55 protein-coding genes and 5 pseudogenes (2 of these 60 only partly in view) are annotated in these 55,946 nt (G+C 65.4%); 36 read left to right on the top strand and 24 right to left on the bottom strand.

Going from position 1 to position 55,946, the window contains the following annotated elements; genetic code table 11:
• A protein-coding gene (locus WC704_RS11685; protein WP_372890088.1) for a ferritin family protein crosses the window boundary here: on the bottom strand, positions 1–8 show its beginning. It extends 469 nt beyond the left edge of the window; 8 of the gene's 477 nt are visible here — the first part of the coding sequence; it begins with the start codon at positions 6–8; the stop codon falls past the left edge of the window.
• Between the two features lie 199 nt (positions 9–207).
• Between WC704_RS11685 and WC704_RS11690 the strand changes: the two genes are divergently transcribed.
• The 11 genes and pseudogenes from WC704_RS11690 to WC704_RS11740 all read left to right on the top strand — a co-directional run.
• Positions 208–489, top strand: a complete 282-nt coding sequence (locus WC704_RS11690; RefSeq protein WP_372890089.1) for a PepSY domain-containing protein — start codon at positions 208–210, stop codon at positions 487–489.
• A 2-nt stretch (positions 490–491) separates the two neighbouring features.
• Complete coding sequence (locus WC704_RS11695; protein WP_372890090.1) at positions 492–1,094, top strand: cytochrome b/b6 domain-containing protein; 603 nt, start codon at positions 492–494, stop codon at positions 1,092–1,094.
• Positions 1,075–1,761, top strand: a complete 687-nt coding sequence (locus WC704_RS11700; protein WP_372890091.1) for a response regulator — start codon at positions 1,075–1,077, stop codon at positions 1,759–1,761. Before WC704_RS11695 ends, WC704_RS11700 begins: the two co-directional genes overlap by 20 nt.
• A complete protein-coding gene (locus WC704_RS11705; protein WP_372890092.1) occupies positions 1,727–3,097 on the top strand; it encodes a sensor histidine kinase in 1,371 nt (456 codons plus the stop codon). Before WC704_RS11700 ends, WC704_RS11705 begins: the two co-directional genes overlap by 35 nt.
• Before the next feature lie 60 nt (positions 3,098–3,157).
• On the top strand, positions 3,158–3,892 hold the full coding sequence (locus WC704_RS11710; protein ID WP_372890093.1) for a cytochrome b/b6 domain-containing protein: 735 nt from the start codon (positions 3,158–3,160) through the stop codon (positions 3,890–3,892).
• Positions 3,885–4,586 carry a VIT family protein gene (locus tag WC704_RS11715; protein ID WP_372890094.1) on the top strand — a complete coding sequence of 234 codons (702 nt, stop codon included), beginning with the start codon at positions 3,885–3,887 and terminating at the stop codon, positions 4,584–4,586. Before WC704_RS11710 ends, WC704_RS11715 begins: the two co-directional genes overlap by 8 nt.
• 37 nt (positions 4,587–4,623) lie before the next feature.
• A complete protein-coding gene (locus tag WC704_RS11720) occupies positions 4,624–5,838 on the top strand; it encodes a 2Fe-2S iron-sulfur cluster-binding protein (protein ID WP_372890095.1) in 1,215 nt (404 codons plus the stop codon).
• Entirely contained in the window at positions 5,835–6,422 is a 588-nt protein-coding gene (locus WC704_RS11725) for a hypothetical protein (RefSeq protein ID WP_372890096.1), read from the top strand. The genes WC704_RS11720 and WC704_RS11725 overlap by 4 nt, the downstream gene beginning before the upstream one ends.
• Positions 6,419–7,153 carry a cytochrome c3 family protein gene (locus tag WC704_RS11730; RefSeq protein WP_372890097.1) on the top strand — a complete coding sequence of 245 codons (735 nt, stop codon included), beginning with the start codon at positions 6,419–6,421 and terminating at the stop codon, positions 7,151–7,153. The genes WC704_RS11725 and WC704_RS11730 overlap by 4 nt, the downstream gene beginning before the upstream one ends.
• Positions 7,146–9,713 carry a cation-translocating P-type ATPase gene (locus WC704_RS11735; RefSeq protein ID WP_372890098.1) on the top strand — a complete coding sequence of 856 codons (2,568 nt, stop codon included), beginning with the start codon at positions 7,146–7,148 and terminating at the stop codon, positions 9,711–9,713. Before WC704_RS11730 ends, WC704_RS11735 begins: the two co-directional genes overlap by 8 nt.
• A pseudogene (locus WC704_RS11740) lies at positions 9,710–10,549 on the top strand (AI-2E family transporter); the annotation flags it as partial. The gene WC704_RS11735 and the pseudogene WC704_RS11740, both read left to right, overlap by 4 nt.
• A gap of 90 nt (positions 10,550–10,639) precedes the next feature.
• On the opposite strand, the gene WC704_RS11745 reads toward WC704_RS11740, so the two are convergent.
• From WC704_RS11745 to WC704_RS11755, 3 genes are read right to left on the bottom strand one after another with little or no spacing between them, the layout of a single operon-like run.
• On the bottom strand, positions 10,640–11,494 hold the full coding sequence (locus tag WC704_RS11745; protein ID WP_372890227.1) for an SMP-30/gluconolactonase/LRE family protein: 855 nt from the start codon (positions 11,492–11,494) through the stop codon (positions 10,640–10,642).
• Between the two features lie 10 nt (positions 11,495–11,504).
• Positions 11,505–13,304: an IlvD/Edd family dehydratase gene (locus WC704_RS11750; protein ID WP_372890099.1), complete on the bottom strand. Its 1,800-nt coding sequence runs from the start codon at positions 13,302–13,304 to the stop codon at positions 11,505–11,507.
• Positions 13,305–13,318: 14 nt separating this feature from the next.
• Positions 13,319–14,464, bottom strand: coding sequence for an aldose epimerase family protein (locus WC704_RS11755; protein ID WP_372890100.1), 1,146 nt, complete (start codon positions 14,462–14,464; stop codon positions 13,319–13,321).
• A 134-nt stretch (positions 14,465–14,598) separates the two neighbouring features.
• On the opposite strand from WC704_RS11755, the gene WC704_RS11760 reads away from it, so the two are divergent.
• Positions 14,599–15,906, top strand: coding sequence for a sugar MFS transporter (locus WC704_RS11760; protein WP_372890101.1), 1,308 nt, complete (start codon positions 14,599–14,601; stop codon positions 15,904–15,906).
• Positions 15,907–15,940: 34 nt separating this feature from the next.
• On the opposite strand, the gene WC704_RS11765 is transcribed toward WC704_RS11760, so the two are convergent.
• Positions 15,941–16,696 (bottom strand): FadR/GntR family transcriptional regulator, encoded by a 756-nt coding sequence (locus WC704_RS11765; protein WP_372890102.1) that lies wholly within the window; start codon positions 16,694–16,696, stop codon positions 15,941–15,943.
• Between the two features lie 100 nt (positions 16,697–16,796).
• On the opposite strand from WC704_RS11765, the gene WC704_RS11770 reads away from it, so the two are divergent.
• The 12 genes and pseudogenes from WC704_RS11770 to WC704_RS11825 all read left to right on the top strand — a co-directional run.
• Positions 16,797–18,302 (top strand): aldehyde dehydrogenase (NADP(+)), encoded by a 1,506-nt coding sequence (locus tag WC704_RS11770; RefSeq protein WP_372890103.1) that lies wholly within the window; start codon positions 16,797–16,799, stop codon positions 18,300–18,302.
• A gap of 56 nt (positions 18,303–18,358) precedes the next feature.
• Positions 18,359–19,351, top strand: a complete 993-nt coding sequence (gene araD1 / locus WC704_RS11775; RefSeq protein ID WP_372890104.1) for an AraD1 family protein — start codon at positions 18,359–18,361, stop codon at positions 19,349–19,351.
• A 1-nt stretch (position 19,352) separates the two neighbouring features.
• Positions 19,353–20,279, top strand: coding sequence for a Gfo/Idh/MocA family protein (locus WC704_RS11780; protein ID WP_372890105.1), 927 nt, complete (start codon positions 19,353–19,355; stop codon positions 20,277–20,279).
• A gap of 16 nt (positions 20,280–20,295) precedes the next feature.
• Entirely contained in the window at positions 20,296–21,840 is a 1,545-nt protein-coding gene (locus WC704_RS11785; RefSeq protein ID WP_372890106.1) for an alpha-N-arabinofuranosidase, read from the top strand.
• Positions 21,837–22,709, top strand: coding sequence for a 2-dehydro-3-deoxygalactonokinase (locus WC704_RS11790; protein WP_372890107.1), 873 nt, complete (start codon positions 21,837–21,839; stop codon positions 22,707–22,709). Before WC704_RS11785 ends, WC704_RS11790 begins: the two co-directional genes overlap by 4 nt.
• Positions 22,706–23,332, top strand: coding sequence for a 2-dehydro-3-deoxy-6-phosphogalactonate aldolase (locus WC704_RS11795; protein ID WP_372890108.1), 627 nt, complete (start codon positions 22,706–22,708; stop codon positions 23,330–23,332). Before WC704_RS11790 ends, WC704_RS11795 begins: the two co-directional genes overlap by 4 nt.
• Positions 23,317–24,312: an arabinan endo-1,5-alpha-L-arabinosidase gene (locus tag WC704_RS11800; RefSeq protein ID WP_372890109.1), complete on the top strand. Its 996-nt coding sequence runs from the start codon at positions 23,317–23,319 to the stop codon at positions 24,310–24,312. The genes WC704_RS11795 and WC704_RS11800 overlap by 16 nt, the downstream gene beginning before the upstream one ends.
• A 4-nt stretch (positions 24,313–24,316) precedes the next feature.
• Positions 24,317–25,348, top strand: a pseudogene (locus WC704_RS11805) (family 43 glycosylhydrolase); the annotation flags it as partial.
• Positions 25,349–25,350: 2 nt separating this feature from the next.
• Positions 25,351–26,694: a glycoside hydrolase family 27 protein gene (locus WC704_RS11810; protein ID WP_372890110.1), complete on the top strand. Its 1,344-nt coding sequence runs from the start codon at positions 25,351–25,353 to the stop codon at positions 26,692–26,694.
• Between the two features lie 190 nt (positions 26,695–26,884).
• Positions 26,885–29,707, top strand: coding sequence for a TonB-dependent receptor (locus tag WC704_RS11815; protein WP_372890111.1), 2,823 nt, complete (start codon positions 26,885–26,887; stop codon positions 29,705–29,707).
• An 82-nt stretch (positions 29,708–29,789) separates the two neighbouring features.
• Positions 29,790–30,302, top strand: a pseudogene (locus tag WC704_RS11820) (glycogen debranching protein); the annotation flags it as partial.
• Positions 30,303–30,387: 85 nt separating this feature from the next.
• Positions 30,388–30,489: pseudogene (locus WC704_RS11825) on the top strand (zincin-like metallopeptidase domain-containing protein); the annotation flags it as partial.
• Between the two features lie 135 nt (positions 30,490–30,624).
• On the opposite strand, the gene WC704_RS11830 reads toward WC704_RS11825, so the two are convergent.
• The 6 genes from WC704_RS11830 to WC704_RS11855 form a co-directional block, all read right to left on the bottom strand.
• Positions 30,625–31,683 carry a nucleotidyl transferase AbiEii/AbiGii toxin family protein gene (locus WC704_RS11830; protein ID WP_372890112.1) on the bottom strand — a complete coding sequence of 353 codons (1,059 nt, stop codon included), beginning with the start codon at positions 31,681–31,683 and terminating at the stop codon, positions 30,625–30,627.
• The gene (locus WC704_RS11835; protein ID WP_372890113.1) at positions 31,683–32,489 is read right to left on the bottom strand and encodes a DUF6088 family protein; all 807 of its coding nucleotides are present in this window, start codon (positions 32,487–32,489) and stop codon (positions 31,683–31,685) included. The genes WC704_RS11830 and WC704_RS11835 overlap by 1 nt, the downstream gene beginning before the upstream one ends.
• Positions 32,490–32,775: 286 nt before the next feature.
• The gene (locus WC704_RS11840) at positions 32,776–34,014 is read right to left on the bottom strand and encodes a tyrosine-type recombinase/integrase (protein WP_372890114.1); all 1,239 of its coding nucleotides are present in this window, start codon (positions 34,012–34,014) and stop codon (positions 32,776–32,778) included.
• A 766-nt stretch (positions 34,015–34,780) separates the two neighbouring features.
• Positions 34,781–35,203: a phytanoyl-CoA dioxygenase family protein gene (locus tag WC704_RS11845; RefSeq protein WP_372890115.1), complete on the bottom strand. Its 423-nt coding sequence runs from the start codon at positions 35,201–35,203 to the stop codon at positions 34,781–34,783.
• Between the two features lie 15 nt (positions 35,204–35,218).
• A complete protein-coding gene (locus WC704_RS11850) occupies positions 35,219–35,833 on the bottom strand; it encodes an acyl-homoserine-lactone synthase (protein ID WP_372890116.1) in 615 nt (204 codons plus the stop codon).
• A gap of 56 nt (positions 35,834–35,889) precedes the next feature.
• Positions 35,890–36,633: a LuxR family transcriptional regulator gene (locus tag WC704_RS11855; protein ID WP_372890117.1), complete on the bottom strand. Its 744-nt coding sequence runs from the start codon at positions 36,631–36,633 to the stop codon at positions 35,890–35,892.
• A gap of 374 nt (positions 36,634–37,007) precedes the next feature.
• On the opposite strand from WC704_RS11855, the pseudogene WC704_RS11860 reads away from it, so the two are divergent.
• Positions 37,008–37,055: pseudogene (locus WC704_RS11860) on the top strand (hypothetical protein); the annotation flags it as partial.
• Positions 37,056–37,086: 31 nt separating this feature from the next.
• Positions 37,087–37,704, top strand: coding sequence for a DNA -binding domain-containing protein (locus WC704_RS11865; RefSeq protein ID WP_372890118.1), 618 nt, complete (start codon positions 37,087–37,089; stop codon positions 37,702–37,704).
• A gap of 166 nt (positions 37,705–37,870) precedes the next feature.
• Here the strand turns inward: WC704_RS11865 and WC704_RS11870 are convergent, their stop codons facing one another.
• Genes WC704_RS11870 through WC704_RS11880 form a run of 3 tightly spaced genes read right to left on the bottom strand, consistent with a single transcriptional unit; the run spans position 37,871 to position 39,844 of the window.
• Positions 37,871–38,269, bottom strand: coding sequence for a nuclear transport factor 2 family protein (locus tag WC704_RS11870; protein ID WP_372890119.1), 399 nt, complete (start codon positions 38,267–38,269; stop codon positions 37,871–37,873).
• Between the two features lies 1 nt (position 38,270).
• Entirely contained in the window at positions 38,271–39,146 is an 876-nt protein-coding gene (locus WC704_RS11875) for a hypothetical protein (RefSeq protein WP_372890120.1), read from the bottom strand.
• A gap of 56 nt (positions 39,147–39,202) precedes the next feature.
• A complete protein-coding gene (locus tag WC704_RS11880) occupies positions 39,203–39,844 on the bottom strand; it encodes a DsbA family protein (protein ID WP_372890121.1) in 642 nt (213 codons plus the stop codon).
• Positions 39,845–39,955: 111 nt separating this feature from the next.
• On the opposite strand from WC704_RS11880, the gene WC704_RS11885 reads away from it, so the two are divergent.
• Complete coding sequence (locus WC704_RS11885) at positions 39,956–40,864, top strand: LysR family transcriptional regulator (protein ID WP_372890122.1); 909 nt, start codon at positions 39,956–39,958, stop codon at positions 40,862–40,864.
• Between the two features lie 54 nt (positions 40,865–40,918).
• Complete coding sequence (locus WC704_RS11890; RefSeq protein ID WP_372890123.1) at positions 40,919–41,854, top strand: LysR family transcriptional regulator; 936 nt, start codon at positions 40,919–40,921, stop codon at positions 41,852–41,854.
• A 7-nt stretch (positions 41,855–41,861) separates the two neighbouring features.
• On the opposite strand, the gene WC704_RS11895 is transcribed toward WC704_RS11890, so the two are convergent.
• From WC704_RS11895 to WC704_RS11905, 3 genes are all read right to left on the bottom strand, one after another.
• Positions 41,862–42,650, bottom strand: coding sequence for a hypothetical protein (locus WC704_RS11895; protein WP_372890124.1), 789 nt, complete (start codon positions 42,648–42,650; stop codon positions 41,862–41,864).
• 212 nt (positions 42,651–42,862) lie between these two features.
• Positions 42,863–43,729 carry a pirin family protein gene (locus WC704_RS11900; protein ID WP_372890125.1) on the bottom strand — a complete coding sequence of 289 codons (867 nt, stop codon included), beginning with the start codon at positions 43,727–43,729 and terminating at the stop codon, positions 42,863–42,865.
• 119 nt (positions 43,730–43,848) lie between these two features.
• Positions 43,849–44,754, bottom strand: coding sequence for a LysR family transcriptional regulator (locus WC704_RS11905; protein WP_372890126.1), 906 nt, complete (start codon positions 44,752–44,754; stop codon positions 43,849–43,851).
• A 199-nt stretch (positions 44,755–44,953) separates the two neighbouring features.
• Here WC704_RS11905 and WC704_RS11910 point away from each other — a divergent pair, with 199 nt between their 5' ends.
• The 7 genes from WC704_RS11910 to WC704_RS11940 all read left to right on the top strand — a co-directional run bounded on the left by WC704_RS11910 (position 44,954) and on the right by WC704_RS11940 (position 50,179).
• Positions 44,954–45,403 (top strand): Rrf2 family transcriptional regulator, encoded by a 450-nt coding sequence (locus tag WC704_RS11910; RefSeq protein WP_372890127.1) that lies wholly within the window; start codon positions 44,954–44,956, stop codon positions 45,401–45,403.
• Positions 45,404–45,512: 109 nt separating this feature from the next.
• Entirely contained in the window at positions 45,513–46,157 is a 645-nt protein-coding gene (locus tag WC704_RS11915; protein ID WP_372890128.1) for an NADPH-dependent F420 reductase, read from the top strand.
• Between the two features lie 207 nt (positions 46,158–46,364).
• Positions 46,365–46,979, top strand: coding sequence for a YceI family protein (locus tag WC704_RS11920; RefSeq protein WP_372890129.1), 615 nt, complete (start codon positions 46,365–46,367; stop codon positions 46,977–46,979).
• Between the two features lie 67 nt (positions 46,980–47,046).
• Positions 47,047–47,631, top strand: a complete 585-nt coding sequence (locus WC704_RS11925; protein WP_372890130.1) for a cytochrome b — start codon at positions 47,047–47,049, stop codon at positions 47,629–47,631.
• 4 nt (positions 47,632–47,635) lie between these two features.
• Entirely contained in the window at positions 47,636–48,196 is a 561-nt protein-coding gene (locus WC704_RS11930) for a YceI family protein (protein WP_372890131.1), read from the top strand.
• Positions 48,197–48,219: 23 nt separating this feature from the next.
• A complete protein-coding gene (locus WC704_RS11935; protein WP_372890132.1) occupies positions 48,220–48,969 on the top strand; it encodes an SDR family oxidoreductase in 750 nt (249 codons plus the stop codon).
• 139 nt (positions 48,970–49,108) lie between these two features.
• Positions 49,109–50,179, top strand: a complete 1,071-nt coding sequence (locus tag WC704_RS11940) for an alpha/beta hydrolase (protein WP_372890133.1) — start codon at positions 49,109–49,111, stop codon at positions 50,177–50,179.
• 190 nt (positions 50,180–50,369) lie between these two features.
• Here the strand turns inward: WC704_RS11940 and WC704_RS11945 are convergent, their stop codons facing one another.
• The 3 genes from WC704_RS11945 to WC704_RS11955 all read right to left on the bottom strand — a co-directional run bounded on the left by WC704_RS11945 (position 50,370) and on the right by WC704_RS11955 (position 53,160).
• Positions 50,370–51,446 (bottom strand): alkene reductase, encoded by a 1,077-nt coding sequence (locus WC704_RS11945; RefSeq protein WP_372890134.1) that lies wholly within the window; start codon positions 51,444–51,446, stop codon positions 50,370–50,372.
• 136 nt (positions 51,447–51,582) lie between these two features.
• Positions 51,583–52,194 (bottom strand): FMN-dependent NADH-azoreductase, encoded by a 612-nt coding sequence (locus tag WC704_RS11950; RefSeq protein WP_372890135.1) that lies wholly within the window; start codon positions 52,192–52,194, stop codon positions 51,583–51,585.
• A gap of 45 nt (positions 52,195–52,239) precedes the next feature.
• Positions 52,240–53,160 (bottom strand): pirin family protein, encoded by a 921-nt coding sequence (locus WC704_RS11955; RefSeq protein WP_372890136.1) that lies wholly within the window; start codon positions 53,158–53,160, stop codon positions 52,240–52,242.
• A gap of 191 nt (positions 53,161–53,351) precedes the next feature.
• On the opposite strand from WC704_RS11955, the gene WC704_RS11960 reads away from it, so the two are divergent.
• Positions 53,352–54,248 carry a LysR family transcriptional regulator gene (locus WC704_RS11960; protein ID WP_372890137.1) on the top strand — a complete coding sequence of 299 codons (897 nt, stop codon included), beginning with the start codon at positions 53,352–53,354 and terminating at the stop codon, positions 54,246–54,248.
• A gap of 13 nt (positions 54,249–54,261) precedes the next feature.
• On the opposite strand, the gene WC704_RS11965 is transcribed toward WC704_RS11960, so the two are convergent.
• From WC704_RS11965 to WC704_RS11980, 4 genes are all read right to left on the bottom strand, one after another.
• Positions 54,262–54,384 carry a hypothetical protein gene (locus tag WC704_RS11965; protein ID WP_372890138.1) on the bottom strand — a complete coding sequence of 41 codons (123 nt, stop codon included), beginning with the start codon at positions 54,382–54,384 and terminating at the stop codon, positions 54,262–54,264.
• A complete protein-coding gene (locus WC704_RS11970; RefSeq protein WP_372890139.1) occupies positions 54,381–54,614 on the bottom strand; it encodes a hypothetical protein in 234 nt (77 codons plus the stop codon). Before WC704_RS11970 ends, WC704_RS11965 begins: the two co-directional genes overlap by 4 nt.
• Before the next feature lie 23 nt (positions 54,615–54,637).
• Complete coding sequence (locus WC704_RS11975; protein ID WP_372890140.1) at positions 54,638–55,018, bottom strand: hypothetical protein; 381 nt, start codon at positions 55,016–55,018, stop codon at positions 54,638–54,640.
• 129 nt (positions 55,019–55,147) lie between these two features.
• Positions 55,148–55,946, bottom strand: the 3' portion of a protein-coding gene (locus WC704_RS11980) for an amidohydrolase family protein (RefSeq protein ID WP_372890141.1). 131 nt of this gene lie beyond the right edge of the window; 799 of the gene's 930 nt are visible here — the last part of the coding sequence; the start codon falls outside the window, past its right edge; the stop codon is at positions 55,148–55,150.

Consider the following 55,946-nt stretch of genomic DNA (forward strand, 5'->3'; position numbering starts at 1 on the left):
CGGTTCATGGTGTATCTCCGATATGCGCCGACAGCGGCGACGACCGGCTTGTGCAACGATGTCCTGACGCATTCCTGACGCAGCGTTCAGAGAGCCCGAAATTTGCGGGCCACGGCTTTTTCGCCTTCCGTCAGCTTTTCGTCAGTAGCCTGGCGCAGTCCGATTTAGCCGGGTCGGCAACACCGCCCGATCACAGAGGATTGTCCCATGAAGCGTTCCAGATTGCTCAAGTTCGCCCTGACCGCCGCCGCCCTGTCGGTTGCATCGATCGCAAGCGCGGCCCCGGTCTGCACCAAGGTGCCGCCAGCCAAATGGCTGACACAGGCGCAGATGAAGGCGAAGATCGCCAAGATGGGCTACCGCGACATCAAGGTCTTCCAGGTTTCGGGCAGCTGCTACGAGATCTATGCCCACACCAAGGACGGCAAGCGCGCCGAAGTCTATTTCAATCCGGTGACCGGCGCGGTCGTCCAGAACAACGTCGACTGATCGTGGCCGCGACCGCCCCCGTCGCCGCTGCGCCCACCCCTGGCCCGGTCCCCCGCCGGGTCAGGGTGTGGGATCCGATCGTCCGTATCTTCCACTGGACCGTCGCGGGCGGTGTCATCGCCAACCTGACGTTTCTGCGACATGCAGAAAGCCAGCACATCTATGTCGGTTATGCCGTCATCGCGGCCCTGATCCTCAGGCTCGGCTGGGGCTTCGTCGGGCGGGGTCATGCCCGCTTCGCCAGCTTCGTGCCTGGCCCGCGTCGGCTGGTCGGCTATTTCACCGCGATGCTGGGCAAGCGCGAGCCGCGCTATGTTGGCCATAATCCGGCGGGCGCGGCGATGATTGTGCTACTCTTGGTTCTGCTCGCGACGGTCGGCACAACCGGCTGGATGATGGGCCTTGATGCGTTCTGGGGCGTCGCGTGGGTCGAGACCCTGCATGAGGTGACGGCCAACATATTGATCGGTGCGGTTGCGCTGCACGTCATCGGCGCGATCGTCGAAAGCATCCGCCACCGCGAGAACCTGCCGCTCGCGATGATTACCGGCTACAAGCGGGCGGCAGAAGGGACGGACATCGACAATGCGCCTGCTGCTGGTTGAAGATAATGCCCGTCTGGCGAGCCTGATCCGCGAGGGTCTCGATCGTCAGGGCTTCGCCGTCGACTGGTGTGAAACGGTCGATGGCGCCGAACACGCGCTGAAGATCAACGATTATGACCTGATGCTGCTCGATCTCGGCCTGCCTGACGGCGAGGGTCTGGATTTGGTTCGCCGGCTGCGGCGGCGTCAGGATACGGTGCCGATCCTTATCCTGACCGCGCGCGGCGGGCTCGATGATCGGGTGCTGGGGCTGGACGCTGGCGCTGACGACTATCTGGTCAAGCCGTTCCAAATTCCGGAGCTCGCCGCACGGTGCCGCGCGCTGCTGCGGCGCCCCGGGGCATCGCTGGGGACCGAACTCACGGTCGGAAACGTCATTCTGCATTCTGCCGAACGCAGCGTCGCGGTGGCTGGCCTTGCGGTGGAAGCAACGCCACGCGAGGTCGACCTGCTCGAATGCCTCTTGCGGCGAGCCGGCCATGTCGTCGCCAAGCCTGCGCTCGAGGGCGCACTCTACTCGTTGGATGCTGAAGTGACGCCGAATGCGCTGGAGGCGTGCATCTCGCGCCTGCGCAAGCGACTGACCACCGCCGGGGCTGACGTCCAGATCCGGACGGTCCACGGCGTCGGCTATGCGCTGTTCGCGCCTGTCACTGTTTATGGATAGAGCGGGAAACAGCAAGAAGGGACCGGTCGGGCCGACGCTGTTCCGGCAGATTGCGACGCGGCTGGCCGCATTCACCCTGTTGTTCGCGTTGCTCGACGTCGGCATCGTCGTCATCACCTACAGCAGACAGCCTGAATCGCTCGCGCAGGAACTGCTGACGCTCGAAGCGAACAAAGCGGAAGGATCGACCACTTTGGCCCCCGACCTGCTTGCCGGGCCGCCTGGGGCGGAACACTGGGCTGCGCGCTATGTTGAATCGAACGCCGATAGGTCGTCCGCGGCGCCATTGCGCGTCAATGCTCCCACCGGCATTTTGATGGACTGGACGCGCCGAGAACGTGTCCCTGGCGGCTATCGGATTTCGGGCGTCCGCTCGGTCGTTCAGGACGGGCAGCAACGCTGGCTGTTCATGCAGTTTGAAGGCGACGGCATTCGCCCCTACGTGCCCGTGATCGTCAACGAGATCGTGCAGCATGTCATTCTGCCGCTGATTCCGCTGTCGCTCCTGCTGCTGCTGTTCAACGTCTTTGCGGTCCGCCGCGTTCTCCAGCCGCTCCGACGCGCGGAGGCCGAGGTCGATGCGCTCGATCCTGACAATGTCCTGCTGCGCCTTTCCGAGGCGCCCGAACCGCGCGAGGTCAATACGCTCGTCCGGGCCGTAAACCGTGCGCTGACCCGGCTCGACGAGACGATGGCCATCCTGCGCGGTTTCACGGCCAATGCGGCGCACGAACTGCGCACCCCGCTATCGATCATGCAGCTGTCGCTCGACAACCTGCCGGCCAGTCCCCTGCGGGATGATCTGCAAGCCGACACACAGCATATGACCCGCCTGGTCGGCCAGATGCTCGATCTGGCCCAGGCTGACGCGCTGGCAGTCGAGCCAGACACGATCGTCGACCTCGCCGATATCGGTCGCGAGATTGTTGCTACGATGGCGCCCAAGGTGTTCGAGGCGCAACGCGACCTGCGGTTTGACGCGGTTGGCGATACGAGAGCGCTGGGCCATGCCGAGGCCATCTATCGCATCTATCGCAATCTGATCGACAACGCGCTCGCCCATGCGCCCGGCGATACACCGATCGAGGTGACTGCCGGACCCGGACCACAGATCAGCGTGCGCGATCACGGTCCCGGCATCACTGACGAAGATTTGCCCCACATTTTCGAGCGTTTCTGGCGCAAGGACCGACGCAAGACAGACGGGGCGGGTCTCGGCCTCGGCATCGTCCAGCGGCTCGCACAGGCACATGGCGGAACCATCGCGGTCGAAAACGCCCCCGGCGGCGGCGCGCTGTTCCGCGTGACCTTCGCCGCGCCCGAGGCGAACGGATAAGCGCCGCCGTCAGGTTTCCGTCAGAAGTCTGGTCGATGGGTTGCCCCATTGGAGGTGACCGTGACCGACTCATTGATTTCACCGGCTTCATTCGCCCCGTCGTCACCCGCGCGCGTTCGCGTGTGGGATTTGCCGGTGCGCCTGTTCCACTGGTTGCTGGTCGCGACCAACTTGATCGCGTTCCTGTCGTCGGAAGAGGGCAGCGCGCTCGCACCTTGGCATGTGCCGGCCGGATGGGTCGCTGCCATCCTCATTGCGTTCCGGCTGGTCTGGGGCGTCATTGGCGGCGAGCACGCACGCTTCACCGATTTCCTGAAGCCCCATCAGATCGCGCATCACATCGGCGGCCTTTTCTCCGGCAAGCCTGAGCGGTCGATCGGCCATAACGCACTTGGCGGCATCGCGATCATCGCCTTGCTCGGGACGGTCGGCGGTATCGTCTATACCGGTGCCACGATGCAGGGCGAAGCCGAAGGTGGGCTGCATGAGACGCTGGCGAATGTCCTGCTTGGCCTCATCGCGCTGCACGTCGCCGCCGTCATCGTGATGTCGCTGCTGACGAAGGACAATCTGATCGGCGCGTTCATCACCGGGACCAAGCGCGCCGATCTGCACCCTGGCGTAGAAGATGCGCGTCCTCCGGCGCCCCTGGCGTTGCCTGCCGCAGCGATCGTGATCGCGGGAACTACGTATGGAGCCACGGTGGTCGACCCCCTAGCATTCACCCCCGGTGCTCATGCCGATGCGGGCGAACGCGGCGGCGGTCCCGAAAAAGGCGAACACGGCGATGACTAGGCTGCGCCTTCACCCTGAACGCCATCTGGTGTCGCGCATCGGCTGGCTCCGTGCTGCTGTGCTGGGGGCCAATGATGGCATCGTCTCGACCGCCAGCTTGATCATTGGCGTGGCGGCAGCCGCCGCAAAGCCGGGCGATATCCTCATAGCGGGCGTCGCGGGACTGGTCGCTGGGGCCATGTCGATGGCGGCCGGCGAATATGTCTCGGTCAGCTCGCAGTCTGACACCGAACAGGCCGATCTTGCGCGCGAGCGCGCCGAACTGTCCAGCGACGTCGCTGCGGAAATCCAGGAACTGGCTGGCATCTACATGAAGCGCGGCGTCGATTCGGCAACCGCCGACATCGTAGCGCGGCAGTTGATGGCCAAGGACGCGCTCGCCGCCCATGCCCATGACGAACTCGGCATCTCCGAGAGGACGACGGCGCGGCCGATCCAGGCTGCGCTCACTTCCGCCGCGACCTTCACCGCCGGTGCCGCGCTGCCATTGGCGATCGTCATCTTTGCGCCAGCGCCCTGGCTGGTCGTCATCGAAGCGTTCGCATCGCTTTTATTCCTCGCGGTGCTGGGTGCTGTTGGAGCGCGGGCGGGTGGCGCGCCGGTCTGGGTCGCGACCATCCGCGTCACCTTCTGGGGGGCGCTGGCAATGGCCCTGACAGCCGGGATCGGCCTGCTGGTGGGAACGGCGGTATGAAACACTGCGCCGCCGATTCACCCAAATGCTGGTGCGGGTGACGGCGCTCGCGCTCCTCGGCTATATTTCCGCCGCGCTGCTGGCCCAGGTCATCGTTGCGATCCTCTTCACAGCGCTTCGCCGCCGACCGTCCTTGGGGGAACCTGTCCAGGGCCGCTCGCTCCCAAACGCGGCCTGGATCGGCTTACGCGCCTTTCGCGTCCGATCGCGCGAGGATGAAGATGACGCGACCAGCCAGACTTCCTTCTACCTGGAGCCCGTCGATCAGCAGCCGCTTGCTCCATATCGCGCCGGCCAGTTCCTGACGTTCCAGTTGGAGCTGCCCGATGGCCAGGGCCAGGTTAGACGGGTCACCCGCTGCTACTCGCTGTCCGACCGGCATGACCCGCAAGCGTTTCGGATCACGGTGAAGCGGGTCCCAGCGCCGCGCGATCGGCCCGATCTGTCGCCTGGGCTCGTTTCGAATCACTTCCACGACAGGGTCGCACCGGGTGCCATCCTTCAGCTACGCGCGCCTGCTGGGGCATTTGTGCTTGAAGACGACCCCAGCATCCCCGCAGTCCTGATCGCGGGCGGCATCGGCATCACGCCGGTATTCGCAATGGCGCGCGCCGCGCTCGCGACGCAGCCTGACCGCGCTCTCCATCTGTTCTACGGTGTCCAAGATCGTCGCGAACTGGTGTTCGAGGCCGACCTTCTAGCGATGGAGCAGCAGCATCCCAATTTCCACGTGACGATCGTCCAAAGTTGCCCGCTTCCGGGAAAGGCCGAAGAGGACAGCTTTCACGCCACAGGCTTTATCGATGTCGCGCTGCTGCGCCGCGCCTTGCCGCACGGTCGGCACAGCTTTTATGTGTGCGGGCCACCACCGATGATGGCGAGCCTCGTTCCCGCTTTGCGCGAATGGGGCATGGCAGGCGACGCTGTCCACTATGAAGCGTTCGGTCCGGCCTCGATCGAGTCCCCCGAACAGGGAATCGCAGCCCTTCTCGAAACGCCGATCGAGATACGGTTCGTGACCTCGGCCCGGACACTCAGTTGGACAGGCGCTGACAAGAACCTGCTCGACTTCGCCGAACGCCACGGCATCGCGGTCGACTCCGGCTGCCGATCGGGAAGCTGTGGCACCTGCGAGACGGCGCTGACGGCGGGTGAAGTCCGCTACCCGCAACCATCGTCCTTCGAGGTCGCCAAGGGCCATTGCCTGCTCTGTGTGGCTGTGCCGACCGGCGATCTGGTGCTCCAGGCATGAGCGGCCTGCGCACCAGCCTGTTGAGCCGCGAGGTCATCCCGTTCTACCTGTCGCTCGCCGCGCTCGGGGGTGCTGCACTGGCACTCGACGCGGCATTGCACCTTGCCAATGCCGTCTGGATCGGTCGCTATCTCGGCATTCCCGGTGTCCTGCTGATCCTTGCGTCGTCAGGCTATTCGATGCGCAAGCGCAAGCTGATCAAGTCGGGCAAGCCGGCCAACCTGCTCCGCTGGCATGAGCGGCTCGCCTGGGCAGGATCGCTGCTGGTCCTCGTCCATGCCGGCATCCACTTCAACGCGATCCTCGCCTGGCTCGCGGTTTGGGCGATGCTCATCAACATCGCCAGCGGCCTGACCGGCAAATATCTGCTGGGACGATCGCGCAAACGACTGGAAGCGACCCGCACGCGGTTGCGCGCGCGGGGGCTGTCGGCTGAAGCGCTTGAAGAGCAGACCTATTGGGACAGCCTCACCTTCGATGTCGTCAAGGCATGGCGCGTCGTCCACCTGCCGATCACGCTGGCGTTCGGCGTGCTGGCGCTGGCGCATATCATCGCGATCTGCCTGTTCTGGGGGTGGAGATGATGCGCCGTTGGGGCCTCTGGCTGATCGTCATCAACCTGTGCGGGCTGATCGCGCTTGTCTTTGCCTTGCCGCACCTGATGGTTGCGCCGGGGCCGTTGATCCCGGCGCACGCGAGCATCACGACAAACTGCTTTGCCTGCCATGCGCCGTTCAAGGGCGCGTCGGCGACGCGCTGCACCGCCTGCCACAAGGTCGCCGACATCGGCATACGGACCACGACCGGCGCGGCGGTCAAAGGGCGTGGCGATGCGGTCGCCTTCCATCAGTCGCTGACGACGCCCGACTGCATGGCCTGCCACACCGACCATAGCGCGCCCCATCTGGTGAAGGCATCGCGGCAGAGCTTCGCCCACGCCTTGCTGCGGCCCGACGTGCGTGGCCAGTGCGCGACCTGCCACCGTGCTCCGCAAACGCCTTTGCATGCGCAGGCCGGCAGCAACTGTGCGGCGTGTCACACCCAGGCCGGGTGGAAGCCAGCGACCTTCGAGCATGCCAAGTACTTCGCGTTGACCGGCCCGCACAATGCGTCCTGCGCGACCTGCCACACCGGTGGCGATGTCAGCCGCTACACTTGTTTCAGCTGCCACCAGCACCAGCCCGACCAGATCCGTGCCAAGCACGCCGAGGAAGGGATCCGGAACATCGAGAACTGTGCGCGCTGCCATCGCAACGGCTCTGGCGAGGGGGGTGGCGAGGGACGCGAAGGTCGTGAGGGCGGAAGCGATGATTGAAAGCCAGAAGCGCGTCGGCCTAACATCGGAGGAAGTCGCCGCGCGGCTTGCCGCAGACGGCCCCAATGAACTTGCCCGCGCGGGACGGCGATCGGTGCTGCGGATCGCGTTCGAAGTCTTGCGCGAGCCGATGCTGGCGCTCCTGCTGGCAGGCGGTGTCGCCTATCTGTTGCTCGGTGATCTGACCGAGGCGTTGATCCTACTCGGCTTTGCGACCTTTTCGGTCGGCGTGACCGTCATCCAGGAAACCCGCACCGAGCATGTGCTGGAGGCATTGCGTGACCTGTCCGCGCCGCGCGCGCTCGTCATCCGCGATGGCGCGCGCGTGCACATCGCCGGGCGCGAGGTGGTGCGCGACGACCTGATCGTACTCGAACAGGGCGACCGAATCGCCGCCGATGCGGTTCTCGTCGAGGCGAGCGACCTCCAGACCGACGAGTCGCTGCTGACCGGCGAGTCCCTTCCGGTCGGGAAAGTGATTGCGGTTGAAGAAGCCGACCGTGAGACCCGCCGGCCAGGTGGCGAAGGCCAACCCTATGTCTATTCCGGCTCGCTCGTGGCCCGCAGAAGCGGTACCGCGCGTGTGCTGGCCACCGGGCCACGCAGCGAGATCGGCCGGATCGGTCAATCGCTCGCGACGCTCGATACCGAAGCGCCGCGCCTGCGCCGCGAGACGACGCGGATCGTGACTTGGTGCGCGATCGGCGGCGGTGCGGTCGCATTGCTGGTGGTGGCGCTCTACGGCCTGCTGCGCGGCGGCTGGATCGAAGCGGTGCTCGCGGGGATCGCGATCGGCATGTCGATGCTGCCCGAGGAGTTTCCGGTCGTCCTTACGGTGTTTCTCGCAATGGGTGCCTGGCGGATCGGCAAGGTCGGGGTGCTAACCCGGCGTGCGGCGGCGATCGAAACCCTTGGGTCGGCGACCGTACTCTGCACCGACAAGACTGGCACATTGACCGAAAACCGCATGTCGCTTGCGGCATTGTGGCTGCCATCCGGCGATACGCTCACGATCGGGCCTGACGTCGTGGTCCCGGATTCATATCACGCCTTGATCGAGAATGCGGCGCTCGCGAGTGCCGCTGAGCCGACCGATCCGATGGATATCGCCCTGCATGGCGCTCGCGCCGCCGTCCCCACGATGCCTTTGCCGACAGGTGCGCCGGTTCATGCTTATGCGCTGCGCTCCGAATTGCTAGCGATGTCGAACGTCTGGGACGATGGCGACACGCTGTCCATCGCGGCCAAGGGTGCCCCGGAAGCGATCGCCGGCCTTTGCCACCTTACCGGGGAAGCGCTCGCAGCCATGACAGCCGCCGTCGAAGCGATGGCGATCCGCGGTATCCGCGTGCTTGCCGTCGCGACCGCCACGCCACCAAATCGTGACTGGGCCGAAACCCAGCGCGACTACGACTATGCGCTGACCGGGCTGGTCGGGCTGGCCGATCCGATCCGTGCGAGCGTCCCCGGCGCGGTCTCGGAATGCCGCAGCGCCGGCATCCGGGTCGTGATGATCACCGGCGACTATGCCGCCACCGCACGATCGATCGCGACCCAGGCGGGAATCGCCGACGGCGACGTACTGACCGGTGCCGATCTCGCATCGCTCGACGACACGCAACTCGCCGAGCGATTGAAGACCGTCACAGTCTTCGCCCGCATCATGCCGGAGCAGAAGCTCCGCATCGTGCAGGCGTTCAAGGCGGACGGGGAAATCGTCGCGATGACCGGGGACGGGGTCAACGACGCGCCTTCGCTCAAGGCCGCGCATATCGGGATCGCCATGGGCAAGCGCGGCACCGACGTCGCGCGCGAAGCCTCCGCCACGGTGCTTCTCGAGGATGACTTCGGATCGATCGTGCAATCGGTCCGGCTCGGGCGGCGGATCTACGACAATATCCGTAAGGCGATGGCGTTCATCTTCGCGGTGCATGTGCCGATCGCGGGGCTGGCATTGCTGCCCTTGTTGTTCGGCCTGCCGATCCTGTTCGGGCCCATCCATATCGCGTTGCTCGAAATGGTCATCGATCCGGTTTGCGCGTTGGTGTTCGAGGCCGAGCGCGACGAGGACGACATCATGCAACGTCGGCCGCGCGATCCGTCCGAAGCGCTGTTTTCGCTGCCGATGATCGTCTGGAGCGTGTTCCAGGGCGCCCTCGCCTTTGCGATGCTGGCGACGGTCTTTCTGGTCGAGAACTGGTCCGGAATGCCGGAGATCGAACTCCGCGCGCTCACGTTCTTCGCGCTGATTGCCGAAATCGTTGCGCTGATCCTGGTCAACCGATCGTTCAACGCGTCGATCGGCGATGCGCTCGTTCGGCACAATGCGGCACTTCGCTATGTCGCGGTTGCCATCGCCGGGGTAACCGCGCTGATCCTGTTTCTCCCACAGGCGCGGCTGTTGCTGAAGTTCGGATCGATTGCCTGGAGCGACATGGCGCTCGCGGTCGGGCTGGGCATCGTCCTTCTGGTACTGCTCGAAGGCTGCAAGCCGCTGGTGCGGCGCCTTACAGCGCGGGTATCGGCAGTCCCCGGCCGCAACCAGATTGTGGCGACATGAGCGAGGGCGTGCTCTCCCCCACGGTGCTCGCGCGTATCACTCTCGTGGCGCTGGTTGCGATTGCCACGCTCGCCTTCGTCTGGCTGATCGCGCCTTTCTCCGGCGCAATTCTCTGGGCCGTTATTGCAGCCGTGCTCTTCGAACCGCTCAATGCGCGCGTGCTTAGCGCGATGCCGCGGCGGCGGGGCAGCGCTGCGTTCGCAACGCTGCTCGTCATCGTCATCGTCATCGTGGTTGTGGTGCCAGCAATGCTGTTGGCGGCAGCCCTCCTGCGCGAGGCGACCGCCTTTTACGCGCGCATCCGCACTGGAGACATCGATCTCGGGCGTCTGTTTGTGGAGACGCAGGGGCATCTTCCCGGTTGGGCCAGAAGCTGGCTCGCCGATATCGGTCTCGGCGACATGGGCGGGCTGCGCACCAAACTCGGCCAGGGCTTCGCCAGCAGCTTCCAGAGTGTGGCCGGACAGGTTCTCAATATCGGCCAAGGGACATTCGCCGTCTTCCTTGCGCTCGGCGTGATGCTGTACCTCACCTTCTTCCTGCTGCGCGACGGGCACGAGCTGGCGGCGCGGATTGAGCGCGCCATTCCGCTGACCCCCGACCAGCGTGCGGTCCTCATCGCGAAGTTCGTCGCGGTGATCCGCGCGACCATCAAGGGCAGCGTGATTGTCGCGATCCTTCAGGGGGCGACCGGCGGCCTCGTGTTCTGGGCGATGGGTATCCCCGGCGCTTTGCTGTGGGGCGTGGCGATGGGCGTATTCTCGCTATTTCCTGCCATCGGCACCGGGCTGATCTGGGTTCCAGTAACGTTCTACCTGCTGGCCACCGGCGTGCTTGGTCGTGGCGTTCCCGTAACGTACCTGTCCCATGCGGCTTCCTTCCATTCCACCGAAAGGATCACACCATCAAACAGTGGGATCAAACACCTAGCCGCGATACAGGCCGGGCTGCACGCCCGTAGCATCGACGGCTATTTCGAACAGCGCACCGTCCTCGGCGCGCGCGTCGAGGCCGACCAACGCGGATGTTGCGAACAGCCGGTCGAGGTTCTTGCCGCAGAATGCGACGTTCGTGATCTGGCGGGCCGGCAGTGGCACCACAAGGTCGAGTTTGCCGTCGGGATCGAAGCGACTGACGCGGCTCCCGCCCCAATGCGCGATCCACAGATGGCCTTCGCTGTCGATCGTCATGCCGTCGGGATAGCCCTCAGCCTCCTTGAAGCGGATGAAGGGCTTTCGCTCGCCGAGCCCGTCGGCGTCGCGCGCGAAGCGGTAGACCGTCCGCTGCGCGGTATCCGAGTGATAGAGCCAGGCCCCGTTGGGCGAGAACGCGGGCCCGTTCGGTACGCGGTATCCCGTATCCATCCGTTCCCAGACGAAGCCGGGGCGGAGCCGGTACAGCGCACCGCAATCGGCCTCCTCCGCCATGTCCATCGTGCCGCACCAGATATGGCCGGACGCATCCGCCTTGCCGTCGTTCATGCGGCTACCAGGCAGGTGCGGCTCCGGATCGGCGATGAGGTGGATCGCGAACGGATCGAGCGTCAGTTCGGCAAAGCCGCTCTGTAACCCGCAGATGAAGCCGCCCTCCGCGCGCTCGACCAGCCAGCCGATCGGCTCGGGCATGTTCCAGCGGTCGATCCTGCCATCGGCGAGCGACAGACGATTGACGGCAGGCGCGAGGATATCGACCCAGAACAAAGCGTTCTCACGCGCGGACCAGAGCGTTCCCTCGCCGAGGATATCGCGTCTGTCCCGCTCGACTATGCGCCAGTCGTTCATGTCGCTGCCTTTAGTGGTTGTCGCGCGGCAGGCCGGCGGTCTGGGCGATGCGCTGGTACTTCTCCGCGCCCTCCAGGATCGCGCCGGTTTCCATCTGCCCGACCACCGAACGCTGGATCTCCTGCCACGGCGTCTGCGACTTGGGATAGGGATAGCCACCCGCCTCGGTCAGTGACGCGCGGCGTTCCGCCAGTTCGCTTTCGGGCAGGAGCGCATCGACCGTCCCTTTGCGGAGATCGATCCGCACACGGTCGCCGGTCTTGAGCAAAGCGAGGCCGCCCATCGCCGCCGCCTCGGGACTGGCGTTAAGGATTGACGGTGAACCCGACGTGCCTGATTGCCGCCCATCGCCGACACAAGGGAGTGCGTGCACACCCTCGCGGATTAGATAGGCGGGCGGCCGCATGTTCACGACCTCCGCCGCGCCGGGATAGCCGATCGGCCCGGCGCCGCGCATGAACAGCAAGGTCTCGGGCGTGATGCCGAGTGCGGGATCGTCGATGCGGTGATGATAATCCTCCGGCCCGTCGAACACCACCGCCGGCCCCTCGAACGCCTCGGGATCCTGCGGGTTGGAAAGGTAGCGGTCGCGGAATTCGGGCGAGATGACGCTGGTCTTCATAATAGCCGAATCGAACAGATTGCCGCGCAGCACGATGAAGCCGGCGTCCTGCTTCAACGGATCGGCGAACGGGCGGATGACCTTGTCGTCCTCGATGGTCGCGTCGCGGCAATTGTCGCCGATGCTCTTGCCGTTGGCGGTGATCGCGTCCTCGCGGATCAGGCCCTGCTTCATCAGCTCGGCGACGACGGCGGGCACGCCGCCCGCGCGGTAATAGTCCTCGCCCAGATACTCGCCGGCCGGCTGCAGGTTCACCATCAGCGGCACCTTGTGGCCATAGTCCTGCCAGTCGTCGAGCTTCAGGTCCGCGCCGATATGGCGGGCGATAGCGGCGAGGTGGATCGGCGCGTTGGTCGATCCGCCGATCGCGGAATTGACGACGATCGCGTTGAGGAAGGCGTCGCGCGTCAGGATGTCGGAGGGCTTCAGATCCTCATGCACCATTTCGACGATGCGGCGGCCGGTCCAATAAGCCGATTCCTGCCGGTCGCGGTACGGCGCCGGGATTGCGGCATTGCCGGGCAGCGACATGCCGAGCGCCTCGGCCAGCGAGTTCATCGTCGTCGCCGTGCCCATCGTGTTGCAATAGCCGGTGGACGGTGCAGAGCTCGACACCAGCTTGATAAAGCCGACATCGTCGATTTCGCCCGCCGCCAGCATCTCGCGCGCTTTCCACACGATCGTGCCGGAGCCAGTCCGCTCGCCCTTGTGCCAGCCGTTGAGCATTGGCCCCACCGACAGCGCGATCGCCGGGATGTTCACCGTGGCGGCCGCCATCAGGCAGGCAGGCGTCGTCTTGTCGCAGCCAATCGTCAGCACAACGCCATCGAGCGGATAGCCGTAGAGCACCTCGACCAGGGCCATGTACGACAGGTTGCGGTCGAGCCCCGCGGTCGGTCGTTTTCCCGTTTCCTGGATCGGGTGGACCGGGAATTCGAGCGGAATGCCACCCATCTCGCGGATGCCGTCACGCACCCGCTCCGCCAGCACGAGGTGATGGCGGTTGCAGGGCGAGAGGTCGCTGCCCGTCTGCGCGATGCCGATGATCGGCCGGCCCGAGCGCAATTCCTCCAGGCTGATGCCGAAGTTCAGATACCGCTCCAGATAGAGCGCGGTCATGTCGATATTGGCGGGATTGTCGAACCAGGCGCGCGAACGCAGCTTGGGAGTCGGCGAGGTCGTGGTCATCGAGAGTCCTTGGCTCAGCCAGTCGTCGACAGGCGGAAGATCATGCGGTGATGATAGGGATGCGCCGGGTCGACCCGTGCGGAGCCGAACGCCGGCTGGTTGGGCGTATCTGGAAACGTCTGCGGCTCCAGCGCGATGCCGTCGCCCATGCGGTACAGGTGCCCGCCCTTGCCGATCAGCGTGCCGTCGAGGAAGTTGCCGGTATAGACCTGCACGCCGGGCTGGTCGCTCCACACCTCCAGCACGCGGCCCGATGCCGGATCTTCCAGCCGCGCGGCCAGCTTGGGCTGCTTGGTCGCCCCGGCGTCGAGCGCGAAATTGTGATCGAAGCCGCGGCCCGCGACGATCTGCGGATCGCGGCCGTCGCGCAGGCCCTGCTCGATGATCTTGCCTTTGGTGAAGTCGAACACCGTGCCCGCGACGGGCTTCAGCTCTCCGGTCGGGATCAGCGCGGCGTTGACCGGGGTGTAGCGGGCGGCGGGGATCGTCAGCTTGTGCGTATTGATGCCGCCCGCAGCGCCTTCGCCCGCCAGGTTGAAGATCGCGTGGTTGGTGAGGTTGACGACGGTCGGCGCATCGCTAGTCGCGTCGTAATCCATCGTCAGATCGCCGGCGTCGTTCAGCGTATAGGTCGCCGTCACCTTGAGCGTGCCGGGATAGCCCTGGTCGCCCGCCGCGCTGGTCAGCGCGAGCGTGACGCTCGCCTGCGCGCCCGACTTCACCGAGACGATGCGCCAATTGCGTTTATCGAAGCCCTTTGCGCCGCCGTGCAGCGAATTGGCCTTGTCGTTCTGCGAGATCTGATAGGCCTTGCCGTCGAGCGTGAATTTGCCGCCAGCGATGCGGTTCGCATAACGGCCGACGCTTGCCCCCCAGTAATTGGGGTGATCGGCGTAAGACTGGATATCGTCATAGCCGAGCTCGATATCGGCCCTCTTGCCGGCGCGGTCGGGCACGATCAGAGTCTGCAAGGTGGCACCGAACGTGATGATCCGCGCCGAAATACCCTTCGCATTCGACAGGGTGACGGCCTCGATCACGGTTCCGTCCTTGAGCGTTCCCGCAGCGTCGCGCTTGGCGTCGGCCGCTTGTGCCGAACCCGCCAGCGTCGCCGCCGCTATCACTGCCAGTGCAGCGCCCCGGCGCATCGCTCCCCGCATCTTCTCTATCCTTGCACATATGCACGCCCGTTGACGCGTGCTTGTTGGTTATATAGTCCGACAAATGAAAGCAGAGCAAGCCATGTATGTGCGGGCGGAAAATCTGCCATGACGGGTAGCGACAGGAGAATGGGATGGCCGGGCCGATACACACAGCGACGGCGGTGGCCGCGGAGCCCCATGCGGGGGGGACCAATTACCGCCCTGCGCTGACGTTGCTCGCCAGCCTGTTCTTCATGTGGGGGTTCATCACCGTCATCAACAACACATTGCTGCCGCACCTGCGCAGCGTGTTCGACCTGAACTATACGCAGACGACGTTCATCGAGTCGGTGTGGTTCATCGCCTATTTCGTTGCGGCCATCCCCGCCGCATTCCTGATCCGGAGGATTGGCTACCAGAAGTCGCTCGTCGTCGGGCTGCTGACAATGGCGGCGGGCGCGCTCGGCATGACGGTCGCGGCGAGCATCCCCTCTTACGGCGTCACGCTGACGATGCTGTTCGTGATCGCCAGCGGCATCACGCTGCTACAGGTCGCAGCCAACCCCTATGTCGCGGTGGTCGGCAGCCCCGAGACGGCATCGGCGCGCCTCAACCTCGTCCAGGCGCTCAATTCGGCGGGGACGATGCTCGCGCCCGGGTTCGGCGCGTATCTGATCCTTGGCCGGTCAAAGAGTGGCACCGCGCTCGCGGGCACGGTGCTGACGCCGGCCGAGCGGCTGGCCGACGCACAGTCGGTGATCCTGCCCTATGTGCTGGTCGCGGCCGTGCTGGTCGTGCTGGCGGTGGTCATCGCGCGCTTCCCGCTACCGGCGATGGGCGCGGCCGCCGACCGCGCGACGGCGGCCGACCGCAAGAATTATTCGCTGCTGCGCCACCGCAACCTCGTGTTCGGCGTGCCCGCGATCTTCATCTATCTGATCGCCGAGATCGGCGTCGCGAACCTGTTCGTGAACTTCGTCAGCCAGCCCGATATCGCCAACCTGACGCATGAGCAGGCCGGGCGCTACCTCACCTTCCTCTGGGGCGGCATGATGGTCGGCCGCTTCGTCGGCGCGTTCGTGATGCAGCGCGTCGAGGCGGAAAAGGTGCTGGCCTTCGCGGCAGTGGGCGCGTTCGCGGTGATGACGATCACCACCTTCGCGCACGGCGAAGTCGCGATGTGGGCGCTGATCTCGGTCGGGCTGTTCCACTCGATCATGTTTCCGACGATCTTCACGCTCGGCGTGCGCGGCCTCGGCCCGCTGACGGAAGCGGGATCGGGCCTGCTCATCATGGCGATCGCGGGCGGCGCTCTGGTGATCGTGCAGGGCTGGCTGGCCGATGCGTTCGGCCTCCAGATGTCGTTCCTGCTGACGGCGGCGTGCGAACTGTACGTGTTGTTTTACGCGCTGTGGGGATCGAAGCCGACGGGTGAGTTGCCCGCGCCCGAGGTGGTATGATTTTCACCCCTCCCTTGAAGGGGAGGGGCTTTATTTACTCCGGCATCGCGAAGCGGGTGTCTTCGAAGGCGAGGTCGACAAGTACGCGCATCGCCGCGTCGGCGGCGTCGCCGTCGCCCGCTGCGATCGCGTCATAGACCTTGGCGTGATCGGGGATCGGGTTGCGCGGCAGCGCCCGCGCACGCTGCTTATACTGCGTCGTCCAGTTGACCGCCGCGCCGATGCTCGCGCTCAGCACGATCATCGCCTCGTTGCGGGTCGCGCGCAGGATGGCATCGTGAAAATCGCGGTCGGCGGCACGCCCCGCCTCGGTTCCGAGCGAGTGACGGCGCATCGCGGCGAGCGAATCCTTCATCACGCGTAATTCCTCACGGTCGCGGCGTTCGGCGGCAAAGCGCGCCGCCGCCGGTTCCACCACGGCGCGCAGCTCGAACAGGTTGCGCACGAAACCCTTGTCGGGCTCGCCCGCGAAGGCCCAGGCGAGCACATCGGGATCGAGCAGATTCCAGCGCAGCCGCGGCAATACGCGCGTACCGGCCTTCGGACGACTTTCAACCAGCCCCTTGGCGGCGAGTACCTGGATCGCTTCGCGATATGCGCCGCGCGAAACGTCGAGCGCCTCGGAGAAAACGACTTCGCTGGAAAGGATGTCACCCGGCGCATATTCGCCCGAGACGATCGCCGTGCCGAGCTTGTGCGCGATCGCGCCGTGCAAACGCCGCCCGGTGCCGCGCGGTGTACGCGGCACAGCCTCCGCCTTGGCGTCCGCATCTGTCTCTTCGTCAGCCATCACATCTCCCATGCCGTCCTAACCCCCGTCGCACAATGGTGGAACGAAAGATTGCCTTTCCTGCCTGTGCACATTAAGTCGGAGTAATAAGGAGAAGGCAATGACCGTCGACAGTATCATCGCACCCGAACTGGAAACCGCCGGCGATGCTGCCCCGTTCTCGGTCGAGGATGCCTGTGCGGCCGCCGAGGCCGCTTTCGAACCCTATCGCAACACCAGCCGAGAAGACCGCGCCGCTTTCCTCGAGCGAATCGGCGCGGAGATTGTCGCGATCGGTGAGCCGCTGATCGCAGCGGCGATGCGCGAATCGGGCCTGCCGCGCGCACGGCTGGAGGGCGAGCGCGGCCGCACCGTCGGCCAGCTGCAGATGTTCGCCGATGTCGTGCGGCGCGGCGAATGGCTCGGCCTGCGCCACGATCCCGCGCTGCCGGACCGCGCACCGCTGCCGCGCCCTGATCTCCGCCTGCGCATGATCCCGCTCGGCCCGGTCGCGGTGTTCGGCGCGTCCAATTTCCCGCTCGCCTTCTCGACGGCGGGTGGCGACACGGCGTCCGCGCTCGCCGCCGGTTGCCCGGTGGTGGTGAAGGGCCATCCCGCGCATCCCGATATCGGCGCGCTCGTCGCCGGTGCGATCGCCCGCGCGGTCGCGGCGTCGGGTCTGCCCGACGGCGTGTTCCAGCATGTCACCGGCGCGGGCAACGAAATCGGCGCGGCGCTGGTGCGGGATCCGCGCATCACCGCAGTCGGCTTCACCGGCTCGCGCGGCGGCGGGCTCGCGCTACTCAAGCTCGCGCAGAACCGGCCGGTGCCGATCCCGGTCTATGCCGAGATGTCGAGCATCAACCCGGTCGTGCTGCTGCCCGCCGCGCTGGCGTCGCGCGGGGCCGCGCTCGGCATCGCCTTCGTCGGATCGCTGACGCTCGGCGCGGGGCAGTTCTGCACCAACCCCGGCCTGCTGCTGGCGATCGAGGGCGACGATCTCGACGCCTTCGTCGCCGCCGCCGGTGAGGCGTTGTCGGCGAGCGCCGCTGCGCCGATGCTGACGGACGGCATCCACGCCGCCTACGAACAGGGCGTCGCGACGCTGGCGCAGCAGGGTGAGGTCGCGCTGATCGCGCGCGGCGTCGCGGGCGGCACCGCCTGCGGGCAGGCGGCTTTCTTCGAGACGAGCGCCGCAGCTTTCCTCGCCAACGAAAAGCTCGCGCACGAGGTATTCGGCGCCGCCGCCATCCTCGTGCGCTGCCGCGACGAGGCCGAGCTCGCGACCGTCCTCAAGGCCGCCGAGGGCCAGCTCACCGCGACGCTGCACATGGATGCCGGGGACGAACCGATGGCCGCGCGCCTGCTGCCGATCCTCGAGCGCAAGGCCGGGCGCATCCTCGCCAACGGCTGGCCGACCGGCGTCGAAGTGACGCATGCGATGGTTCACGGCGGCCCCTATCCCGCCACCTCGGACGGGCGCACGACCTCGGTCGGCAGCCTCGCGATCGATCGCTTCCTGCGGCCGGTCTCGTACCAGAATATCGAGCAAGACCTGCTGCCCGCCGACCTGCGCGACGCGGCCCTTGCTGGCATGCCGCACCTGGTCGACGGCAAGCGCGCCTGACATCAATGGAACTGCGCGCGGCCGTAACAGCGGCGCGCTTGAAGGGAGTGAACTGAATGGCTTTGCGCCTGCTGCAGCATCGTGACACCGTCGGCGGGCGCGCCGTGATCGCCGCCTTCGACGGCTCCGCCGCGTTCGTGAACGGCGTCACCTCCGTGCGCGAACTGGCGATGCGTGCGATCGAAAGCGGCACCGATCTCGCCACAGCCGTCGCCACCTGCGGCACCGGCGACAGTGTGTTCCTCGCGGCGGAATATGAGGCCGGGCACATCATCGCGCCGATCGACCATGACGATCCCGCGCACCTCATCCTCGCGGGCACCGGCCTCACCCATCTCGGATCGGCCGAGGGGCGTGACAAGATGCACCGCGCCGCGACCGAGGCGACCGCGCAGACGGACTCGATGCGCATGTTCCTGGAGGGCGTCGCAGGCGGCAAGCCCGCCGAGGGTGAGACCGGGCAGCAGCCGGAATGGTTCTACAAGGGCGACGGGTCCGCGCTGGTCGCGCCCGGCGCGGCGCTCGCCATGCCGAGCTTCGCCGAGGATGGCGGCGAAGAGCCCGAACTGGCCGGCATCTATCTGATCGGGCCGGACGGCACGCCGTTCCGGCTCGGCATCTGCCTCGCCAACGAATTCAGCGATCACGTGACCGAGCGGCACAATTACCTCTGGCTCGCGCATTCTAAGCTTCGGCAGGCGGCGCTCGGCCCCGAATTGCTGACCGGCGCGCTGCCCGATCATGTCGAGGGCACGAGCCGCATCCGGCGCGGCAACGAGACGGTGTGGGAAAAGCCCTTCCTGTCCGGCGAGGCGAACATGTCGCACAGCTTCGCCAATTTGGAAGCGCATCACTTCAAATACGACCTATTCCGCCGGCCCGGCGACGTGCACGTGCATTTCTTTGGCACCGCGACCCTGTCGTTCGCCGACGGCATCCGCACGCAAGAGGGCGACGTGTTCGAGATCGAGGCCTCGCCCTTCACGCTGCCGCTGCGCAATCCGCTCGCGCGCGACGCCGCGAAACCCGTCACCGTGAAGGCGCTGTAGGTTGGACCCGATCCGCATCGCCGTGGTCGGCATGGGCAAGATCGCCCGTGACCAGCATCTGCCTGCCATCGCTGGCGACACCGCCTTCAGCCTTGCGGCCACCGTCAGCCCACACGATCAGGGCGTGCCGGGCGTACCGCACCTCGGAAGCCTCGACGAGCTGTTGAGCAAGGGCCCGGCGGTCGATGCGGTCGCGCTCTGCACGCCGCCGCAGGTACGCTACGATCTCGCCAAAATGGCGTTGACGCGCGGCGTTCACGTCTTCCTCGAAAAGCCGCCCGGCGCGACCTTGTCCGAGGTCGATGCGCTGACCGAGCGCGCGCGGCGTGCGGGCGCGTCGTTGTTCGCAGCGTGGCATTCGCGCTTCGCGGCCGGCGTTGCCCCCGCACGGGCGTGGCTCGCCGACCGGCACGTCACCAGCGTGGAGATCGTGTGGCGCGAGGACGTGCGCGTCTGGCATCCCGGACAGGCGTGGATCTGGGAGCCGGGCGGGCTGGGCGTGTTTGATCCCGGCATCAACGCGCTGTCGATCGCGACGCACATCCTGCCGCGCCCCTTCTTCCTGCGGCGCGGCGTGCTGCAGCGCCCCGAGAACCGCTCCGCGCCGATCGCCGCCGATCTGGTGTTCTGCGACACGGCGGGCACCAAGATCACGATGGACCTCGACTGGCGCCAGACCGGCCCGCAGAGCTGGGACATCACGGTCGAGACCGACGCGGGCACGCTCAAGCTCTCGCGCGGCGGATCGGTACTGACGCTACCGAGCGGGACCGAACATAGCGAGGACCGCGAATATGCCGGCCTCTACGCGCGCTTCGCCACGCTGATCCGCACGGGGCGCAGCGATGTCGATACCAGCCCGCTGAAGCTGGTCGCCGACGCTTTCCTGCGCGCCAAGCGGGAAATCGTCGAGCCGTTCAACGAATAACAAAGGACGAACCAGGATGAGGAAGACACTGGCGACGATCGCCGCCCTGATGCTGTCCGGCACGGCGGTGGCGCAGACCGCCCCCACCGAAGGCGCCGCGACCGCGACGCTGCACGCCGACACGCCCGGCCCAACGTACGACCGGCGCATCTTCACGCAGTTCGCCGAGCATCTCGGCAACGGCATCTATGGCGGGCTGTGGGTCGGCAAGGGATCGAAGATTCCCAACACGCGCGGCTTCCGCAACGACGTGGTCGGCGCGCTGAAGGAATTGGGCGTGCCAGTGGTGCGCTGGCCCGGCGGCTGCTTCGCCGACGAATATCACTGGCGCGAGGGGATCGGCGCGAACCGCCCGGTCAAGATCAACACCCACTGGGGCGGCGTGACCGAGCCCAACGCCGTCGGCACGCACGAGTTCATGGACCTGATGGATCAGCTCGGCAGCGAGGCGTACATCGCCGGCAACGTCGGCAACGGCACCCCGCGCGAGATGGCGGAGTGGGTCGAATATATGACCTCGCCCGCCGGCAGCCTTGCCGACGAGCGTGCGAAGAACGGCCACAAGGCGCCTTGGTCCGTCCCCTATTTCGGCGTCGGTAATGAGCTGTGGGGCTGCGGCGGCAACATGCGCCCCGAATTCGCGGCGGACGAGACGCGCCGCTACGCCACCTTCATCAAGGCGCCGAGGGACACCAAGATCCTCAAGATCGCGTCGGGCGCGAACGTCGACGACTATAAGTGGACCGAGACGATGATCCGCGAGGCGGCGGATCAGGTCGACGGCCTGTCGCTGCATTATTATACGATCCCCGGTAGCTGGCCGCCGCGCGCCTCCGCCACCCAGTTCGACGAAAGCGGCTGGGCGGAGACCTTGTCCGAAGCGAACCGCATGGACGCGCTGATCACCAAGCACAGCGCGATCATGGACAAATATGATCCCAAGAAGCGCATCTTCCTGGCGGTCGACGAATGGGGCACTTGGTATGCCGGCGATCCCGGCACCAACCCCGGCTTCCTGCGCCAGCAGAACACGCTGCGCGATGCTCTGGTCGCGGCGATCCACCTCAACATCTTCGCGAAGCACGCCGACCGTGTGAAAATGTCGGCGATCGCCCAGATGGTGAACGTGCTGCAGGCGATGATCCTGACCGACGGCGCGAAGATGGTGAAGACGCCGACCTATTGGGTGTTCGACCTCTACAAGCCGTGGATGGATGCGACCGTGCTGCCGATCGACGTGCAGTCGCCCGGCTATGGCGCGGGCAAATGGTCGATGCCGGCGGTCAGCGCATCGGCGGTGCGCGACAAGGCGGGTGTGGCGCACGTCGCGCTCGCCAATCTCGATCCGAACCGGGGCAACACGGTGCGCATCAAGCTCGACGGCATCGCGGCGACATCCGTGTCGGGCAAGGTGCTGACGGCGGGCACGATGAACGCGCTCAACGATTTCGGCGCGCCCGATGCGGTGAAGCCCGCCGCGTTCGACGGCGCTCGGATCGACGGCGGTGCGCTGGTCGTCACGCTGCCCGCCAAGTCGGTCGTGATGCTCGATCTCAAGTGACCGACGCCTATGTCCTCGGCGATTGGGGCTCGACGCGGCTCCGGCTGTTTCGTCTCGTCGGCGAGAACGTGACCGACCGCGTCGAGGGGCCGGGGATTATCGCGACCGGTATCGTCCCGGCGCGTGCGCTTGCCGGGCGGCTGGCGGCATGGCCGAATATCGCCGACGTAACCTTGTGCGGCATGGCCGGCGCGCGCGGGGGGCTGATCGAGGCCGCGTATGTGGCCTGCCCCACCACCGCCGCCGACTGGCACGGCCAGCGCGTGACTACCGAGGTGCAGGGCATACCGGTCGCGGTGTTGGCGGGCCTCAGCGACCGTTCGGATACCGGCGTGCCGGACGTGATGCGCGGCGAGGAAACGCAGATCTTCGGGGCGTTGGCGCTCGATCCCGCGCTGTTGGCCGGGGAGCATGTCTTCGTGCTGCCCGGTACGCACAGCAAATGGGTGCAGGTCGGCGACGGCGCGGTGCGGAAGTTCCGCACCTGCCCGACCGGTGAGCTGTTCGCGCTGCTTAGCGGTGCCTCGTCGCTCGTTGGGGACGACCGGGCCGGCAGCGGCGATTTCGACGAGGGTTTCGCGCGCGGGGTGGAGCGCGCCGGTGAAGCGATGATCGCAGCGCTGTTCGAGGCGCGGGCGGCGCGGCTGCTCGACGGGCGCGGGCGGGACTGGTCGCGGGGTTATCTCTCCGGCCTATTGATCGGCGGCGAGGTCGCGGCGCAGGCGACGGGCGGCGTCGTGTTGATCGGCGATCCGGCGCTGTGCGGGTTTTATGCACGCGCGCTCGACGCCTTCGGCCATCCGCACCGCCGCATCGACGGCGACGCCGCATCGTTGGCGGGGCTCACACTGGCGCGAGGAAAAGCATGACGATCGACGAAGCCCTCGAAGCCGGTGCGCCACCGATCATGGCGATCCTGCGTGGCGTGCGACCGGACGAAGCGGTCGGCATCGGCCGTGCGCTGGTCGCGACGGGCGTCCGCCTGATCGAGGTGCCGTTCAACTCGCCCGAACCCGCCGCGAGCATCGCCGCGCTGGCCGACGCGATCGGCGACGAAGCCGCGATCGGCGGCGGCACGATCCTGACTCCGGCGATGGTCGATCAGCTCGCGGATGCGGGCGGGCGCTTCATGGTCTCGCCCAATACCGACCCGGCGGTGATCGCCCTTGCCGCCGTGCGCGGGCTCGAGCCGCTGCCGGGTTTCCTGACACCGACCGAGGCGTTCGCCGCGATCGGTGCTGGCGCGCGACAGTTGAAGGTGTTCCCCGGATCGGTGCTTGGTTCGGCATATCTGTCAAGCCTGCGCGACGTCCTGCCGCGCGAGGTGCGCTTGTGGGTGGTCGGCGGCGTCGGTGTCGCCAATCTCGCCGAGTTCCGTGCGCGTGGCGCGGACGGCATCGGCGTCGGCGGATCGCTCTACAAGCCGGGCGACGCCGCCGCGACGGTCGGGAAGAAGGCGGCGGCGCTGGTATCGGCATGGCAGTCCGCGTGAAGGCGCTGCTCGCCTTTGCCGCGCTCGCGCTGGTCGGGGCCGCACCAGCGGAGACGCTCAACGACCGGCTGACCGGCGACCTCGCGCCGGTCCACGACCCCGTCATCGCGCGCGAAGGCGACACCTATTACGTCTTCACCACAGGCGGCGACGTGCGGACTTCGCCCGACCTGATCCACTGGAGCGCCGCGCCGAAGCTGATCGCGGCGATGCCCACCTGGACGGCGCGGGTCGTGCCCGGCAGCAAGGACTATTGGGCGCCCGACATATCCTACGTGAACGGCCGCTGGCGGCTGTATTACGCCGTATCGACCTTCGGATCGAACCGCTCGGCAATCGGCCTGCTGACCAGCCCGACGCTTGACCCCAAGGCACCGGGATACGGCTGGCGCGACGACGGCCTTGTGTTGATGTCGACCCGGGACAGCGATTTCAACGCCATAGACCCCAATCTCGTCATCGATCGCGACGGCGGGCAATGGCTGTCGCTCGGCAGCTTCTGGAGCGGCCTCAAGCTGTTCCGGCTCGACCCAGCGACCGGCAAGCCCGCCAACCCCAAGGCCGCGCCTATCGCTATCGCGCGTCGCCCCGCCCCAGCCGGCGCGCCCGCCCCGGTCGAGGCACCGTTCATCGTCGATCACGGCGGCTATTACTGGCTGATCGCCTCCTACGACTATTGCTGCAAGGGCGCGCAGAGCACCTATTACACCGTCATCGGCCGGTCGAAGGCGATCACCGGGCCGTATCTCGGCAAGGACGGCAGTTCGATGATGCAGGGCGGCGGCACCGTCCTGCTGCGCGCCGACCTGCCCGAGCAGGATCGCTTTCGCGGGCCCGGCCACGCCGGTTTCCTGCACGACCGCGATGGCACGGATTACGTCGTCTACCACGCCTACGACAAAGCGAACAAAGGCGTCCCCACCTTGCGGATCGCACCGATCCGCTGGGACGCGGACGGCTGGCCGCAAGTGGAGTATTGAACCCATGACCGACTTTACACGCCGCGCTTTCGTCGCGGGCGCAACCGCCCTCGCGGCCACCCCGGCGCTTGCGAAAAAGGCCCCGACCACCCCCGCCATCGTCAACCCGGTGGTACGCCAGCGCGCCGATGCGCAGGTTTTCCGCCACACCGACGGCTGGTATTACATGACCGGATCGGTGCCCGAATACGACCGGCTCGTGCTGCGCCGCGCGAAGACGCTCGAAGGCCTGTCGACCGCCGCCGAGCGTGTGTTGTGGCGGCACGAGAAGAGCGGGCCGATGTCGGGCTTCCTGTGGGCGCCCGAATTGCACCTGATCGACGGGCGCTGGATCATGTATTTCGCGGCGGGCCCGAGCGGCGGCGGCGAGGACGTGTTCCGCATCCGCACCTATGCTATCGCCTGCGACGGCAAGGATCCGATGACGGGCGGATGGTCGGTACTCGGCCAGTTGCAGACCGCGTGGGACAGTTTCACGCTCGATTCGACCAGCTTCATCCACAAGGGCACGCGCTACCTCGCCTGGGCGCAGCGCGAGCCGGGGATCGAGACCAATTCCAACCTCTATCTCGCCCCGCTCGCGACACCGCTGACGCTGGCGGCGAAGCAGGTGCGGCTCACCGTGCCGACGCTCGATTGGGAAGTGCGCGGCTTCAAGGTCGCAGAGGCGCCCGCCGTGCTGGAGCGCAACGGGCGGCTGTTCATGACCTATTCGGCGAGCGCGACCGACGATCGCTATTGCCTGGGGATGCTGAGCGCGCCTGCCGACAGCGACATCATGGATCCGGCGAACTGGACGAAATCGCCGGTGCCGGTGTTCCAGTCGTCGCCCGCGCACAAGGTGTTCGGGCCCGGTCACAACAGCTTCACCACCGATGAGCGCGGTCGCGACGTGCTCGTCTATCACGCGCGCGACTATGCCAAGATTGAGGGCGACCCGCTGTTCGATCCCAACCGCCACACGCGCATGCAGCGCTTCCGCTACACGCCCGACGGCACGCCCGATTTCGGGGCACCTGTCGCCAACGGGCGGCTCGCGTGAACGGCGTCGGTCGCCGCGAACTGCTCGCGGGCGGCGTCGCGGCGATCGCGCTACCCGGCCTCGGCCGCGCGCGTGGCAAGGCGCCGCGCGCGCCGCTGCTCGCGCCGACGCCGCCGATGGGGTGGAACAGCTGGAACAGTTTCGCGGTGACGATCACCGAGGCGCAGGCGATCGAGACAGCGCGGATCATGGCGGAGAAACTGCTGCCGGCAGGCTATTCGATCTTCACGGTCGATCACCAATGGTATGATCCGCGCGCCAAGGGCTATGATTATAACACCGATATCGTGCCGGTCATGGACGGGTTCGGCCGGTTCCAGCCCGATCCGGTGCGTTTCCCGTCGAGCACGGGCGGCAAGGGTTTCGCGCCGCTCGCCGCTCAAGTGCATGCGCTCGGGCTGAAGTTCGGCATCCACCGGATGCGGGGCATCCCGCGCGCGGCGGTCGCCGCCAATCTGCCGGTCGCGGGCACGTCCTACCGCGCGCGTGACATCGCCGACCCCGACAGCATCTGCTCATGGAACGTCGACGTGTACGGCGTCGACATGCGCAAATCCGGCGCGCAAGCCTATTATGACGGCGTGTTCGCCGAATATGCGCGCTGGGGAGTCGATTTCGTCAAGGTCGACGACATGAACCGTCCCTATGACGCGCATGCGCCGGAGATCGAGGCGATCGCGCGCGCGATCCGCCGGTCGGGTCGGCCGATGATCCTCAGCCTCTCGCCTGGCGAGACGCCGGTGGCGCGCGCCGATCACGTCCGTCGCCATGCCGAGATGTGGCGCATCTCCGACGATTTCTGGGACGAATGGCGCATGCTGGAGGCGCAATTCACCCGGCTGGAGAATTGGAGCCCGCATAGCGGCGACGGGCGCTGGCCCGATGCCGACATGCTGCCGCTCGGCCGCATCGCGATGGGCGCGCGCGACACGCGCTTTACGCCCGACGAGCAGCGCACGTTGATGACGTTATGGGCGATCGCGCGTTCGCCGCTCATCATGGTCGGCGATCTGCGCCATCTCGACGCCGCGACGCTGGTGCTGCTGACCAATCGCGCGGTGATCGCGGTCAATCAGGCGAGTAGCGGCAACCGGCCGCATTTCGTGGAGGACGGCACGCGCGTCTGGTCGGCGCGGGCGGAGGGCGCGAACCGCTACGTCGCGCTGTTCAACACATCCGAGAAGACCCGGCGCGTGGCGCTGCCCCTGCACGAGATCGGGATGGCCGGAACCGTGACGGAGCACGATCTGTGGACCGGTGCACGCACCGTCGCGTCGGACGGGCATGTCGCGCACGATGTGCCCGCGCACGGCGCGGCGCTGTTGCGCATCGCGTCATAGCGCGCATTTTAACTCTTACTTGTTTTAACGCGATATGTGCCAAAATCGCATCAGCAGGCCCAAAAGCGCACCGATCTCTCCGTAAATGTCCCCATACCCGCTTGACGCCCTCCGGACTCGGTGCCAAAGCGACATCTAATTTGTAGGACTAATAGCCGCCAAAGAACGGCTTATCTTGGGGATGTTTCACATGGCAATGAAGCCCGTTATCCTGTGCTCGGTCTCGCTGCTGTCGCTGCTCGCGGCAACACCCGCGATGGCGCAAGCTGCCTCTGCCCCACAAACCGAGGGCGCGACCGGCACCACCGATGACACCCCACCCGCCGACGCGCAGGACATCGTCGTCCACGGCGTCCGCGCCTCGATCGTCGGCGCATTGAACGTGCGCAAGGACTCGACGCAGATCGTCGATTCGATCGTCGCGGAAGACGTCGGCAAGCTGCCCGACAACAACGTCATCGAGGCGCTCCAGCGCGTCACCGGCATCCAGGTGACGAACCGCAGCGGTGGCGAGGCAGCGGGCATCTCGATCCGCGGCCTGCCCGACGCGCTGACCACGCTCAACGGCCGCAACATCTTCACGGCGGCGGGCCAGTCCTTCTCGCTGCAGGATATCTCCGCCAACCTCATCAAGCAGGTCGACGTCTACAAGACGCGTTCGGCCGACCAGATCGAGACCGGCCTCGCCGGGCAGGTCGACGTCAAGACGCGCCGCCCGTTCGATTTCAAGGGCTTCGCCATCTCTGGCCTCGCGCGCGGAATCTACAACCAGCAGGCCGACACCTTCAATCCCAACGCCGCACTGCTCATCAGCGATCGCTGGGAAACGGGCATTGGCGATATCGGTATCCTGGCGAACGGCAGCTACAGCAAGACCAATTACCGCGACATGACGACGACGGCGGGGGCGTTGGTGCCCTTCGCGACGCTCAACCCGCCGGCCGGTTCGGGCCTCGCCCCGTTCGAGCGAATCTTCCCCGACGGCAAGACCCCGCCCAACTGGCAGGTCGGCCTCGATCGCGGCCTGCCGACCGCAGCGGGCTCGACGCTGATCAACAACGGCGTCGCCACGCCCTATTACCTCTCGCGCGACGCCGTGTTCAGCTCCGATCTGTACGGCAAGCGCGAGCGCCCCTCGTTCAACGTCGCCCTGCAATGGGCGCCCAACAGCAGTTCGGTCTATACCGCCGAAGTGTTCTATTCGGGCTTCCGCGGCAACACCTTCAACAGCCTGCAGTTCAGCTTCGTCGATTTTTGGGCGAACGCGCAGCAGCCAACGCTGTATGACGGCACCAACATCGTGAAGTCGCGCGTCGCCAACAGCGTCTATGGCTTCAACAGCGGCGATTATACGCAGAACAAGACCGACAGCTTCGTCTATGCCCTGAACGGCAAGTGGGATGTCGGGTCGCACGGCAAGATCGTCGCCGACCTTGCCTATCAGACCAGCACCTACGAGACCTCGTTCGTCGCGCTGCGCACGGACCGCGTGGCGGACACGATCAACGTCGATTTCAACGCTGGCGGCGGCATCCCGTCCTATCACTTCGGCAACGACGCGCTGCTGGCGGACCCGAGTGTTTGGAACGTCGCGCAATTCTACGACAATGCGCAGCGCGACAAGGGCAGCGCGATCACCGGCACGATCGACGGCGAATATACCTGGGACGACGGCTTCCTGCGCCGCATTAAGGGCGGTTTCCGCTTCGATGACCGCAAGGCCTCCACGGCGGTGCGCTCGCAGGATGCGGGCAACCTCGGCGTCAGTCTGGCGTCGCTGGGGGCGGATGCCGCCTTCACCAACAAGGGCTTCTTCGACGGCCGCGCCGACATCCCCTCCACATGGGTGCTGGCCAATGGTTATTGGGTGTACGCAAATGCCGACAAGGTGCGCGGCCTCTACGGCCTGAAAACCTCGGATCAATTGTCGCTCGGCACGGTGTTCGACATCGACGAGATCACGCTCTCGGCTTATGTTCAAGCCGATGCCGAAATCTCGATCTTCGGCCGCCCGCTGAAGCTGGAAGGCGGCGTGCGCTTCGTGACGGTCGACACCAATTCGAAGTTCTTCGACCGCTACAACAACTTCACCGAAACCGACGCTTCGAACGGGACTGAGAAGTTCCTGCCGAGCTTCACGGCCCGCTACGCCATCACCGACAAGCTGCGCCTGCGCTTCAACTACGGCGAGACGCTACGCCGCCCGAACTTCACCGACGTCAACCCGAACTACACGCTGACGGGTGATCTCACCAACGTCGGCTATGGCAGCGGCAGCGCGGGCACGGGCGACCTGAAGCCGACGACGTCGCGCAACTTCGATATCGCCGCCGAATGGTATTTCGGCCGCGACAGCGCGATCACCGTGACGGGCTTCCGCCGCGAGATCAACGGCCTGGTCGTGCCGGTCACGCGGCTTGAGAACATCCCGAACAACGGCATCGTCGCGGGCGCCACCAACACCTTCGCGATCACCCGGCCGCTCAACGCCTCCAACGGCGTGCTGAAGGGTATCGAGGTCGGCGTCACCTACTTCCCGCATTACCTGCCGCCCTTGCTCGACGGCCTGGGCTTCGTCGGCAGCGTAACGGTCCTCGATTCGAGTCAGAACATCCCGCAGTTCGACTCCGCCGGCAATCTGACCGGGCAGTTCAACTCGGCGTTCTTCGGGGTGTCGAACTTCTCGTACAACGCTACGCTCGCCTACGATAAGGGCCCGATCGGCGCGCGCGTCTCCTACGTCTGGCGCAAGGAGTTCCTCGCCAACAACGAGGCGCGGTTGTTCGCCAACCCGATCGGCGTGTGGCGTGCGCCGGAAAGCAGCCTCGACCTGCAGTTGACCTTCAACGTCAACGACCGTCTCGGCATCACCTTCGATGCGGTCAATCTGCTCCAGTCGACGCAGCAGACCTATTACAAGTTCGACGACGTCGGCGGGCCGGAGCGGTTCAACCTCGGCACCACCCTGCTCGCGCGGACTTTCGCGATCGGCGTGCGCTACGGCTTCCGCTGATGCTGTTTCCTCGTCCGGTCTCGCTCCTCCTCCCCTTGTGAGCGCTACCGGGCACCTTTTGCGGGCGCTGCGCACTCTCCTGATGTGCGCGGCGCCCGTTCTTTTGACGGCGGCAGCGTCCCCGCCGCGCCTCGACGCGCCGAAGATCCTCGCCGAACGCTATGGGGGCGACGCCGGCTGGTATGCCGACCGCATCCCGCTGTTCGAAAGCTCGGACCCGCTGCTCGACCGCGTCTATTACTACCGCTGGCAGGTGTACCGCGCGCACCAGCGCGATCTCGGCGCGAAGGGCTATATCACCACCGAATTCCTCGACGATGTCGGCTGGCAGCGCGAACCCTATGCCAGCCTCAACGACGCGACCGGCTTCCATCTCTACGAAGGCCGCTGGCTGCGCGACCGGCGCTTCGCCGACGATTACATCAATTTCCTCTATGACGAGGGCGGCAACGATCGCCATTTCAGCGAGGCGATCGCCGACGCCGTCTGGGCGCGCTATCTGATCGACCACGACCGCGACGCGGTGCTGCGGCACCTCGGCGCGATGCGGCACGTCTATGGCCTGTGGGACGATCATTTCGATTTCGCAAAGGGGCTCTACTGGATCGAACCGCTGCTCGACGCGACCGAATATACCGTCTCCTCGATCGACGCCTCGGGCGGCAAGGACGGCTTTCGCGGCGGCGATGGGCAGCGCGTTCCTGTGTGCCGCGCTCGGCATCCAGCCGACCGTGGGCCATGCCGATTATATCGGATCATGGCTTGAGGTTTTGCGCGAGGACACCCTCGGGTCTCAAACCCGTTAAAGCGATGATGGACGGGAAGAGGCTGAAGAGCAACCCGCATCAGTTCCGGTCCTCGCCATAGCAACAGGCAGGCAAAATACGAAAAGCGCACGGGCTCTGTTTCGTGCTGCTTCAGGTATCGTCGTTGAGACGATCCTGCAGGCGGCTCACGGTTTCCATGATATCGTCGAACGCTGGGATCTCGCCAAAAATCATGCCCGCCATTGCATCATAATCGCGGCGAAGATCGACGATCATTGCGTTGCTGGGGACCAGCGCAAAATTTCCCGGTTCCGCATGCGCCAGATCCAGATCAGGACTGTTGAAGAACAACCGCGCATGAGCAACGCAGTCGCGACCAAGCGCCGGATTGGCCAAGGCTGCATCGCCGGTGCCGGCTGCCATCAGCATATGAACATCATAATAGTGTCGTGAGACGCGCTGCCCACCCGCGCGCAGCAGGTTTCGCTTATCAAACCAGCGACGCAGACCGTGCAGAATGACGACCTTGTCCCAGAAAGTGCGCTCGGCATCTACGATCGTGACATTGTCGATCTCCAGCGCGAAGGCGGGAAGATCGTCGTTTACGTAAGGAGCGACGCGCCCCCGTTGGTGCGGGTCGAGCGCGGATTTGGCCCCTGATTCGATCTTTACCGCTTTCCGGATGTAGCCGTCCGAAGCCGTGGTCACGGTCGGATACCAAAACAGCAGGCTTTGCCGACTGACATCGTCGTCATCGATCTCGATCCGTGCGCCATCCGCGGCCATGCCAGTCTCGGCGATCATCGTCGTCAGGATGTTCTGCAACTGCGCCCGGAGTGGACCGCCGATAAATGCCTGGCAGGCGACCTTGATGGCGTCGAGTTTCGCCTCTCGCTTCTTGCGTGACAGCCCTTCCAGTTCCTCGACGCTCGCTCCTTCGTTAAGGTCCTCCCGAAATACGGTGATGTCGATATCTTCGGAGAAACGTGCGATCAGGCCGAAGCCCTTCGACAGGGACGTGCCGCCCTTGAACAGCAAACGAGGCCGCTCCGAGGCCGGGCCATTGAACAAGGCATCAAGCGTCCAGCAGACCCAGAAGTCCTTCTCGACGTTTTGAGGTGCCGTGCCGAGCCGCTGGCTGGTCGCTGTGAAAAGATCGCGACGGTCGTCGGCTGGGGCGGTGAGCAGGCGGGCATAGTCCGGGTTCATCATTTTCTCCGCGTTGGGGGAGGCTCGGCCAGATCAATCTTTGAAAGCAGATCGCGCAGGATCACCTGCATCCAGGCGGGCAATGCGAGAAGATCGCGTTGCAGGTCATTCACGATCAAAGCGCCATGATGTGGATCGGCGAAGATCGTCAGCAATCGCCTCTCGACCTCTGGACCCTGGTCAGCCGCGATATCATGCAGCCAGTGAAGCGCCTGCACCACACGCATGGCGGGGCGCCCTGCCCAATAGAGCTTGCTGGGAGCGGTCGTCTTGAACTCGATCTGTAGCTTACCAAGCGCGATCGGCTTGAGCCGCGCATCAGTATGCACGACGATCCGTGCGGGCACGGCGTCGGAGAGACCCAAATCATTGGCGGCCGTCATGCCATCGACGATGATGCGCGCCTGATCCCGACGCGCAAGGGCATCGACCACCGCGCGCGGATCGGGGTGAGTTGGCTGGCCGGTCAGGCTGTTCGCTCGTGGCTTGTCGTACAGCCCGCGCGCGATCCGACGGATGTCACCGCCATGGTTCAGGCGATGCAGTGCTTGATCGACGGCCTCTCTTGATCCCAGGTCCAGGAAATCACGCGGCGTCCACACGCCGAAAGGCGCTTTCTGAGTCATCCGACCCAGAATGGCGGTTTTCAGATCTAGCCCCGGCCCACGCATCACTTCTCCTTTGTCAGAAGTTTGTATGCACATTTCTGACAAAATGGGAAGGCCGATTGTCAGATTAACGTAGCATATTTCTGACAAAAGGGCGCGCCAAAGCGATCTAGATGCCACGATTGCGACAGGCGACATGGCACCCTCTCCAATGCGTATCGTACGGGGCGGCATCGAAGACGCATCCCTCGGCTTTGTCCGAGCAGCCATCTGAACTGGCTGCACTGGGTCAGTTCCGCCGTCGCTACCGTTACAAATCCTTGCGCCACCTGCCCGCCGACCATCGCAGGTTGATCAGGCCATGGAACCCCATCGACATCGGTGCGGCGTTGGCCGTGGCCAGACGCCGTCAGGCTGCGGCTTCGATCGGCGGTTGAGCGTCTTCCACCGCCTTCGCCGGCATCTGACTGTCATGGCCCAACAGCTAACATTCCCAGTCGCGCATAAGGACTCGCCGCTTGAGAAACGCATCGCCGCGACGATAGGCGCGTACCGTTTCATCGCCAACCTGATGCGCTAGCGCCTGCTCGACGATCGTTTCGGGGTGCCCGGTCATGTCCCCCATATAGTCACGGAAGCTGCTGCGCATGCCGTGGACCGTATGTTGGCCCATGTTCATGCGCCGCAGCACCATGAGCATCGCCATGCCCGACAGCGGTGTTCCGGGCTTCTGGCCGGCAAAGACATAGCCGTCAGGACGTCGGTTCGACGTGCGCGCCTGCTCCTGCAATATTTGGAGCGCGAGCGGAGACAACGGAACGCGGTGCTCGATTCCCATCTTCATGCGTACGCCAGGGATCGTCCAGACTCCCGCATCAAAATCCACTTCCGACCATGTCATCCGCAATGTTTCGTTGGTGCGGGTGGCGCAAAGGATTGTCAGTGCAAGCGCGCGTCCCGCAGGGGCAGCGCGCCTCCGCAAACTGGCAAAGAAATCCGGCATCTGCTCGTAGGGGATCGCGGTATGATGCTTGACCTGCGCTTTCCTGCGTTGCCGCGGGAGCATGTGAACGAGATTCCCTTTCCAGCGCGCCGGGCTTTCCCATGGGCTGGCGATGTGCTTCGACGCCTTCGCGGCATCGAGGATGATTTCGATGCGTCCGCGAACGCGGCCTGCCGTTTCCGGAATCTTCCGCCATATCGGGCGCAGCACGGAAGCAACGTCTTCGGCGGTGATGGTATCGACCGGCATCTCAAGCAATGCGGCTGCATGCGTCCAGATCGTTGCGCGCCATTGCTTATGGTGTTTGGAGCTCTTCCAGCCATCGGCGTGTGTGTCGATATACTTGTCGGCGAATACGCCGAAGTGGGGCGATGCTTGTTCGCCAGACTGTTTCGACTCTCCACCGCCCGTGGGCGTATCCGCGCTGCGGGACGCCCGCTCGGCCTCTTCGGCGGCACGCCGCTCCTCAATCGGATCCAGCCCATCGGCAAGCTGCGCGCGAACGATGGCGGCACGCTCTCGCGCCATCGCGAGCGAGACATTGGCGAAGGCACCAAGGCCCATCTCCCGTCGCCGCTTGTCGCGTTCCCACGCGAAGGTCCAGCGCTTTGATCCGTCCTTGCCGAGACGGAGATACAGGCCGCCGCCATCGCTGTGCCAACCCGGCGTGCTGACGGTTTCCACCCTTCGTGCGCTCAACTTATGCAGGCTCCGGGACATGCGAATTCTCCTTCCTCCATCGAACCCAAGGGGTTCGAATCCGCCTGCCTCCGCCTCACGGTTTGCAGCCGGGTTTGCAGCCGGGTTTGCAGCCGGGTTTGCAGCCGGGTTCGGGTCGAGGATCGATGCGATTTGCAATGAACCGCTACGATCCGCCTTCGACGCTTCGCCGACGGGAAACGCTCCGTTTTCCGAGGAGATTTTACCAAAAAACCGCTATTTTTGAAATGCTTGCGATGGGCCACTTTGGCTCACTCCGTCTCCGCCAAAAACCATTGAAAACATTAGATTTTTTTTGGTTTTGGGTTTGGCGTCCGGGTCTCCGTCCGGGTTTTTGAAGCGGATTTTTGCGAACTGCTGCGACCAGCCGTGAACGGACTGCGACGAACTGTGGCAATGCGAGCTTGCCGAACCTCGCTGGTTTCAGAGCTCGGGAGTGTCGGCTCGCCCGTGATAAGAGTTTGAGCGACACTGAAACTGACGCCGAGGCCGCCTACCTCGCCGAGAGCTTTGCCAGCGCCCTTGTAAGCGTATTGCGATCTGACGAAACATTGCCGCGCCCTTTACGTCACCATCGGCTTTGGCCTGCCTGACGAAATTCACCTACATCGTAACGTTCTCGTAATGCTCGTCGGCCATCTCGTCCCTAAGATTAGCGCTGTTCACGCCGCCAAGTTGGAGCGCTTGGGCCTGGCGATCAACGTAATCTGTTTGAGCAAATGCGCTCAGTCGACAAGCATCGACGGGTTAGCATTGCTTCTCCGAATCAAAATGTTAGTCTTATCATGCGCCGCGAGGGCGGTGCCGAGGCTTGAGAACCTCGCTTCTGATCACGATGGGGAAGCTGAGCCGGCGCGCCGGGATGCACTGCGATCGCCTGAGTCGTATTGAGCTGGATGCGGTCGCACCAGGGCGACAGCACCGCCTCGACGACGCCGAGGATCAGGCGATGCTGGACCAGGGCCGCGGCGTGAGGCGAACGGACGAGAAGCCGACCGAACCGCTTGGTCGTAGTACCGTAGAAGCCGCCCTGGCCGAACGGCGTGCGGGCGAAATCGCTAGCGAGGTCGTCATCAAGCGCGCCGATTGTCGCTCGCGGCAGCGCGTCGGGGATGATGCAATAGCCTTGCGCCGTGAGATCGGCGGCGTGGCGCGCGATTGCACCGGAAAGGTCGAGTGTGTCGGTCATTTTCTGTCCCCCGCGTCAAGCTGCGACGCGTCGGTCGACGCGCAGCGCGGCTGCCGTGGCACGCCTGGATTCTAGCAGGCTCGACGTTTCCGGCGTGATCTCGATGCGGAGTGCCGCCAACATCGTGCCGTTGATGATGCGCGGCAGCCCGAGCGGCACGCAGCGCCAGCCAAAGGCGAGGATCTGCTGGAACCAGCCCATCTCGGCGATCGCGCTATAGGCGGTGATGCCCGCCGCCAACGCATGGTCGACCAGCGCATTGACGAGCGTGTCGCGCACCAGGCGCCGCTCGCAGGCGCTCAGCCGGCGATCGAGACAGAAGCGCGTGATCTCGAACGTGCCAGCGTCGCGGGGTGGAGCCTCCTCGCACAGCCCCGAATAGAAGCTGTCGAGGATGTGCGGCCGCGTCGTCGGCAGCAACCGGGCCGACCCGAGATGCGTGCCGTCCGGCGCGGCGAGGATGAGGTAGGTGGCGTGGACATCGTCGAACTGGTCGACCTCATAGCGGTCGTCGAGGACCGGCACATCCCATTTGAGCAGGTCGACGAAGACGGATTTGCGCGCGGCGAACATTGAACGCAGGACGGCGTCCGATGCCGGGCGCGCGGCGGATTGAACAACATGCAGCATGGGTCTCGCTCCTTGACCGTGATCAGCCAAGGGTCGTCCCGCTGCGGGTCAGTCCGCTATTCCGGAAAAGGGTAATATCGGCGGCGGAAGATATCGGCGAAGGTCAGCGTTCCGTCGAAGAGCGTCAGGATCACTAGATATGTCCGCTTGTTCACGCCGTAGCGCTCGCAGGCCTGCTTGATATGGCGGGCGACTGTCTCTTCGCTGACGCCCAGGATGAGACTGATTTCCCAGTCGCTCTTGCCCCGTGCAACCCAGAGCACGCAGTCGCGCTGGCGGTCGGTGAGTACTGGTCGCGGCGGCATCTGCAGACCTCCGCGCATCGCCCAGAGCCGCCGTGCGCCCTCGAACGCGAACATCCCCGCGAGCTGTGCAAGCGGCAGCATCTCATGCCGCATTGGCCAGCCCGCCTCGTTCGCAAACGAGCACGAGCCGCGCGCCTCGCCGGGCACATGCGCCGGCACGGTGAAGCCGTCGCCGATACCGTGATCGCGGCCCAGCGCCAGCACGCGGTGGTCTTCGCGGGTCATGGGGATGATCTCGGACATCCGCGACCAGGGAAAACCGACACTGGTCCTGTGGCTCGCACGGTGCACCGGATCGGAGATGCCAAGCGCATTGCGGTCATAATAATCGGCCCAGCGGACCGGATAATTGTGGATACGAATGGCGTTGCCGCTCGCCGCGACGATATCGACATGATGCGTCAGCGCGAAATACTGGAAGCCGAGCTGCTCCGTCACCGCCGCCATCGCGGCGGTAAGATCGTCCGCATTCGCTGCGGCCTCGACGACGCGCATGAACTGCGTTGCCATGCTGTGCATGCGCATAGGGCAAAGCCACGACCCTGGGCGGTGTCTCAAGCCACCGGCAATCCCTGGGCCGCCCTTTCCCGGTCCCTTGGGCCGCGCGGCGGTGTCTCAAGCCGTCACCCGGCGAGCCGTGTCATGGAACTGACATATCATGGTGTGTCGCAAGGCAAAACCTGGATGTCGGCGAATCGCGGCAATCGCGCGCCAGGCCGTTTCATCGGGCGTCCCGGCGAGGAGGATCGTGCTGCGGCGGTCCGGAGACGGCATAGCGCATGAACAGGGACGGATCCCGCTCCCCGGGATCCGACTGGCGCGACCCGGCGCCGTATTGCGCGTTGCGCGGCATCGATCGCGCGGGGCTGATGTGGGAATGGCTGCGCCGCGATCCCGGCTATGTGGGCTGGTACACGCGGGCCAGCACGGCCACGCGCGGCGCCGGCGATGCCATTCCGTGGGGGCTTCACTTTCGCGGAACATCCCGACCTCCCGGCCCCGGAGGCGCGGCTCATCTGGCATGCCGATTTCGATCCCGGGACACTTTCCGTCGCTGCCGTGCCCGCCGACCCGGCCGACCCCGACAGTATTCGCATTGATCGAATCGCGCCCTGGCTCACCATCGCAGTCGACGATTTGGGGCGCGAGCATGCGGTACTGTCGGACGGCTGGCATCATGTCCGGCTCGACATCGAGGAGGGCCGGTTGGAGGGACAGGAAGCGGTTCTGCTCCAGTATCGGCTGCACGGGTTTGCTTCGGCGGAGGCGCGACTGCTGCCCCTGCGCCGGTTTCTCGACCTGTGCAGGCATCGGCGGTTTGCACGATCGCTGTTTCCCCGTGATCCCTGGATCGACCGTGGCATCGACATGCTGCGGGTGCATGATGCGATAGGCCAGGGCGCGAGCCAGCGCGATATCGGCGCGAGCCTGTTCGGTGACCAGCGGGTGGCGCGGGACTGGAATGATATCTCGGACTCGCTTCGCTCTCGCGTCCGACGGCTGGTGCGCGAGGCGCGGGCCATGGCCCACGGCGGATACCGGCAGCTGATGCGCCGCAGCCGCTGACAGATCCGCGCTACCTTCGCAGATCCACTATGGCGCAGGCGGCGCGCGCGACAAAGCCTGCGTTGCCGGCAGCCGACCGCACGCCTTGGCGAGCAGAAAAACGCTCCCCCGTCCCGCAAGTGGCGTGGCAAACCCGATCAAGCCAAGGGATCTGTCGGACGCTGCCTCATGCCTCGTGCGCCATCGCCGCGCGCACAATCGCGCTGTCGACAACCTGCTCCATGCTGACGATCTTGCCATCCTTCAGCCGATAAAGATGCGCGAAGCTGGCGCGCATGGCTTTGCCGGTGGCCTTGTAGGTGCCGGAATAGACACCGAATGCGGCCACCTGGTCGCCATCCGCCAGGTAGCTATGCACCTCTGCATGGTAGTCGATCCACTCGCTGCCGAGGCGCTGGAACACCCCGGCGGCGATCGCCTCCGGCCCCACATAGGTGCCGGCATAGGGAAAGCCCGCCGCTTCGGTCCAGTGCGCGTCGGGCGCCAGTGCCGCCATCAGCGCCCGGCCATTGTCTTCCGACGCACCTTCATAGGTCGCCCGGATCACGTCCAGATTGCTGCTCATCTCAACCCCACTGCATTTCGCCGGTGGCAACCTTGGACCCGATGTCGATCGCGACGCCCATGCCCAGGCCCGGGAAGCGTGCTTCCATCGCAGCCTTGAGCGCGGCGGCGTTGGCGGCGCGGGGCAGTTCCTCGTCGAACGCGGTGAGATAGGCGATGGTGAAGGCGATCGCGGAGCTGTCGGTGGGCGCCGTCACCGCCATATGGCCCGGGACGACGATTCCCGGCTTGCGCGCGGCGAGTGCTGCCAGGTTCGCGCGCCAGGCTGCCCGCTGCTCGGTGGTCGGCGTGTCCGCGGTCCACACATGAACGCCGGAGAAGATCAGCACGCCGCCGACCACCGCGTTCAGCGCGGGCACGAACAGCGTCCGCCGATTGGCGAGCCCCTCCGCCGCGAGGATCTCGATCGTCTCGCCGTCCACCTGCAGCGAGGCGCCCTCGAAGCTCTCGGGGAACACGATGTCGGCCAGCGCCTGCGGGCCGTTCTCCTTGAGCTGCGGTCCCCAGACGGCGAGCTTCTTCTCGACGCTGGCGCGGATCGCGGCGACGGTTGCGGAAGCGGCGATCACGCGGGCCTTGGGGAAGGCGGCGACGATCGGCTTCAGGCTGAAATAATAGTCCGGGTCGGACTGGCTGACATAGATGGTGGTCAGCGTCTTGCCGGTGGCGCGGATCGCCTCGGCGACCTTAAGGCCGTCGGGATAGGTGAAGCCGCCGTCGATCAGCACGGCTTCGCTGCCGCCGCTGATCAGCACCGGCGCGCGATAGAAGCCGTTCTCGCCAGCGGGGAAGTGTTGCAAGGTCAGCGGCCCGGCAGCCCTGGCGATGCCGGCGGCGGTAGCGGCGGCGAGTGCGCCGGTGGCGGCTACGGTCTTCATGACGGTTCTCCTCGTGAACATGGTCGGTCTCCGGGAATGGGTCGAAAAGGGTTGGATCAGGCAGCCTTGAGCAAGGCGGCCAGCAGGTCTGCGTCGCCGAGCAGCGCATTTGCGGGCACCAACCGGCGGGCCTCGCCGCTGCCCGCGATCATGGCGGGCACGCCATTGGCACCGAACTGGCGCATCGCCGCCTGGCCCTGCTGGATGCGTGCCTGGCAGGCGGCGTGCAGCGCGTCGTCGGATCGCGCCAGTCGGTCGGCGGCTTCGACGAGGCCGAGTCCGCCCAGCGTCTCGGCGAGCACTGCGAGATCGGTCACGTCGCGTCCCTCCACAAAGCGCGCCGCCTGGATCGCCCGCAAGGCCTCTGCATCACGATCGGCTGCCGTCAGGGCGACGGCGGTGAGCGCCAGGGTTGCAGGTCCGGAATCGAAGCGACCGGGCACACCCAGCACCTGATCGCGATAGGCGGCGCTGAACGGCTGGTCGGTCATCTCTGCGATGCGTTCGTCATTGCGCCACGCAAATGCGGCAAAGGCCTTGTCCATCGCGCGTGCGCCCTGCCCGGCGAACAGGCCGGTCGGCAGGTACGCGATGGCAAGCCCGGCATCGGCGGCGAGCCGTTCGAGAACCGGCGCCGCGCCGTAGCACCAGCCGCACAGCGGATCGAACAGATAGGTAGCGTGTGCAATTTGGGCCATGCCGGGGTCTCCTTGGCGCTAGGTTATGCCACGCGGGGACTGATCGAAGAAGGCCAACAAACGATACAGACTATATGCTATGTGCTTACAATCAACCTTGCTTGAGCGCCGATGATGAACCTGAACCGCCTTTCCTATTTCGCTGCCGTGGTCGACACCGGATCGTTCACCCGCGCGGCCGAACGGCTGGGCATTACCAAGGCGGTGGTCAGCCAGCAGGTCGCGCAATTGGAGCAGGACCTCCAGACCAGCCTGCTGGTCCGCACGACCCGGCGGGTGCAGCCGACCGAGGCGGGCCGGATGCTGCACGCGCGCTGCGTGCTGATCCTGCGCGAAGCGGAGCAAGCGGTGGACGAACTGGCGCTGACGGTCGCCGAGCCCACCGGCGTGCTGCGGGTGACGGCGCCCAATGACTATGGGGTCGCCGCGATCGTGCCGGTGGTGACGGCCTTTGCGGTCCGCTATCCAGGCTGCCGGGTGGAGTTGACGCTGGGCGACACGACGCAGGATCTGGCCGACGGCCGGATCGACCTGGCGATCCGCGTCGGCTGGCTGCCCGATTCCAGCCTGCTGGCCCGGCGGATCGGTACGTTCCGGCAAGTGCTGGTGGCTGGCCAAGACCTTTTCGATCGGGTCGCGGAAGTGCGCCGACCGGACGACCTCGCCGCTCTCCCCTTCATCGCCAACCTGGCACTGCGCGATCCGCTGGCCTGGACCTTCGTGCGCGGTGACAGCGAACGGCAGACGGTGCGCCTGCGCGCCAGCATCGCCATCGATACGACGCCCGGGGTGCTGGCCGCGGTTCTGGGCGGTGGCGGGATTTCGGTGCTGCCCGATTATCTCGTCGCGGGCGATCTTGCAGCAGGGTGGTTGCACCATGTTCTGCCGGAATGGCAGCTGCCGTCCGGCGGCATCTTTACTGTCGCGCCGTCCGCGCGATTCCGGCCGCGCAAGGTGACTGCCTTTGTAGACATGCTGCTCGCCGCCGTTCGCTCGACGGCGCGCGAGGACGGCAGTTGAAGCGGCGCCGACCGAGGACATGCATCGGCCCTGCGATTGTGGCAGACAGATCGCATGCACGATGCCTTTGACGACCTGACGATCGGCCATATCAAGTTGCTGCTCAGCGCAGCCGACCTTGGCAGCTTTACCCAGGCGGCGAATGCGTCCGGCCTTTCTCCTGCGGCGGTGAGCAAGGCGATCATGCGGCTTGAGCAGCGGCTGGGCGCTCCGCTCTTCCTGCGGAGCACGCGGACGATGCGCCTGACCGACGTTGGAGAGCGTTATGTGGCCGATTGCCGCGAAGCGCTGGCGCTGCTCCATCGTGCGGAACAGGCAGCGGCGGGCGCGCAGGCCGAACCGGCCGGGCAATTGCGGGTGAGCCTGCCCACCCCCTATGCCCATTGGCGAATGCCCAAATTGCTGTCGACATTCCAGGCACGCTTTCCGCGCATCCAGGTGAGGCTGCACATCAGCGATCGTTCGGTGAGCCTTGGCAACGATGCCTTCGACATTGCCATTCGCGGCCATGAGCTTGCGGATTCAGGCATGGTCGCGCGCAAGCTGGAAGATGCTGAACTGGTGATCATCGCCGCGCCCGAGTATCTGGCGCGGGCGCCTGCGCTGAACCGCCCGCAGGACTTGCTCCAGCATCAATGCATCCAGTTCCGGCTTCCGGGCAGCGGCAGGATATCGACCTGGAGCTATAGCGAGGGGGGCGTCCGCAAGGAGATTGCAACCAACGGCAATCTCGTCTGCGAAGACGAATATGTGGGGGGCATCGCGTTGGCGCGGGCTGGCGCCGGAATCTATCAGATGTACCGGTTCGCCGTGGAAGAAGACCTGGCAGCGGGACGCCTGATCGAGCTGTTGCCCGGCTATGGCGGTGCAACTCGGCCGTTCTATCTGATCTATCCCGATGGTATCACCCAGCCGGCCAAGCTGCGCGCGTTCATCGACTTCCTTGCCGAGACGCTCGTGAAAGCGCCCCGACCAGGAACACCGGCGTAATCGACGATCAGACTTCCTGCGCCGCGACACGCGGGAAGGGCAGCGCGGGCGAACTGGGGTTTGCCACCGGCGCACCGCGAAGCTGGCGGGACAGCGGCAGCCAGGTGGAAAAGATCGGCGCCGTTCGGTCGAAGGCCTTGGTGAGGCCAAGCCCGTTGGGAAGCATCGTACCGAGCGACGGCATCGCCGTCATCGCCTCGACGGAGGCGCGCACGGCCGGAATGTCGGTATCGAGCAGCGCAGACCGGTTGGTGGTGAGGATCGCGATCTGCTTTTCGTCCGGCTGGTCGAGCAGCCATATGGTGCCGAGACCGGCGCGCTCTGCTGCGTCGCGCAGCGCCGGCCAGAGGGTATCCAGCGCAACCCGGGTGGCGTCTGCATCCCCGGTATAGTGCCAGCGCTCGAAGCGGTTGACGCCGTGCGTCTCTACGGGCGCAAAGTCATGTGCGCCGACGACCTTCCAGATATGCTTGTCGACCTGTGGGAAAATCTCGCGGTTCCAAAATTTCACGCCGGGTTCGAATTCCAGCTCTTCGACCGTCCACCGGAAGTATTTCTGCACATTTTCCCAGGTGTCGAACACATAACGACCGCCGCACAGCGGCCCGCCAGTCACCGGGTCATATTGGAACGGCGTGTATTTGCGGTTCATTCCCGCATGAATATCCATCACCCGCCGCTCGATCTCAACGAAATCGTTCAGCATGTCGAACGGCAGATCGGACTTCATCACAATATCCGACGTCATCGCAGCTTCGGCGTTGATCTCTCCGATTCTATAGCCAAGCACTTTCATTGTAATACTCCTTATACATCCGCCGCAGGATATGGAGGACTATCCTCCTGTTCTGCTGACCACGATGTAGAAAGGGCTATTGCCGGCAGCTATGGGCCAGACGTTGTTTCATTTATTCCCGAGCGGAACAACTGGCCAGAGCACACACGAAAAGAGCATCCGCACAGGCGTGCGGATGCTCCCATCGATCGGTATCTGGAAAGGCGAGCGGATCAGCCGCGGAACACCGGGGTCGGGCCGGAGCTGCGCTGCGCCGACAGCCGCTCGCGCAGCGCCGCGATGCGCGCCTCGCCCTGGATCAGCGCCGCCTTGTTGGTATGGACCGAATAATAGCCTGTCACCAGATCGTGCGGGTGCTCGATCGCCGAGGCTACCACGAAGCGGGCGCCTTCGGCCGACGCCTGGAGCGGGATCGCCCCCGCACCCTCGAGCAACGCCAGTTCACCGGTGTGCACCGTCAGGTCCCCGACTAGGGCACCGTGGCTGATCGCCAGCCAGGCCACATCATGATCGGCGGGGGGCGTGTAGGTCCAGCGCTCGCCAGGTGCGAGCGTCACCAGCAGATAGTTGATGCCGGCCGGCGCGCGCACCGGGCTCGCCGCGCCGCCCAGTTCGCCCAGGATCACCGTTGCCGGGCCGACCACCGGCATGTCCTTCGCCTCGATATACTGGCTGTCGACCGCGGCGTTTTCCAACTCGGGCGGCAGCGCCAGCCACAGCTGGAAGCCCTTGATCCGCGGCGAACTGCCCTTCGACATTTCCTTGCCGTGCCACACCCCGCCGCCGGCGCGCATCCATTCGACGCCGCCATAGCCGATCGAGCCCGAGCCCGAGATGGGATCGTCGAAATGCAGGTCGCCTTCGGTCAGCACGGTCACCGTGGCGATGCCCGAATGGGGATGGATCGGCATGTCGCCGATCGATGCGGCCTCGGGCGAGAACAGGTCGAGGAATACGAACGGCTTCAGCACCTGGCCGAGATCGCCGGGGCTCATCAGGCGGATGATCGGGCGGTGGCCCTGGCCCGAAGTCTTGTACCGGACACGGCGGTGCGTGGCGATCATGGCGGGTGCGTTCATGGCTAGGTTCCTTTCGTTGCTCGCGCTGGAGCGATGCAACGGAAATGCCGGATAATCGGCTATCGCAGAAGCCACGGATATTCGATTGCTACCATCGGCACGCCCGATGGATAGCCGCGCTATTCCACGTTCTGGGCGCAATGCTTCAGGCGCTCGATCATCCATCGCCCCGCCGGCCCCGGCGGGTCCGACGCACGATAGATGGCCGACATCGGCAGCGCGGCGCCCCCGGGCGGCACGTTCTGGATCGACAGCTCGACCAGCCGCCCTTCCTCCAGGTCTTGCTTGACGACGTGATAGGGCATGCCGCCCCAGCCGAGGCCGCGCAGCAGGAACGCATGCTTGGCGGCGAGATCGGCGAGCCGCCAGGTCGAGGGCGCCATCACCCCGAATTGCTGGCCGTCGGACAGGCTGGAGCGGTCGGTGAGGACCAGCTGCGTATGCCGCGCCAGTTCCTCCGGCGGAATCATGCCACGATGCGCGGCGAGCGGATGAGTCGCCGCCGCGACCATCAGCAGCTTGACGTCGGCGATGCGTTCGGCGGTGACGTCTGGCGGGAGTACGGGCAGCGAGCCGACCAGGGCAAAGCCGGCCCGCCCCTCGAGCACGGGCTGCACCGCGGAGCCCAGTGCCTCCACATACAGGCGCAGTGGTGTGGAGGGAAAGGCGACGCCGAACTGTTCGGCGACATCGGCCACGACATCGATCGGCACGAACACGTCGATCACTGCGATCAGTTCGGGCTCCAGCCCGCCGGCCATGCCCTTGGCGCGGGCGCGCAGTTCGTCAAGCGCGGTCGCCACCGCCCGCGCATCCGCGATCAGCACCGCGCCTTCCGGCGTCAGTCGCGGGTAGCGGCCGGTACGGTCGAACAGCACCACCCCCAGTTGCGCTTCCAGATTGGCGATCGATTCGCTGACGGCGGACTGGGTACGCCGCAGCGCGCGGGCCGCCGAGGAGAAGCTGCCTTCGTTCACCACCGCGATGAACGCGCGCAACTGGCCCAGCGAAATGGCGTCGATCATCGGCAACCTCCTTCCATCGGAAAAGTCGATGGATTCGATCGGATAATAGAGGCTGCCCCGGCCACTGCAAGCATGCGATCTGGGTTTCGGCAGGGCGCAACGGCGCTTCGATGTCCGCGGAAGCGGCGCCGAAACCGCAGTTCTTCTGCCCAGTAAATTGTCACCGTGATCGTTACACACCATCGGAAGGATCGGCCGCGTGCCAACCAGTTCTCGCTTCGTCGTTGCCGTCCACGCGCTTGCTGCCATGGCAGTGGGCGACGGCGCGCCGCTGCGATCCGAGGATCTGGCGGTATCGGCCAATACCAGCGCGGTCGTCATCCGGGGGCTGTTTTCCCGGTTGCATCAGGCGGGGCTTACCGTCTCGCAACTGGGGGCCGGCGGCGGCGCGTTGCTGGCGAAGCCGGCATCCCAAATTCGCCTGCTCGATGTCTATGCAGCGGTGGAGGATACCGCGCTGTTCACGCTGCACCGCATGTCGCCGCTGCGTGGCTGTGCGGTGGGCGGGAACATCCAGCAAGCGCTCCGCCCGGTGCTCGACCGTGCCCGCGCCGCCATGGAGGCGGAACTGGCCGGGGTAACGATTGCCCATATCGCCACCGACCTCGCTCGTCTCGGCAAGTTCGAACTGCCGCTCAAATGGGGCTGATCCGCCGGTAGAAGGCGGCGCAACCCTTACCCTTTCCGCTTTCGGTTACGGCCAGCCGATGGGGCGCTGCCGTCCCTTTCGTATGCCCCATTTTATCAGGAGACATGACATGACTATCGGTATCATCGGTTCGGGCGCACTCGGCTCGAACGTCGCCCGCGCGCTTGCCAAGAAGGGCATCCCTTCGATCATCGCCAACAAGCGCGGCCCGGATTCGCTCGCCGCGCTGGTCGCGGAACTGGGGGAAACAGTCACGGCGGGCACGGTGGCCGAGGCCGCCGCTGCCGACATCGTCGTACTGGCGATGCCCTGGGTCGCGCTGGAGGACGTGCTCGGCGGCCTGCCCGCCTGGAACAACCGCATCGTAATCGACGGCACGAACCCGGTGCTGTTCCTCCAGCCCGGTTCGCCCGAAGCGAGCGATCCCACCAACCCGCTGGCCGCTTACGGCATCAAGGCCGTCGATCTGGGCGACACCCATTCGAGCGCCGTGGTTGCCAAGCTGGTTCCGGGCGCACGCGTGGTGAAGGCGTTCAACCATCTCGACGTCAACGTCCTGCGCGAGCCGGAAGCCGCCGGTGGTCAGCGCGTACTGTTCTATTCAGGGGACGATGCCGACGCAAAGACGCAGGTGCGCGGCATTCTGGAAACGATTGGCTTCTTCCCGATCGACCTGGGCACGCTGGACGTAGGTGGTCCGCTGGCCTCGCTGCCGTTCGGCTCGCTCTCGATGCACAATCTCGTGCGCATCTGAATCCCAGCCCCTGCCGCTCCACCTCGGGGGGCGGCAGGCTTGTCGTACGTTGCCAGGACAGCCCGTCCTATCGGGCCTGCCAACGTTCGATTTTCTAGAGCAATTCCGTCGAAATTATTCGGATGGTCGCAACGATACGCTGCGGCCATTGCATCCCGCACCATCAAACAACCGCCCCATATCGGGGTCAACAAGGGGTATAGGTCAATGAAGCCTGTTATCGCGATTTTACTTTCCGCCGCCGCGCTTGCCACAGCGACAGGCACCATCGCCCAGACGGCACCAGCCGCCACGCCGGCGACAGTGCAGGCCGGCACTTACAGCGTCGACAGCTATCACACGCTCGTCCAGTTCGGGGTTACGCATTTCGGCATCAACGAGTTTTTCGGGACCTTTCCCGGCACGACGGGTTCGCTGACGATAGACCCCCGCAACCTGTCCGCCACCGTGCTGGACGTGACCGTCCCGGTGGCCAGTGTTTCGACGACCAATGCCACGCTGGACAAGGAACTGGTGAGCGCAGACTGGTTCGACGCGGCGCAGTTTCCCACGATGCATTTCATCTCGACCAAGGTGACGCGCACCGGCGCAACGACCGCGACGGTCGCCGGCAATCTGACCCTGCACGGGGTGACCAGGCCGGTCACGCTGCGGGCGACGTTCAACGCGGCTGTGACCAACCCGATGAACAAGGCCTACACGCTCGGTTTCAAGGCCAGCGGCGCAATCAAGCGGACCGATTTCGGCGTCAGCAAATACGCACCGCTGGTCAGCGACGACACGACAATCACGATCAGCGCCGCGTTCGAACGCAAGAACTGACGACTGCCCCCGCTCCCCAGTGCGTCGCGCGCGGCGCACCGGGTGGCTCCTTCCGAAAGCCCTTCTTATGCGCACACGCTATTCCGCCATCGCGATCCTGCTCCACTGGGCGATCGCGGCGCTAATTCTGGCCAATCTGCTGCTCGGCTGGCGGATGGGTTACCTGAAGGGCCTGGCGCAGTTCGACATGTTCCAGTTGCACAAGTCGATCGGCATCACCGTGTTGTTGCTCAGCGTCGCGCGGCTCGGCTGGCGCATGCTCAATCCCCCGCCGCCGTTGCTGATATCCATGAAGACGTGGGAACGGCGCGCGGCCGGTACAACGCACTGGCTGTTCTACGGCCTGATGATCGGGATGCCGTTGACCGGTTGGGCGATGGTGTCGGTCAGTGCATACAACATCCCGACGCTGTTGTGGAAAACCGTGCCGTGGCCGCATATCGGATTTCTCCATACGCTCGATGCAGCCGGCAAGGCGCAGGTCGAGGCGATCGGTGGAGGTCTTCACTTCTACATGGCGCTTGGCGGGGTTGCGCTGATCGCGCTGCACGTCGCCGCAGCGCTCAAGCACCAGTTCATCGCCCGCGACGGCGTTCTGGGCAGGATCGTGCCCGGCCTTCGCAGCACGCCCCTCCCATCACAGGAAAGTTGAACCTATGCGTTACGCCCCTCTTGCCGCGCTCGTACTGATCGCGGCTCCGGCGGTCGCCGCCCCCGCGCCGGCATGGACGATCGACAAGGCAAGCTCGCAGGTGACCTTCGTCGCCAGCATGAACGGACAGCCGATCAACGGCAGTTTCCGCCGTTTCGACGCGCGGATCGCGTTCGACCCCGCTAATCTGGCCGGATCGAGCGTCACCGCCGTGATCGACATCGCCTCTGTCGCCACCGGCGACGCCACCCGCGACGAATCGCTACCCACGCCGGACTGGTTCAACGTGAAGGTCTTTCCGCGCGCGACGTTTGTGTCGAAATCCTTCAAGAGCCTCGGTGGCAACCGCTATCAGGCGCTCGGCACGCTGACGATCCGGGGCGTTGCACGCCCGGTCGCGCTTCCGTTTCAACTCGCGATCAACGGCAATGCCGCGCAGATGCGCGGGACGCTGACGATCGACCGCCCCTGGTTCGGCATCGGCCAGGGCCAGTTCGCTAGCCCCGATACGGTGGCGGCCGCCGTCAAGATCAACATCGCGATCAACGCCCGCAAGGCGGGCTGACCCGCCAGACTGAAAGCACCGTCATGAAACCCACAGGCAACACCATCCTCATCACCGGTGGCGGATCGGGAATCGGGGAGGCGCTGGCCCATCGCTTCCACGATATGGGCAACACGGTCGTCATCGCCGGGCGACGCCAGGCGGCGCTGGACGCGGTGGCATCGGGGCGGGCGAATATCCACACGATGACGCTCAATATCGATGATCCCGCAGCCATTCAGACATTCGCCGCCCAGGTGACAGCGCGCTTTCCGGCGCTCAACGTGCTGGTAAACAATGCCGGGATCATGCGCGTCGAGGCGCTGGATTCGTCCCGTGATCTCACCGATGCGGAGGCGACGATCAGCAGCAATCTGCTGGGCCCGATCCGCCTGACCAACGCGCTGATCGACCATCTTGTCGCGCGCAGTGACGGCGTGGTCGTCAATGTGACGTCCGGTCTGGCGTTCGTGCCGCTTGTCGCGACGCCGACCTATTCGGCGACGAAAGCGGCGCTACATTCCTATACGATAGCCTTGCGCGCGGCATTGGCGGGACGGGTCGAAGTCATCGAACTCGTGCCGCCGGCAGTCCAGACCGACCTCACGCCGGGCCAGTCCACGCGCGAGGGCTATCTTCCGCTGGAGGCCTTTGCCGACGAGGTGCTGGCACTGTTCGGCCAGACACCCACACCAGAGGAAATTCTGGTACAGCGCGTCCACCCGTTGCGTTTCGCCGAGCGCGACGGCTTTGCGACGATGCTGGAGCGGTTGAACGGGCAGGTCCATCACTGATGTCCTGAAGGCCGCCGTTCCACACGGTGCGGCGGGCTTCACCCTATTCGGTCGTTCGTAGCGCGCTTCCAGCAATCGAGTGCGACATCGCCGACCGGTCACGCACCATGGCAATCCCTCGAGACGGTAGGAGTGAAGAATGATGTTCGATCTGACCAGGCGCGATCTCGCCATCAATGGCCTTGCCGGTCTGGCGGCCGCGAGCCTCCCCCATTCCGCTGGCATGGCGCAGGCCCCGACACCGCGAGTTGTCGATCTTTCCCTCGTGGACCCTCAACTGCGCGCCGCGGCGCGCGAAGCCGCACCAATAACCACCATGCTGTCAGCGCTGTCGACTGCCACGCTCCCGTCCGTTCGGGCAGCGGGTGGCAAGGTTTCCGCTTTCGAGGCCGGTGTTCCGGTGGATCGTCGGTCGATCCCCGGCGGCCGCAGTGCGCCAGATGTCGTCATCTATGTCATCAATGCGCGTGCCGGTACCGCGCGTCCCGCGATCCTGCACACGCATGGTGGCGGTTTCGTCGTTGGCACCGCCGCGAACGACGTGCCCCGGTTGCAGGCGATGGCTGCGGCGCTCGACTGCGTCATCGTGACCGTCGACTATCGTCTTGCGCCCGAGGTTGGGTATCAGGGAGCGATCGAGGATAACTACGCCGGACTGCGCTGGTTGTTCGCCAATGCCGCCCTGCTGGGTGCCGATCCGCAGCGGATCGCGGTGATGGGCGAGAGTGCCGGTGGCGGCCATGCCGCATTGCTGGCCTTGGCGGCGCGTGATCGCGGCGAGTTCAGGCTCGCCTTCCAGTTGCTGGTCTATCCCATGCTCGATGACCGGACAGGCAGCAGCCGTCCGGTGCCTGCGACAGTCGGTCAGATCATCTGGACACCTGCAGCCAATCGCTTCGGCTGGGGTGCGTTTCTGGGTCAGACGCCGGGAACCGCGAAGGTTCCCGCTGCGGCAGTTCCCGCGCGGGTCCGCGACCTGTCTGGTCTGCCGCCTGCCTTCATCTGCGTCGGAGCGCTGGATCTCTTCGTGGAAGAGGACATGGAATATGCCCGCCGGCTCATCGGCGTCGGCGTACCGACCGAGTTGCTGGTCGTGCCCGGCGCATTCCATGGCTTCGATAACGGCTCGCCCGACGCCCGTGTCGTCAAACAGTTCAACGATGCAAAGCTGAACGCCTTGCGCAGGATATGGGCGACCGGCATCGCGTAACGAACCTAGCCTGAAGAATCCTCGATAGCGGTTGCGCCCTTCATTGCGCCGGCGCCGTGTCAGCTGATGGCATCCCGGGCGTGGCGATTGCCGGAAACATGCCCTACGCCCTGGAAGAGGGTCGCGCGTCGGACAAGCGTGGCCCGCGATCCCGATGCGCGTCGGTGGCAGGCGGCCGTTCATCCGTCGGTCACGCGGCACCCGCGTCCAGCGTCGGGTAATCGGTGTAGCCGCGCTCCTCGCCCTGGTAGAAAGTCGCGACGTCCGGCTGGTTGAGCGGGGCACCCTGCCGAAAGCGTTCGACCAGATCGGGGTTGGCAAGGAACTTGGTGCCGAAGGAGACAAGATCGGCGGCGGCGCTGGCCACGGCGGTTTCGGCACGCTCTGCATCATAGCCACCATTGGCGATGTAGAGGCCGCTGAAAGCGCGCCGGAACTGCCCGAAATCAAAGGGCAGGTCGCCCATCTCGACGCCGTGCAGATAGGCCAGACCATAGCCGCTCAGCATTCCGGCAGCGGCATCGAATGTCGCCTGCGGATCGCTGTCGTGCATCGAGCCGAAGCCGACGATCGGGGAGAGGCGCACGCCGACACGGTCCGCCCCGCACACCGCAACCACGGCTTCGGTCACTTCACGCAGAAAGCGCAGCCGGTTTTCGATCGACCCGCCATAACCATCGGTGCGACGATTGACGCCATCACGCAGAAACTGGTCGATCAGATAGCCATTGGCGCCGTGAATCTCGATGCCGTCGAACCCTGCCTGCAACGCATTTTGGGCACCGCGCGCAAAATCGCCCACGATCGCCGCAATCTCAGCAACACTAAGCGCATGGGGCGTCTCATAGGGTTTCATGCCCTCGATGGTGAAAATCTCGCCCTCGGGCGCGATGGCCGACGGCGCGACCGGGAGGCTTCCATTGGCCTGGACGACCGAATGCGACAGCCGACCGACGTGCCAGAGTTGCAGGAAAATCCGCCCGCCCGCAGCATGCACCGCATCGGTCACGTGCCGCCACCCTTCGATCTGCGGGGCGGTGAAGATTCCGGGCGTGCGCATATAGCCCTTGCCCTGCGCCGAGATCTGCGACCCTTCGGAAATGATCAATCCGGCGCTGGCGCGCTGGCGATAATAGGTCGCGGCCAACGCGGTCGGCGCATCGCCATCGCCTGCACGGCCTCGTGTGAGCGGTGCCATGACCATCCGGTTGGCGAGCGTGTAACGGCCCAGCGCGACAGGCGCGAGCAAGCTGTGGGGTACAGACATCGGTTAAGCGTTCCTGACGTGAAATGGTGTGTGGGTGGCAGGTGACGAAGGCTGGCTGACGCAGACATGGCTCGTGCGAAGGGCAATACCGCACGAGCCACAAGGCATACCGTATATCCGCTTGCCGAGAGGGAGGTCAGGCGTGCAGCGCTGCGATCTGCGCCTGTGCTGCCTCAACCGCGGCGGCGCGCTGGTCCGGTCCTACGGCGATGCCTTCCGCAACGATCGCCTCGGCGTTCAGGCCGATAAAGGCGAAGGCGGTCTTCAAATAGGTCTCTGTATGCTCGAAGGAGGCGATCGGCGACTCGCTGCCGTAAAACCCGCCGCGTGCCACCGTCAGGATGATACGCTTGCCGGGAACCAACCCGGTCGGCTTCCCATCGACATAGCTGAAGGTTTTGCCGGCGACGAGGACGCGGTCGATCCATGCCTTGAGCTGGCTGGGAATACCGAAATTATAGAGGCCAGCACCGATCACGACGATGTCGGCGGCGATGAACTCTTCCAGCACTTCGGCACCCAGCGCGATATCGGCCTCGAGCTCAGGCGTCCGGTCGGCCTCGGCGCTCTGCAACGCGGCGAGATAGCCGCCTGACAGATGCGGGATCGGGTTGGCAGCCACGTCACGATAGCTGACCTCCATATCGCTGCGACCGGCGGTCAGCTGGGCAACCGCCTCGGCCGAAAGCTGACGGCTGACCGAATAGCCGCCGAGAATGCTGGAATCGATATGAAGCAGTTTCGTCATGGGAGTATCCTTCAGTCAGGGTTGAAAAATGTTGGGTTGAAAGGGTCAATGAGCCAGATGCGGGATCGCTGACCCGGGAAGGGGGATGAATTCGGTTTCGTCCCCCGGAACACCCGGAAAACGGCGCTCCTGCCAATCGAGGGCCGCTTGGTCGATGCGGTCCTGCCGGCTCGACACGAAGTTCCAGAAGATGTGACGGGGGCCGTCCAGCGGTTCGCCGCCCATCAACATAAAACGCGTCGGGCCATCGGCTCGGACGATGATTTCACTGCCTGGGCGGAAAACGACCAGTTCGTCTTTGCAGAAGATGCCGATCTGCCCCTCAACCTCGACACCGCCCTCGACAATATAGACGGCGCGTTCGACGTGGGCGCTGTGAATTGGAAAGCGGCTACCCGCTTCCAGCACGACGTCCGCATACAGAGTGTCTGAAAACAGCTTGGTCGGCGAGGTTCGCCCGCCGAATGTGCCCGCCAGCAGCCGCATGTCGACGCCACGGTCGGAAAGAATCGGGACGTCGCCGGCCGCCACGTGCTGGAAAGACGGGGGACTTTCTTCTAGCGCCTGCGGCAAGCCCAGCCAAGCTTGGAAACCAAACAGCGTCTCCTCCCGGCTCCGGCTTCCAGGCCCGCTGCGCTCGGAGTGGACGATGCCGTTCCCTGCGGTCATCAAGTTCACCTCGCCGGGTCGGATGGTCTGAAAATGCCCTTCGCTGTCGCGATGATCGTTTTCTCCCGTGATCAGGTAGGTAAGCGTGCTCAGGCCGATATGAGGATGCGGACGCGTGTCGAGACCTTGCCCCGGCGCGAGCACGACGGGTCCAAAGCTATCCAGGAACACGAAGGGCCCCACCATCCTGCGTTTTGCCGAAGGCAGTGCCCGACGCACTTCGAAATCGCCAAGGTCACGGGTGGCCGGCAGGATCATTTGTTCAACGGGGCCGGTATGGGACGAAAGCGTCATCATAATCTCCTTGCCGGGCATTTCGGACGGGTGACGGTTGACCGACGCCCAGGAAACACACTGCGATGGCACGGATGTACGCGGCGAGATGGTTCGCCAAAACTGGTCAATTTTCGATCGAACTGTTCGATCAACTCGGTATGAAGAGGTGACCGGCGAGGGCTTGCCGGGTCATTACCCAAGGACATGCGATGATGTCGGATCCCGGTACCCCAACGCTCGACCAACTGCGCGTACTGGTGACCGTGGTGGAAACCGGCAGCTTCGCCGCCGCCGCGCGCAAGCTGAACCGCGCAACATCGGTGATCAGCTACACAATCGCCAATCTGGAGGCACAGCTGGGGGTCCGGCTGTTCGATCGGGAAGGCACGCGCAAGCCGCAACTGACCGACGCGGGCCGGATGATCGTCGGCGAGGCGCGGATGGTCGCGAGCGGGATCGACTCGCTGCGCGCCAAGACCATGGGGCTGCTGCAGGGCCTGGAATCCGAACTCCACTTGGTGCTCGACACCTTCCTGCCGCAGGCGCGGGTGGTCGATGCGCTGACAGCGTTCTTCCAGACCTTCCCCACGGTTTCGCTGCATCTGTCGGTCGAAACGCTGGGCGCGGTGACGCAGCGGGTGATGGATCGCCGCGCGAGCATCGGCGTCAGCGGTCCGCTGGATACGATGGGCGGGATCGACCGGATTGCGATCGGCGCGGTGCGGCTGGTGCCGGTCGCGGCGAAGGACCACCCGCTGGCGCTGGCCGGACGCACCCAGCCCGGGGCCGGGCGCGCCCATATCCAGCTGGTGCTGACCGACCGTTCGCCGCTGACCGAGGGCAAGGACTTCGCGGTCATGAGCAGCCAGACGTGGCGGCTGGCCGATGTGTCGTCCAAGCACATGCTGCTCAATGCCGGCATCGGCTGGGGCTATATGCCCGAACCGATGGTGCGCGAGGATCTGGCAGCAGGGCGCCTGGTGATCCTCGACATGCCCGATGCGCCGCCGGGCGACTATACGATGCACGCGATCCACCGCAGCGATACGCCGCCGGGACCGGCCGCCGCGTGGCTGATCGAGCGGCTGCGGACCCAGCAGGAACCGTAGCCGCACGGCGGCATCAATCGCCTTTGCCGGGGCAGAAGGCGCCGGTCTGGTCGATCACCTCCAGCGTCGTTGCGATCTGCGATGCCTGAGAGGGCGTGAAGCCGCACAGGATCAGGAATAGCGGGAGCCAGGTCATGGCCGGCGCACGCGCGGCATGGCCACCAGCATGAACGCCATCATCAGGACCAGCGTCACGATCGCGGAAAAGATCGGGTCCGACAGCAAAACCAGCAGCCGTGAATAGAGCGACGCAAGCGCCGCGACGCCCGCCAGGGCATAGAACCCACGGATCAGCAGGTGCACAGGATTACTCGACTGGCGCTTCGCCGCGTGGTGCGCGCCGCTACGGAGGCTGAAGGTCGTCATTTCGGTTCTCCAGGGCGGGCGGGTCAGGCGGCGACGCGCGCGGCGTTGCGGACAAGCTGGCGGATTTCGTCGATGGCCTCGCGCACGAACCCTGCACCCAGCAACAGCTCGGTTTCCGCCTGCGGCAACGCATCACCCTTCAGGCGATACATTACGGCGTAGCGGCGCAGTGCCTCCAGCCGAGCATCGGCGAGGGGATTGGCGCGCTTTCCTCCGAACAGCCAGCCCAGCACGGTGTCCAGCCGACCGGGCGCACGCAGGCTGGCGCGGCCGTCAAGCCGGGCGAGTTGCACGACCTGGCGCTCCAGCGGAGCGACGTGCGACACCACATCGTGGCGCGGCACTACGCCGGTGGCTGCCAGTGCGGCGCGGGGGAGGTCAAATGCAAGATCGAGATAAGCCATGTCGCGTTCCTTTCCACCTGTGCCGCAGCCCGGCGGTGCAAGGCGGTACTGGGCGCAGTCGATCTGCCGAAACAGCCGAATAAGATCGAAGGAAACGATCGATGAATTCGAATAGTTGCTGCCGGCTGCTCAACGCGGCCGACCGAGCAGGACGGCGGCATTGTCGCGATAGATGGCGGACCGGGAGAGGCCGGGCACGTCCATCGCCTCCAGCGCGGACGCAAACGTCCTGAGCCCGAAATCCGGTGCCATCGGGAAATCGGTCCCGAACAGGATGTGCGACGGATCGGCGATCTGCCCCAGCGCGGCAAAAGTCGGCGCGCCGGCCGCCAGCGCCGTGTCGTAATAGAAGGCTCGAAACGCCGCCGCCGGATCGCCCACCCGTTCGATCACGCCGGGCATCATGTTCAGCGACAGCGCGACGCGGGGGAACAAATAGGGCAGCGCCCCCCCGGCATGGGAGAGGATGAAGCGGATCGCCGGGAAGCGCGTGAGCACGCCCGCGAGGATCAGACTGGTGGCGGTGCGCGTCGTCTCGAACGGGAATTCCAGCACCGATGCCGGCGCAACCGCGGGTAAGGCGTAGCTCGGCTCGTTGGGATGGATCAGCACCACCGCACGGCGCTGGTCCAGTTCTTCCCACAGCGGCGTGAACCGGTCGTCGCCCAGATAGGCGCCGTCATAGCTGGTGAACAGGATGAAGCCGTCGGCCTTCAGCGCGTCCAGCGCGTAGGTTGCTTCGGCGAGGCTGGCGTCGATATCGGGCAGCGGCAGGCTGGCAAAGGCGCCGAACCGGCCCGGATGAATTTGGCGCAGCGTGGCGGCGGCATCGTTGCAGTCGCGGGCGACGCGGATTGGGTCGGCGACGTGCGGCACCGACGAGACCGACAATATGCCTTCCGCGATCCCCGCTTCGTCCATCATCGCG

The organism is Sphingomonas sp. (assembly GCF_041661885.1).
GTDB lineage: Bacteria > Pseudomonadota > Alphaproteobacteria > Sphingomonadales > Sphingomonadaceae > Sphingomonas.

What these genes read in the sequence shown, in the direction of transcription:
- WC704_RS11690 (WP_372890089.1), top strand. Translation starts at nt 208, where the DNA reads ATGAAGCGTTCCAGATTGCTCAAGTTCGCCCTGACCGCCGCCGCCCTG.
- WC704_RS11700 (WP_372890091.1), top strand. Translation starts at nt 1,075, where the DNA reads ATGCGCCTGCTGCTGGTTGAAGATAATGCCCGTCTGGCGAGCCTGATC.
- WC704_RS11705 (WP_372890092.1), top strand. Translation starts at nt 1,727, where the DNA reads ATGCGCTGTTCGCGCCTGTCACTGTTTATGGATAGAGCGGGAAACAGC.
- WC704_RS11715 (WP_372890094.1), top strand. Translation starts at nt 3,885, where the DNA reads ATGACTAGGCTGCGCCTTCACCCTGAACGCCATCTGGTGTCGCGCATC.
- WC704_RS11725 (WP_372890096.1), top strand. Translation starts at nt 5,835, where the DNA reads ATGAGCGGCCTGCGCACCAGCCTGTTGAGCCGCGAGGTCATCCCGTTC.
- WC704_RS11730 (WP_372890097.1), top strand. Translation starts at nt 6,419, where the DNA reads ATGATGCGCCGTTGGGGCCTCTGGCTGATCGTCATCAACCTGTGCGGG.
- WC704_RS11735 (WP_372890098.1), top strand. Translation starts at nt 7,146, where the DNA reads ATGATTGAAAGCCAGAAGCGCGTCGGCCTAACATCGGAGGAAGTCGCC.
- WC704_RS11745 (WP_372890227.1), bottom strand. Translation starts at nt 11,494, where the DNA reads ATGAACGACTGGCGCATAGTCGAGCGGGACAGACGCGATATCCTCGGC.
- WC704_RS11750 (WP_372890099.1), bottom strand. Translation starts at nt 13,304, where the DNA reads ATGACCACGACCTCGCCGACTCCCAAGCTGCGTTCGCGCGCCTGGTTC.
- WC704_RS11755 (WP_372890100.1), bottom strand. Translation starts at nt 14,464, where the DNA reads ATGCGGGGAGCGATGCGCCGGGGCGCTGCACTGGCAGTGATAGCGGCG.
- WC704_RS11760 (WP_372890101.1), top strand. Translation starts at nt 14,599, where the DNA reads ATGGCCGGGCCGATACACACAGCGACGGCGGTGGCCGCGGAGCCCCAT.
- WC704_RS11765 (WP_372890102.1), bottom strand. Translation starts at nt 16,696, where the DNA reads ATGGCTGACGAAGAGACAGATGCGGACGCCAAGGCGGAGGCTGTGCCG.
- WC704_RS11770 (WP_372890103.1), top strand. Translation starts at nt 16,797, where the DNA reads ATGACCGTCGACAGTATCATCGCACCCGAACTGGAAACCGCCGGCGAT.
- araD1 (WP_372890104.1), top strand. Translation starts at nt 18,359, where the DNA reads ATGGCTTTGCGCCTGCTGCAGCATCGTGACACCGTCGGCGGGCGCGCC.
- WC704_RS11785 (WP_372890106.1), top strand. Translation starts at nt 20,296, where the DNA reads ATGAGGAAGACACTGGCGACGATCGCCGCCCTGATGCTGTCCGGCACG.
- WC704_RS11795 (WP_372890108.1), top strand. Translation starts at nt 22,706, where the DNA reads ATGACGATCGACGAAGCCCTCGAAGCCGGTGCGCCACCGATCATGGCG.
- WC704_RS11800 (WP_372890109.1), top strand. Translation starts at nt 23,317, where the DNA reads ATGGCAGTCCGCGTGAAGGCGCTGCTCGCCTTTGCCGCGCTCGCGCTG.
- WC704_RS11815 (WP_372890111.1), top strand. Translation starts at nt 26,885, where the DNA reads ATGGCAATGAAGCCCGTTATCCTGTGCTCGGTCTCGCTGCTGTCGCTG.
- WC704_RS11830 (WP_372890112.1), bottom strand. Translation starts at nt 31,683, where the DNA reads ATGAACCCGGACTATGCCCGCCTGCTCACCGCCCCAGCCGACGACCGT.
- WC704_RS11835 (WP_372890113.1), bottom strand. Translation starts at nt 32,489, where the DNA reads ATGTCGCCTGTCGCAATCGTGGCATCTAGATCGCTTTGGCGCGCCCTT.
- WC704_RS11840 (WP_372890114.1), bottom strand. Translation starts at nt 34,014, where the DNA reads ATGTCCCGGAGCCTGCATAAGTTGAGCGCACGAAGGGTGGAAACCGTC.
- WC704_RS11845 (WP_372890115.1), bottom strand. Translation starts at nt 35,203, where the DNA reads ATGACCGACACACTCGACCTTTCCGGTGCAATCGCGCGCCACGCCGCC.
- WC704_RS11850 (WP_372890116.1), bottom strand. Translation starts at nt 35,833, where the DNA reads ATGCTGCATGTTGTTCAATCCGCCGCGCGCCCGGCATCGGACGCCGTC.
- WC704_RS11855 (WP_372890117.1), bottom strand. Translation starts at nt 36,633, where the DNA reads ATGCGCGTCGTCGAGGCCGCAGCGAATGCGGACGATCTTACCGCCGCG.
- WC704_RS11865 (WP_372890118.1), top strand. Translation starts at nt 37,087, where the DNA reads ATGCCATTCCGTGGGGGCTTCACTTTCGCGGAACATCCCGACCTCCCG.
- WC704_RS11870 (WP_372890119.1), bottom strand. Translation starts at nt 38,269, where the DNA reads ATGAGCAGCAATCTGGACGTGATCCGGGCGACCTATGAAGGTGCGTCG.
- WC704_RS11875 (WP_372890120.1), bottom strand. Translation starts at nt 39,146, where the DNA reads ATGAAGACCGTAGCCGCCACCGGCGCACTCGCCGCCGCTACCGCCGCC.
- WC704_RS11880 (WP_372890121.1), bottom strand. Translation starts at nt 39,844, where the DNA reads ATGGCCCAAATTGCACACGCTACCTATCTGTTCGATCCGCTGTGCGGC.
- WC704_RS11885 (WP_372890122.1), top strand. Translation starts at nt 39,956, where the DNA reads ATGATGAACCTGAACCGCCTTTCCTATTTCGCTGCCGTGGTCGACACC.
- WC704_RS11890 (WP_372890123.1), top strand. Translation starts at nt 40,919, where the DNA reads ATGCACGATGCCTTTGACGACCTGACGATCGGCCATATCAAGTTGCTG.
- WC704_RS11895 (WP_372890124.1), bottom strand. Translation starts at nt 42,650, where the DNA reads ATGAAAGTGCTTGGCTATAGAATCGGAGAGATCAACGCCGAAGCTGCG.
- WC704_RS11900 (WP_372890125.1), bottom strand. Translation starts at nt 43,729, where the DNA reads ATGAACGCACCCGCCATGATCGCCACGCACCGCCGTGTCCGGTACAAG.
- WC704_RS11905 (WP_372890126.1), bottom strand. Translation starts at nt 44,754, where the DNA reads ATGATCGACGCCATTTCGCTGGGCCAGTTGCGCGCGTTCATCGCGGTG.
- WC704_RS11915 (WP_372890128.1), top strand. Translation starts at nt 45,513, where the DNA reads ATGACTATCGGTATCATCGGTTCGGGCGCACTCGGCTCGAACGTCGCC.
- WC704_RS11920 (WP_372890129.1), top strand. Translation starts at nt 46,365, where the DNA reads ATGAAGCCTGTTATCGCGATTTTACTTTCCGCCGCCGCGCTTGCCACA.
- WC704_RS11925 (WP_372890130.1), top strand. Translation starts at nt 47,047, where the DNA reads ATGCGCACACGCTATTCCGCCATCGCGATCCTGCTCCACTGGGCGATC.
- WC704_RS11930 (WP_372890131.1), top strand. Translation starts at nt 47,636, where the DNA reads ATGCGTTACGCCCCTCTTGCCGCGCTCGTACTGATCGCGGCTCCGGCG.
- WC704_RS11935 (WP_372890132.1), top strand. Translation starts at nt 48,220, where the DNA reads ATGAAACCCACAGGCAACACCATCCTCATCACCGGTGGCGGATCGGGA.
- WC704_RS11940 (WP_372890133.1), top strand. Translation starts at nt 49,109, where the DNA reads ATGATGTTCGATCTGACCAGGCGCGATCTCGCCATCAATGGCCTTGCC.
- WC704_RS11945 (WP_372890134.1), bottom strand. Translation starts at nt 51,446, where the DNA reads ATGTCTGTACCCCACAGCTTGCTCGCGCCTGTCGCGCTGGGCCGTTAC.
- WC704_RS11950 (WP_372890135.1), bottom strand. Translation starts at nt 52,194, where the DNA reads ATGACGAAACTGCTTCATATCGATTCCAGCATTCTCGGCGGCTATTCG.
- WC704_RS11955 (WP_372890136.1), bottom strand. Translation starts at nt 53,160, where the DNA reads ATGATGACGCTTTCGTCCCATACCGGCCCCGTTGAACAAATGATCCTG.
- WC704_RS11960 (WP_372890137.1), top strand. Translation starts at nt 53,352, where the DNA reads ATGTCGGATCCCGGTACCCCAACGCTCGACCAACTGCGCGTACTGGTG.
- WC704_RS11965 (WP_372890138.1), bottom strand. Translation starts at nt 54,384, where the DNA reads ATGACCTGGCTCCCGCTATTCCTGATCCTGTGCGGCTTCACGCCCTCT.
- WC704_RS11970 (WP_372890139.1), bottom strand. Translation starts at nt 54,614, where the DNA reads ATGACGACCTTCAGCCTCCGTAGCGGCGCGCACCACGCGGCGAAGCGC.
- WC704_RS11975 (WP_372890140.1), bottom strand. Translation starts at nt 55,018, where the DNA reads ATGGCTTATCTCGATCTTGCATTTGACCTCCCCCGCGCCGCACTGGCA.